Source organism: Vicinamibacterales bacterium (assembly GCA_036496585.1).
Classification (GTDB): domain Bacteria; phylum Acidobacteriota; class Vicinamibacteria; order Vicinamibacterales; family 2-12-FULL-66-21; genus JAICSD01.
Window position 1 is genome coordinate 1 of the sequence record DASXLB010000022.1, and the last position, 57,671, is coordinate 57,671.

53 protein-coding genes and 1 tRNA gene (1 of these 54 running past the window's edge) are annotated in these 57,671 nt (G+C 68.2%); 37 read left to right on the forward strand and 17 right to left on the reverse strand.

Annotated features, from left to right (window positions below; all coding sequences use genetic code 11):
- The first annotated feature begins 158 nt into the window (after positions 1-158).
- The gene (locus VGI12_06780) at positions 159-1,034 is read left to right on the forward strand and encodes a serine protease (protein ID HEY2432363.1); all 876 of its coding nucleotides are present in this window, start codon (positions 159-161) and stop codon (positions 1,032-1,034) included.
- Between the two features lie 23 nt (positions 1,035-1,057).
- On the opposite strand, the gene VGI12_06785 is transcribed toward VGI12_06780, so the two are convergent.
- Entirely contained in the window at positions 1,058-2,401 is a 1,344-nt protein-coding gene (locus VGI12_06785) for a replication-associated recombination protein A (GenBank protein HEY2432364.1), read from the reverse strand.
- Positions 2,401-3,264: an RNA methyltransferase gene (locus VGI12_06790; protein HEY2432365.1), complete on the reverse strand. Its 864-nt coding sequence runs from the start codon at positions 3,262-3,264 to the stop codon at positions 2,401-2,403. The genes VGI12_06785 and VGI12_06790 overlap by 1 nt, the downstream gene beginning before the upstream one ends.
- 79 nt (positions 3,265-3,343) lie before the next feature.
- Between VGI12_06790 and greA the strand changes: the two genes are divergently transcribed.
- From greA to VGI12_06815, 5 genes are all read left to right on the forward strand, one after another.
- Positions 3,344-3,808, forward strand: coding sequence for a transcription elongation factor GreA (greA, locus tag VGI12_06795; GenBank protein HEY2432366.1), 465 nt, complete (start codon positions 3,344-3,346; stop codon positions 3,806-3,808).
- Between the two features lie 13 nt (positions 3,809-3,821).
- Entirely contained in the window at positions 3,822-5,258 is a 1,437-nt protein-coding gene (locus tag VGI12_06800; GenBank protein ID HEY2432367.1) for a patatin-like phospholipase family protein, read from the forward strand.
- An 87-nt stretch (positions 5,259-5,345) separates the two neighbouring features.
- Positions 5,346-6,512: an aminotransferase class I/II-fold pyridoxal phosphate-dependent enzyme gene (locus VGI12_06805; GenBank protein ID HEY2432368.1), complete on the forward strand. Its 1,167-nt coding sequence runs from the start codon at positions 5,346-5,348 to the stop codon at positions 6,510-6,512.
- A gap of 65 nt (positions 6,513-6,577) precedes the next feature.
- Positions 6,578-7,240 carry a VOC family protein gene (locus VGI12_06810; GenBank protein HEY2432369.1) on the forward strand — a complete coding sequence of 221 codons (663 nt, stop codon included), beginning with the start codon at positions 6,578-6,580 and terminating at the stop codon, positions 7,238-7,240.
- 47 nt (positions 7,241-7,287) lie between these two features.
- Complete coding sequence (locus tag VGI12_06815; protein HEY2432370.1) at positions 7,288-9,912, forward strand: protein kinase; 2,625 nt, start codon at positions 7,288-7,290, stop codon at positions 9,910-9,912.
- Between the two features lie 30 nt (positions 9,913-9,942).
- Here the strand turns inward: VGI12_06815 and VGI12_06820 are convergent, their stop codons facing one another.
- A complete protein-coding gene (locus tag VGI12_06820) occupies positions 9,943-11,358 on the reverse strand; it encodes a DHH family phosphoesterase (protein HEY2432371.1) in 1,416 nt (471 codons plus the stop codon).
- Positions 11,359-11,515: 157 nt separating this feature from the next.
- On the opposite strand from VGI12_06820, the gene VGI12_06825 reads away from it, so the two are divergent.
- From VGI12_06825 to VGI12_06865, 9 genes are all read left to right on the forward strand, one after another.
- Complete coding sequence (locus VGI12_06825) at positions 11,516-14,083, forward strand: hypothetical protein (protein HEY2432372.1); 2,568 nt, start codon at positions 11,516-11,518, stop codon at positions 14,081-14,083.
- Between the two features lie 51 nt (positions 14,084-14,134).
- A complete protein-coding gene (gene uvrB / locus VGI12_06830) occupies positions 14,135-16,150 on the forward strand; it encodes an excinuclease ABC subunit UvrB (GenBank protein HEY2432373.1) in 2,016 nt (671 codons plus the stop codon).
- Position 16,151: 1 nt separating this feature from the next.
- Positions 16,152-16,925, forward strand: coding sequence for an ABC transporter permease (locus VGI12_06835; GenBank protein ID HEY2432374.1), 774 nt, complete (start codon positions 16,152-16,154; stop codon positions 16,923-16,925).
- Between the two features lie 6 nt (positions 16,926-16,931).
- Complete coding sequence (locus tag VGI12_06840; protein HEY2432375.1) at positions 16,932-17,786, forward strand: ATP-binding cassette domain-containing protein; 855 nt, start codon at positions 16,932-16,934, stop codon at positions 17,784-17,786.
- A 10-nt stretch (positions 17,787-17,796) separates the two neighbouring features.
- Positions 17,797-18,837 (forward strand): MlaD family protein, encoded by a 1,041-nt coding sequence (locus VGI12_06845; protein ID HEY2432376.1) that lies wholly within the window; start codon positions 17,797-17,799, stop codon positions 18,835-18,837.
- A gap of 50 nt (positions 18,838-18,887) precedes the next feature.
- Complete coding sequence (locus VGI12_06850; protein HEY2432377.1) at positions 18,888-19,181, forward strand: YtxH domain-containing protein; 294 nt, start codon at positions 18,888-18,890, stop codon at positions 19,179-19,181.
- Positions 19,178-19,603, forward strand: coding sequence for a hypothetical protein (locus VGI12_06855; protein ID HEY2432378.1), 426 nt, complete (start codon positions 19,178-19,180; stop codon positions 19,601-19,603). Before VGI12_06850 ends, VGI12_06855 begins: the two co-directional genes overlap by 4 nt.
- A 54-nt stretch (positions 19,604-19,657) precedes the next feature.
- Positions 19,658-20,194 carry a hypothetical protein gene (locus VGI12_06860; GenBank protein ID HEY2432379.1) on the forward strand — a complete coding sequence of 179 codons (537 nt, stop codon included), beginning with the start codon at positions 19,658-19,660 and terminating at the stop codon, positions 20,192-20,194.
- A 35-nt stretch (positions 20,195-20,229) separates the two neighbouring features.
- A tRNA-Val gene (locus VGI12_06865) sits at positions 20,230-20,304 on the forward strand.
- A gap of 649 nt (positions 20,305-20,953) precedes the next feature.
- On the opposite strand, the gene VGI12_06870 is transcribed toward VGI12_06865, so the two are convergent.
- Positions 20,954-21,313: an MmcQ/YjbR family DNA-binding protein gene (locus VGI12_06870; GenBank protein ID HEY2432380.1), complete on the reverse strand. Its 360-nt coding sequence runs from the start codon at positions 21,311-21,313 to the stop codon at positions 20,954-20,956.
- Between the two features lie 162 nt (positions 21,314-21,475).
- Between VGI12_06870 and VGI12_06875 the strand changes: the two genes are divergently transcribed.
- Both VGI12_06875 and VGI12_06880 read left to right on the forward strand, forming a co-directional pair.
- Positions 21,476-22,120 carry a PEP-CTERM sorting domain-containing protein gene (locus VGI12_06875; GenBank protein ID HEY2432381.1) on the forward strand — a complete coding sequence of 215 codons (645 nt, stop codon included), beginning with the start codon at positions 21,476-21,478 and terminating at the stop codon, positions 22,118-22,120.
- A 50-nt stretch (positions 22,121-22,170) separates the two neighbouring features.
- Complete coding sequence (locus VGI12_06880; GenBank protein ID HEY2432382.1) at positions 22,171-22,896, forward strand: PEP-CTERM sorting domain-containing protein; 726 nt, start codon at positions 22,171-22,173, stop codon at positions 22,894-22,896.
- 678 nt (positions 22,897-23,574) lie between these two features.
- On the opposite strand, the gene VGI12_06885 is transcribed toward VGI12_06880, so the two are convergent.
- The 3 genes from VGI12_06885 to VGI12_06895 all read right to left on the reverse strand — a co-directional run bounded on the left by VGI12_06885 (position 23,575) and on the right by VGI12_06895 (position 25,868).
- Positions 23,575-23,856 (reverse strand): hypothetical protein, encoded by a 282-nt coding sequence (locus VGI12_06885; protein ID HEY2432383.1) that lies wholly within the window; start codon positions 23,854-23,856, stop codon positions 23,575-23,577.
- Between the two features lie 120 nt (positions 23,857-23,976).
- Positions 23,977-24,666 (reverse strand): ankyrin repeat domain-containing protein, encoded by a 690-nt coding sequence (locus tag VGI12_06890; GenBank protein ID HEY2432384.1) that lies wholly within the window; start codon positions 24,664-24,666, stop codon positions 23,977-23,979.
- A complete protein-coding gene (locus tag VGI12_06895) occupies positions 24,627-25,868 on the reverse strand; it encodes an aldose 1-epimerase (GenBank protein ID HEY2432385.1) in 1,242 nt (413 codons plus the stop codon). The genes VGI12_06890 and VGI12_06895 overlap by 40 nt, the downstream gene beginning before the upstream one ends.
- Positions 25,869-25,956: 88 nt before the next feature.
- On the opposite strand from VGI12_06895, the gene VGI12_06900 reads away from it, so the two are divergent.
- Positions 25,957-26,292, forward strand: a complete 336-nt coding sequence (locus VGI12_06900; protein ID HEY2432386.1) for a hypothetical protein — start codon at positions 25,957-25,959, stop codon at positions 26,290-26,292.
- A gap of 710 nt (positions 26,293-27,002) precedes the next feature.
- Here VGI12_06900 and VGI12_06905 read toward each other — a convergent pair.
- Genes VGI12_06905 through upp form a run of 4 tightly spaced genes read right to left on the reverse strand, consistent with a single transcriptional unit; the run spans position 27,003 to position 29,919 of the window.
- Entirely contained in the window at positions 27,003-27,626 is a 624-nt protein-coding gene (locus VGI12_06905; protein ID HEY2432387.1) for a hypothetical protein, read from the reverse strand.
- A 17-nt stretch (positions 27,627-27,643) separates the two neighbouring features.
- Positions 27,644-28,471, reverse strand: coding sequence for a DUF1080 domain-containing protein (locus VGI12_06910; protein ID HEY2432388.1), 828 nt, complete (start codon positions 28,469-28,471; stop codon positions 27,644-27,646).
- Positions 28,472-28,480: 9 nt separating this feature from the next.
- The gene (locus VGI12_06915) at positions 28,481-29,299 is read right to left on the reverse strand and encodes a citryl-CoA lyase (protein ID HEY2432389.1); all 819 of its coding nucleotides are present in this window, start codon (positions 29,297-29,299) and stop codon (positions 28,481-28,483) included.
- Entirely contained in the window at positions 29,296-29,919 is a 624-nt protein-coding gene (gene upp / locus VGI12_06920) for a uracil phosphoribosyltransferase (protein ID HEY2432390.1), read from the reverse strand. The genes VGI12_06915 and upp overlap by 4 nt, the downstream gene beginning before the upstream one ends.
- A 49-nt stretch (positions 29,920-29,968) precedes the next feature.
- Between upp and VGI12_06925 the strand changes: the two genes are divergently transcribed.
- Genes VGI12_06925 through deoC form a run of 4 tightly spaced genes read left to right on the forward strand, consistent with a single transcriptional unit; the run spans position 29,969 to position 33,495 of the window.
- A complete protein-coding gene (locus tag VGI12_06925) occupies positions 29,969-31,351 on the forward strand; it encodes an amidohydrolase (GenBank protein ID HEY2432391.1) in 1,383 nt (460 codons plus the stop codon).
- Between the two features lie 7 nt (positions 31,352-31,358).
- Positions 31,359-31,880, forward strand: a complete 522-nt coding sequence (gene hpt / locus VGI12_06930; protein ID HEY2432392.1) for a hypoxanthine phosphoribosyltransferase — start codon at positions 31,359-31,361, stop codon at positions 31,878-31,880.
- A gap of 45 nt (positions 31,881-31,925) precedes the next feature.
- Positions 31,926-32,564, forward strand: a complete 639-nt coding sequence (locus tag VGI12_06935) for an RpiB/LacA/LacB family sugar-phosphate isomerase (GenBank protein ID HEY2432393.1) — start codon at positions 31,926-31,928, stop codon at positions 32,562-32,564.
- Between the two features lie 31 nt (positions 32,565-32,595).
- On the forward strand, positions 32,596-33,495 hold the full coding sequence (gene deoC / locus VGI12_06940) for a deoxyribose-phosphate aldolase (protein HEY2432394.1): 900 nt from the start codon (positions 32,596-32,598) through the stop codon (positions 33,493-33,495).
- A 61-nt stretch (positions 33,496-33,556) separates the two neighbouring features.
- Here the strand turns inward: deoC and VGI12_06945 are convergent, their stop codons facing one another.
- From VGI12_06945 to VGI12_06970, 6 genes are all read right to left on the reverse strand, one after another.
- Positions 33,557-34,720 carry a mechanosensitive ion channel family protein gene (locus VGI12_06945; GenBank protein ID HEY2432395.1) on the reverse strand — a complete coding sequence of 388 codons (1,164 nt, stop codon included), beginning with the start codon at positions 34,718-34,720 and terminating at the stop codon, positions 33,557-33,559.
- A 48-nt stretch (positions 34,721-34,768) separates the two neighbouring features.
- The gene (locus VGI12_06950; GenBank protein HEY2432396.1) at positions 34,769-36,154 is read right to left on the reverse strand and encodes an ATP-binding protein; all 1,386 of its coding nucleotides are present in this window, start codon (positions 36,152-36,154) and stop codon (positions 34,769-34,771) included.
- A gap of 240 nt (positions 36,155-36,394) precedes the next feature.
- Positions 36,395-37,804: a sigma-54 dependent transcriptional regulator gene (locus VGI12_06955; GenBank protein ID HEY2432397.1), complete on the reverse strand. Its 1,410-nt coding sequence runs from the start codon at positions 37,802-37,804 to the stop codon at positions 36,395-36,397.
- A gap of 25 nt (positions 37,805-37,829) precedes the next feature.
- A complete protein-coding gene (locus VGI12_06960) occupies positions 37,830-40,268 on the reverse strand; it encodes an ABC transporter permease (GenBank protein HEY2432398.1) in 2,439 nt (812 codons plus the stop codon).
- A gap of 67 nt (positions 40,269-40,335) precedes the next feature.
- Positions 40,336-41,079, reverse strand: coding sequence for an ABC transporter ATP-binding protein (locus VGI12_06965; GenBank protein ID HEY2432399.1), 744 nt, complete (start codon positions 41,077-41,079; stop codon positions 40,336-40,338).
- A 132-nt stretch (positions 41,080-41,211) separates the two neighbouring features.
- Positions 41,212-42,468 carry an efflux RND transporter periplasmic adaptor subunit gene (locus VGI12_06970; GenBank protein HEY2432400.1) on the reverse strand — a complete coding sequence of 419 codons (1,257 nt, stop codon included), beginning with the start codon at positions 42,466-42,468 and terminating at the stop codon, positions 41,212-41,214.
- Positions 42,469-42,715: 247 nt separating this feature from the next.
- Here VGI12_06970 and VGI12_06975 point away from each other — a divergent pair, with 247 nt between their 5' ends.
- From VGI12_06975 to VGI12_07045, 15 genes are all read left to right on the forward strand, one after another.
- A complete protein-coding gene (locus VGI12_06975) occupies positions 42,716-43,165 on the forward strand; it encodes a MarR family winged helix-turn-helix transcriptional regulator (GenBank protein ID HEY2432401.1) in 450 nt (149 codons plus the stop codon).
- Positions 43,165-43,674 carry an SRPBCC family protein gene (locus VGI12_06980; protein ID HEY2432402.1) on the forward strand — a complete coding sequence of 170 codons (510 nt, stop codon included), beginning with the start codon at positions 43,165-43,167 and terminating at the stop codon, positions 43,672-43,674. The genes VGI12_06975 and VGI12_06980 overlap by 1 nt, the downstream gene beginning before the upstream one ends.
- On the forward strand, positions 43,671-44,105 hold the full coding sequence (locus tag VGI12_06985; GenBank protein HEY2432403.1) for a hypothetical protein: 435 nt from the start codon (positions 43,671-43,673) through the stop codon (positions 44,103-44,105). The genes VGI12_06980 and VGI12_06985 overlap by 4 nt, the downstream gene beginning before the upstream one ends.
- A 46-nt stretch (positions 44,106-44,151) precedes the next feature.
- The gene (locus VGI12_06990) at positions 44,152-44,838 is read left to right on the forward strand and encodes an ATP-dependent Clp protease proteolytic subunit (protein ID HEY2432404.1); all 687 of its coding nucleotides are present in this window, start codon (positions 44,152-44,154) and stop codon (positions 44,836-44,838) included.
- Positions 44,835-46,376, forward strand: a complete 1,542-nt coding sequence (locus VGI12_06995; GenBank protein HEY2432405.1) for a hybrid sensor histidine kinase/response regulator — start codon at positions 44,835-44,837, stop codon at positions 46,374-46,376. Before VGI12_06990 ends, VGI12_06995 begins: the two co-directional genes overlap by 4 nt.
- A gap of 47 nt (positions 46,377-46,423) precedes the next feature.
- Positions 46,424-48,322, forward strand: coding sequence for a malto-oligosyltrehalose trehalohydrolase (treZ, locus tag VGI12_07000; protein ID HEY2432406.1), 1,899 nt, complete (start codon positions 46,424-46,426; stop codon positions 48,320-48,322).
- Positions 48,319-50,388, forward strand: a complete 2,070-nt coding sequence (locus tag VGI12_07005; GenBank protein ID HEY2432407.1) for an amylo-alpha-1,6-glucosidase — start codon at positions 48,319-48,321, stop codon at positions 50,386-50,388. The genes treZ and VGI12_07005 overlap by 4 nt, the downstream gene beginning before the upstream one ends.
- A complete protein-coding gene (rsgA, locus tag VGI12_07010) occupies positions 50,372-51,469 on the forward strand; it encodes a ribosome small subunit-dependent GTPase A (GenBank protein HEY2432408.1) in 1,098 nt (365 codons plus the stop codon). Before VGI12_07005 ends, rsgA begins: the two co-directional genes overlap by 17 nt.
- Positions 51,470-51,474: 5 nt before the next feature.
- Positions 51,475-52,308 (forward strand): SprT-like domain-containing protein, encoded by an 834-nt coding sequence (locus VGI12_07015; GenBank protein ID HEY2432409.1) that lies wholly within the window; start codon positions 51,475-51,477, stop codon positions 52,306-52,308.
- A 132-nt stretch (positions 52,309-52,440) separates the two neighbouring features.
- Positions 52,441-53,367 carry an ABC transporter ATP-binding protein gene (locus VGI12_07020; GenBank protein ID HEY2432410.1) on the forward strand — a complete coding sequence of 309 codons (927 nt, stop codon included), beginning with the start codon at positions 52,441-52,443 and terminating at the stop codon, positions 53,365-53,367.
- Positions 53,364-54,632: an ABC transporter permease gene (locus VGI12_07025; GenBank protein ID HEY2432411.1), complete on the forward strand. Its 1,269-nt coding sequence runs from the start codon at positions 53,364-53,366 to the stop codon at positions 54,630-54,632. The genes VGI12_07020 and VGI12_07025 overlap by 4 nt, the downstream gene beginning before the upstream one ends.
- A 36-nt stretch (positions 54,633-54,668) precedes the next feature.
- On the forward strand, positions 54,669-55,490 hold the full coding sequence (locus VGI12_07030) for a nitrilase-related carbon-nitrogen hydrolase (GenBank protein HEY2432412.1): 822 nt from the start codon (positions 54,669-54,671) through the stop codon (positions 55,488-55,490).
- Entirely contained in the window at positions 55,487-55,900 is a 414-nt protein-coding gene (locus VGI12_07035) for a lipocalin-like domain-containing protein (GenBank protein ID HEY2432413.1), read from the forward strand. The genes VGI12_07030 and VGI12_07035 overlap by 4 nt, the downstream gene beginning before the upstream one ends.
- 35 nt (positions 55,901-55,935) lie before the next feature.
- Positions 55,936-56,511 (forward strand): hypothetical protein, encoded by a 576-nt coding sequence (locus VGI12_07040; GenBank protein ID HEY2432414.1) that lies wholly within the window; start codon positions 55,936-55,938, stop codon positions 56,509-56,511.
- A 78-nt stretch (positions 56,512-56,589) separates the two neighbouring features.
- A protein-coding gene (locus tag VGI12_07045; protein HEY2432415.1) for a VWA domain-containing protein crosses the window boundary here: on the forward strand, positions 56,590-57,671 show its 5' portion. Its footprint extends 808 nt past the window's final position; only the first 1,082 of its 1,890 coding nucleotides appear in the window; the start codon lies at positions 56,590-56,592; its stop codon lies beyond the right edge, outside the window.

The window sequence follows — 57,671 nt, forward strand, 5'->3', positions numbered from 1 at the left end:
CGCACCTCAGCAATACGCGGTCACACCCTTGACGCGAAGGACGTGGGGGTTTACCCTGCAGATATTCCTGTTAGCTGTTCCAAGCGATAAAGGCGGCCGGACGCGTCTGTCCGGTGCGCAACGCTGCCCGTCGCAGCTGCCGAACTTGGAGTACGTGTATGTCACGAGGTCTCGTTCCGACGCTCTTTGTCACCCTATCCGCCGTACTTTTCTTCAGTCTAGGCAGCTTTCTGGCGACACGCACCGCCGCGGCGGGCGAAAACGATCAGATCGCGGCGCTCCGCGCGGAGCTCGGCGCGCTCAAGCGAGAGCGCGCGCACGAGACCTCCGGCACGGCGGGCCGCTCGACTGAAACCGCGATCGTCGGCGCCATGGACGATCACAGCCGCGCCGCGCTGGTCTCGGAGATCACGCAGCAGTTGAAGAGCGAGATGGGGCTGATGCCGGTCAGCCTGATGCGGCAGCGCCGCCAGAGCTTTGTAGAGCTCTACTCGTACGACGTCACCGGCGCCAGCAATTACGGCACCGCCGGCTATCTCGGCGACGGGTATTTCATCACCGTCAAGCACGCCGTGGTGGCGCTTGGCGACAACGCGAGCGGCCGCCGGATCACGTCCGTGAAGGTCGTCTACGACGGCAAGCAGATTTCCGCCAAGGTCGTCGACACCGGCGACGCGGCGGTCGAGGTCGATCCGGGCGACTGGGCCATTCTGAAGGTGAAGGATCCGGTGGACCTGCCGGCCCTCGACGTCAACCTGCACTTCGGATTCGAGTTCGCCGACTCGATCGTGCGCCTTGGCAACGACTACTCCAAGGGCATCATCCTCTCGACCGGCTACGTCGGGCAGAAGACGTCGAACAACCTGGTGACCTGTCTCACCGACGGTCATCCGGGCGTTTCGGGCGGCGGCGTGCTCAACAACGACGGCGATCTCGTCGGAATCCCGATCGGCCGGATGCAGGGTGACTACCGCTTCTCGTTCATCCTGCCGCTGCGGGCCGAGATGTTCAGGAAGGTTCCGGCGCTGAATTAGCGTCGGACCTCGTCGACTCGCGACTACTTCGGTGAGTGCTTCCGCCGCCACTCCGCCAGACGGCGCCTGACCTCTGACTCGAAGCCGCGGTCGGTCGGCCGGTAGAACGTCCGGCCGCGATGCGCGGGCGGGAGGCACTCCATGTCGGCAGCGACGCCCTCGGCCTCGTCGTGGGCGTACTTGTAGTCCTTGCCGTAGTCGAGCGCCTTCATCAGCTTGGTCGGCGCGTTGCGCAAATGGAGCGGCACCGGCTCGGCGACGTCGGTCTTCGCCGCATCGGCGGCCTCGCCGTAGGCCATGTAGACGGCGTTGCTCTTCGGCGCGGTGGCGAGATAAATCACGGCCTGCGCAAGCGCCGTGTTGCCTTCCGGCATGCCCATGAAGTGCACGGCGTCCTTCGCCGCCACGGAGATCGCGAGCGCCTGCGGATCGGCGTTGCCGACGTCTTCCGACGCGAAGCGGACGACCCGGCGCGCGATGTAGAGCGCATCCTCGCCAGACTCGATCATCCGCGCCAGCCAGTAGACCGACGCGTCTGGATCGCTGTTGCGCATCGACTTGTGCAGCGCCGAGATCAGGTTGTAATGCTCCTCGCCGGTCTTGTCGTAGAGGAGCGCGCGGTTCTGCGCGAGATCGGAGACGAGCGCGAGGTCGATCTCCCGGCCGTCGGCGACTGCCGCCGCCATCTCGAGCATGTTGAGCGCCGTGCGAGCGTCGCCGTTGGCGTAGCGGGCGATGCCGGTGAGCGCCTCCTCGCTCGCCGTGACACGATCGCCGCCGAGTCCGCGCTCAGGGTCGGCGATCGCGCGCCGGAGAATCGTCACCATCGAGCCGAGCGTCAGCGGCTTGAGGACGTGCACCTTCGAGCGCGACAGCAGCGCCGAGTTCACCTCGAACGACGGGTTCTCGGTGGTCGCGCCGATGAGGACGATGTCGCCCGACTCGACGCGCGGCAGGAAAGCATCCTGCTGCGCCTTGTTGAACCGATGGATCTCGTCGATGAACACGATCGTCCGTCGACCGGAGCGCCGCCGCGCGGCCTCCGCTTCGGCCATGACCTCGCGGATTTCCTTGATGCCCGACAGCACGGCGCTGAAGGCGACGAAATGCGCGCGGGTCGCCGTCGCGATCACCCGCGCCAGCGTCGTCTTGCCGGTGCCGGGCGGACCCCAGAGAATGATCGAGCGCAGCCGATCGTGCACGATCGCCTCGCGCAGGGGCCGTCCGGCCCCCAGCAGCGGCTCCTGTCCGACGATGTCGTCGAGCGTGCGCGGGCGCATGCGCTCGGCCAGCGGCGACGCCGGATCGCTGGCGGCCGACGTCTGGGGCGTCGCGGGGGGCGGTTCCTCGTCCGGGAAGAGATCCATCAGGGCTCGTATTGGCGCGACGCTTCGTAGAGGAGCAGCGCGGCAGCCACCGCGACGTTCAGCGACTCGACCGGCGCGCGCATCGGGATCGTCACCGACTCGTGCGCCGCCGACACCATGGCGCCCGACACGCCTGCGCCTTCGGCGCCGAGCACCAGCGCGGTTGGCTGACGGAAGTCGAGTCGCGGCAGCGGCGTACCGCCGCGCGGCACCGCCGCCACCAGCCGCACCCGCCTGTCGCCGGCAGCCGCAATCACGTCCGCCGCGCTGCCGCGCGCCGCGACGGGGAGCCGGAAGGTGCCTCCCATCGCGCCCCGCAGCGCCTTCCAGCCGAATGGATTGGCCGTGCCGTCGATCGCCGCGACGCCGGCGGCGCCGAAGGCCGCGGCGGCCCGCACGATCGCGCCGACATTGCCGGGATCCTGCAGTCCGGCCAGCACAACGACGAGCGGCAGCTGCGATCCGGCGCCGACGGCCGCCGCGAAGACAACGCCGACGTCGGTCGCTCGCGCCCGCGCGATGGCGACGACGCCAGACGGGTGCTCGACGGGGCTGATCGCCGCCAGCACCTGGTCGCTGACCAGAATCGCCCGCCCGCCGCGCGCCTGCACGTCGTCCGCGAGCCGGTGGAGAGGCGCCTGCGCATCGCCCAACTGCCGATCGGAGAACGCCGCGAGCTCGACCGGCACGTCGCAGGCAAGCGCCTCGGCGACGAGATGCTCCCCGTCGAGGAGGATCTCGCCGGCATGGCCGCCGGCCCCGTGCGGCACGCCGCGGCCGATCGGCGCCGCGCTGCGCGAGGCGCGCGCGAGCTCGCGAAAGCGCTTGACGACCGCGTTCTGCCGGCTGCTGACACGCTCCATGTCCTGGCTATTCCGCCGGGTCGGGGGCCGCGATCGTGGGTGCTGTGTCCGGCATCAGGTTTCTGTTAACATTTTGCACGTGAAAGAGCGGATCCTGAAGAAGTTCGAGGAGGAGATCGCACAGCTCGACAAGGAGCTGAAGACCGAGCTGCCTCGTGAGATCAAGCGCGCCCGCGAGCTGGGGGACCTGCGCGAGAACGCCGAGTACCAGGCGGCCAAGGAGCGGCAGCGGCTCGTCGAGTCGCGGATCAGCCTGCTGCAGAAGCGCGTCTCCGAGATTCAGCTGATGAACCTCGAGAAGATCCCGAAGGACAAGGTGGGGTTCGGATCCACGGTGACGCTCAGCGAAGACAACGGCCAGACGATCGTCTACCAGCTGGTGATGCCCGAAGACGCCAACGTCGAGGGCGGCCTGATCTCCACCGCGTCGCCGATCGGCCGCGCGCTCCTGAACCGGGAGACGGGGGACGAGGTCCTCGTCCGCACGCCCAACGGCGCCGAGCGCCATTTCGAGATTACCAAGCTGGTCACGATCCACGACTAGTGAAGTCGAGTCAGTGATCACCACCGACGCGCCCTCCGAGACCACGCGCCCGTACTCGACTCGCTTGCGCACGGCGCTGGTGCTGACCGGCACCGGCACGGCGGGAGCGTATCACGCGGGCGTGCTGCGCGCGCTGCACGAGGCGGGTCTGCGCGTCGACATCGTCGCCGGCCGTGGCATCGGCGCCGTCGCGGCGCTGTTCTCGGCGGTCGACGGCGGCCAGCGTCTGTGGGATCCGGCGGGTCTCTGGAAGCAGGGGCGGCTGGCCAAAGCATATGCGTGGCGTCAACCGTTGCGCGTCGCCGGCTGGGCGCTGGTGGCAGCGGCCGCGCTGCTGGCGGTTCCGCTCGTCGTCTTCGCGTTCGGCATTGTCGCGGCACTGGTGGCGGTGCTGCTGTCGCTGGTGACGCTCGATCGCGCCTCGACGGCCGTCACCTCCGCCTATGCGCGCGGCCTCGACGCGCTCTTCTCCCCATCGGCGCTGCCGACCGTCGTGCCGCGGCTGATCGTCTTGTGCCTGGTGATCGCGGCGGCGGCGCTCGCCGCCGGCGTTGCGGGCGAGGTCTGGCGCGCGCCGGCCCGCCGCCGCACCCGCAACGCTTCGCTCTGGCGCTTGATCGGCGCGCCGTGTTCGACGCGGCTGCTGCTCGATCGGACGGTCGGCGAGCTGTGGAATCTCGTGCGCGGGGCGGCCGCGATTCCGCCGCCGCCGCGTCCCGAGCTGGGACAGCGCTACGCGGATCTGCTGTCGGAGAATCTCGGCCAGCCTGGCTTCCGCGAGCTGCTGGTCGTGACCCATGATCTCGACGCGCGTCAGGATCTTGTCTTCGCGCTGTTGTCCGACGGCTTCCGGCAGCGTTTTTTTGCGCGGCCTGGCGGCGGGGCAGGACGCGCCGCCGAGGCGATCGATCTCGCCGGCGCCGGACGCGATCACCTCATCGACGCGCTCGCCGGCAGCCTCGCGATCCCGATCGCCACCGCGCCGCACCTGGTGCGGCTGGCGGCGGACGGACCGTGGCAGGGGGAGGTTCACCGCACCTGCGACCGAGCCGCCTCGTTGAGACGATTGCTGGAGGAAGTGGCAGCCGCGGGCGCCGAGCAGCTGATCGTGGTCTCGGGGGCGGCGCCGTCGGCCCGGGCCCACGACCTGTCGACCGCCCGTATCGATCCGCGCGGCCGCGCCGCCGAGCAGCTTGCCGCGTTCGAAGCCGCGGATCTGCGCGATGCGCTCGAGCCGGCCGGCGTGTTCGCCAACGTCTACGCGATCCGACCCGGCCACAATCCCGTCGGGCCGCTCGACTTCGCCGGCGTCTACGACGAACGATCGGATCGGCCGTTCGCGGTGGGCGAGCTCGTCGATCGAGGCTACGAGGACGCCTACCGGCAGTTCATCGAGCCGGTGGTGGCGGCCGGGGCCGATCGGCTGGCCGGCGCGGCGGTCCAATCCTGACTTGGCGATCTGACAATCGAGTGTTTCGGTGATTGATAACGAGTGTTTCCGTGATTGATAACGAGTGTTTCCGTGATTGATAAAAAGATGCGCGCTGACACCACGACGGTCCAGGGCTCGCACGGCGCCGATCGCGACGCCGAGCCGCTCACCACGCCGATTTACGAGACGACGACGTTCGTCTTCGACAACGCGGCGCAGGTCACGGCCTACAACGAGGGGCGGTCGAAGAAGTTTATCTATTCCCGTTACGGCAATCCGACCGTCGGCGCGGTGGAAACGACCCTGGCGTCGCTCGAGGGAGCCGACACCGCGCTGCTCTTCGCGAGCGGCATGGCCGCCACGGCGACCGCGCTGCTCGCGCTGCTCGAGAGCGGCGACGAGGTGCTGTGCAGCGCCGCGATCTACGGCGGCACGCTGCACCTGCTGGCGGATCTGTTCCCACGCTACGGCATCCAGCCGCGATTCGTCACGACCGGGGCGCTGCGCGATCCGGACGCCGCGATCGGCGAGCGAACTCGCGTGATGTGGTTCGAGTCGCCAATCAACCCGACGCTGCGCTGCGTCGACGTCGCGGCCATTGCCGCCGCGTGCCGCAGCCGCGGCGTCGTCTCGATCATCGACAATACGTTCGCCAGCCCGATCAACCAGCAGCCGATCGGCATGGGCGTCGATCTCGTCATGCACAGCGTGACCAAGTACCTCAACGGCCACAGCGACGTCACCGCCGGCGCCATCGCCGGGCCGGCGGCGTTGATGGCGAGGATCGAGAAGGCGCGCCGCATGCTGGGAGGCATCGTCGATCCGCAGGCGGCCTACGCGATTGGCCGAGGCCTGAAGACGCTCGCCGTGCGCGTGGAGCGGCACAACGCGAACGCGATGCGCGTCGCGCGCTGGCTCGAGACGCGCAAGGGCAGCGGCGTCGATGAGGTGTATTACCCGGGACTCGAATCGCACCCGGATCACGCGCTGGCGGCGCGCCAGATGCACGGCTACGGCGGCATGGTGTGCGTCGACGTCGGCGGTGGCCAGGCGCGCGCCGAGCGGTTCTTCGACCGCCTGACGGTGTTCAGGCGCGCCGCGAGCCTCGGCGGCGTCGAGAGCCTGTGCAGCCTGCCGGTGCTGACATCGCAGTGGGGGCACACCGATGCGCAGCTGGCTGCGGCCGGGATCACCAGGAGCATGGCGCGCCTCTCGGTTGGTCTCGAGGATCCGCAGGACCTGATCGACGATCTGGAGCAGGCGCTCGCGTGAGGGCGGCCATCCTGGCACTCCTCCTGGCCCGGCTCGCACTGTCAGCACCAGCACCGTCAGCACCCGTGGCGCCCTCAGCCCCCCTGGCACCTCGTCTCGACCATCTCGTGGTCGGAATCCGGAGTCTCGACGAAGGCATCGCGCAGTTCGAGGCTTTGACCGGCGTGAAGCCGTCGTCAGGCGGCAGGCATCCCGGCCGCGGCACCGAGAACGCCGTGGTCTCGCTCGGCGGCGGTTCCTATCTCGAGATCCTGGCGCCGCAGCCCGACGCCAAGCTTGCGGCCGACGATGAACCGCTGCGAGCGTTGCCGCGGCTGACGATCGTGGAATGGGCCGTCGCGGTGCCGGACGTCGATGCCGCGGTCGCTTCTCTGCACGCGGCAGGGTTCGTCACGTCGCCGCCGCAGCCGGGCGCGCGCCTGACGCCGGACGGCGAGCGCCTCGACTGGATGACCTTCAGCCTGGAGGGCGAGCCCATCGACGGCGCACCCTTCTTCATCCGTTGGAGCCCGAACACGCGTCACCCGTCCACGACCGCGCCATCGGGCTGCGGCCTGGAACGGTTCACTGTCGCCGATGCGTCCGCCGATCGTCTGACCGCGATATTGAAGGCGCTCGACGTGAGCGGCGTGACGGTGGCGGGGGCGTCGGGCGCCACACGAATCGCCGCGACGATCGCCTGCGGCGCGAAGCGCGCGACGCTGACGTCGCGGGCCCCTGGTGTATGATTCGCGCATCCTTGAAGCGCTTCGCTAACTGACGCGCCACCAGCCCGATGTCATTAACGGCCGGCACGCGTCTCGGTCCGTACGAGATCATCTCGCACCTGGGCTCGGGCGGCATGGGGGAGGTCTACCGCGCGCGCGACACGCGGCTGAACCGCGAGGTGGCCGTCAAAGTGCTGCCGCCGCTCTTCGCCCAGGATCCCGAGCGCCTGGCGCGGCTCGAGCAGGAGGCGCGGGCCGCCGCGGCGCTGAACGCCCCTGGCATCGTCGCCGTTTACGACATCGGCACCGACACGTCATCGGGACAGCCGCGGCTGTTCGTCGTGATGGAGTTACTCGAGGGGGAGACGCTGCGCGCCCGGCTCGACGGCGGCGCCATGGCTCCGCGCAAGGCTGCCGAGTATGCGGCGCAGATCGCTCTCGCGCTCGACGCCGCGCACACGCGGGGCATCGTGCATCGCGATCTCAAGCCGGACAACCTGTTTCTCACCAGCGACGGCCGGATCAAGGTTCTCGATTTCGGTCTCGCGAAAGTCGCGACCGGATCGAATCCGTCGAGCATGACGACCGGTGTTGGCGCGACAGCGGCCGGCACCGTGCTCGGGACGGTCGGCTACATGGCGCCCGAGCAGGTGCGCGGTGAGCCTGCCGACGGGCGCAGCGACATTTTCGCGCTCGGAGCGACGCTCTACGAAATGCTGACCGGGCGGCGCGCGTTCGTGCGCGACAGCGCGGTCGAAACGATGAACGCCATCCTCAAGGAGGACGTGCCGGAGATCACGCCCGAGACTGGCGCCGCGATTCCCGGCGCGCTGCAGTCGATTCTGTCGCGGTGTCTCGAGAAGGGTCCGGAGGATCGTTTTCACTCGGCGCACGACCTCGCCCTCGCGCTGCAGGCCGCCGGCCGCGGCGGTGCGACCCCGAGCGGCGCCGAGCGCGCCGTCGTCGCGCGGAGCGGACCGCGTCTCGGACTGCTGGTAGGCATCGCTGGCGTGACGGCCGGCGTGGCCGGTGTGGCGCTGGCGATGGCGCGGCCATCCCGGACGCCGGCCGGGCCTGCCGTCGTCTCGGTGCGTCAGCTGACCGAGCTGCCGGGAGCCGAGCTGAACCCGGACGTCTCTCCGGACGGCCGGCAGGTCATCTACGCCTCCGCGGCGTCAGGCAACCTCGATCTGTATCTGCTGCGCGCGGGCGGCGGCCACGCCATCGACCTGACGCCGAATTCGCCGACCGCCGACAGCCAGGGCGCGTTCTCGCCCGACGGGGAGCGCATTGCGTTTCGATCGGATCGCGACGGCGGCGGCATCTTCGTGATGGGAGCCACGGGTGAATCCGTGCGTCGTGTCACGACGGTCGGGTTCGATCCCCGCTGGTCGCCCGACGGCAAGCGCCTGGCCTACGCGAGCGAGGCCGTTGACGATCCGTACTCGCGCCTGGTGCGGTCGGAGCTCTGGATCGCCGACGTCGAATCGGGGGAAACCAGAAAGCTGTGGGCGGGGGACGGCGTGCAGCCGGCCTGGTCGCCGTCCGGCACCCGGATCGCGTTCTGGGCCAGCACGCGCGGGCAGCGGGACATCTGGACCATCGCGGTGGCCGGCGGCGCGCCGCGCGCCGTCACCGCTGACACCGCCACCGACTGGGCGCCCGAGTGGTCGCCCGACGGCCGCTGGCTGTACTTCGTCAGCGACCGTGCCGGCAGCCCGAATCTCTGGCGGGTCGCGATCGATCAGCAGTCTGGCGCCGTCTTGGGAGACCCCGAGGCCGTGACCAACGGCACCCGATCGATGGGCGTGGCGCGGTTCGCGCGCGACGGGGCTCGCATGGTCATGACGGCCGTCGATCGCACGTTCGAGCTGTCTCTCTATGATTTCGATCCCGCCCAGCCAGATCGGATCGGCAAGCCTCGTTCGACGATCCACAGTCCGTCGCTCGGCTGGTGCCAGCCGTCGGCGACAGCCGAGTGGCTCGCGTGTACCAGCCGATCCGGCCACGAAGATATCGTCCTGATGCGGCCCGACGGGAGCGAGACTCGGCGACTGACTGACGACGCCGTCAGGGATCGCCTGCCGAATTGGTCACCCGACGATCGTACGGTCGCCTTCATGTCGGCGCGCTCGGGCGAGTGGCAGCTCTGGTCGATAGCCGTGGATGGCTCGGGCCTCCGCCAATTGACGGAGTTCCCGGCGGGAGTGCTCTGGGCTGTCTGGTCGCCGGATGGCCGGCGCATGACGACCACCGGCAAGGACGACCTGCGTTTCTTCGATCCCGCGCGGACGACGTCGGCGGCCGAAGCGGAGGTGGTGCCGGCCCCGCCTTTCACGGGCGTCGATACCTGGTCGTCGGACGGGCGGCTGCTGGCGGGCTCACTCAGTGATGCCGGCGGAGAGCCGATCGCCCTCATGGTGTGGGACGCCGCCACGAAAAAACTGTTGCGTCAGATCCGGATGCCGTTGTCCCGCGCGTCGGCCCGCAACGCCTCGTTCGTCAGCGGCACGCACAACCTGATCACCCAGACACCCGACGGTGTGACGCTCGCCGACGCCGACACCGGTCAGTGGCGGGTGATCCTGAAGAGCGCGATGCCGCTCGCGACGCGTATGAGCGGCGACGGACGGACACTGCTCATCGAGCGGCCGCGCCTCGAGTCGGATCTCTGGCTGATGGAACTGAAGTAGAAGACAGACGCTGGCGGCCGGCGGCTATGTTCAGCGCGCGATGGACAGCTTTTTCTCGACGGCGGGCTCGTGCAGGAACTGGTCGGCCATCTCGGCGAGCCGTGCCGTGATCGCCGGTCCGTCGAGACTGCCGAACTTGCCGACGAAGCGATCCCGCGGCACCACCGCCTTGGCCATGGCGCGATGGCCGCCGGCCGATCCGATGTCGGCGAACCACCGCTTCACGAACTCGCCGGCGTTACGCGAGTAGCCCAGGTTGCGGACGCTGACGATCAGCGTCTGGCCGACGAAGCCGGCGATGATCGTCCACTTCACGTCCTCGAGCTGCAGGAAGAAGTCGGCCGTGTAGGGGATGAAGTCCTCGCGCGGCGCGTCGCCGACGAACGCCGTGAACACCTGATCGCGCAGGATGCCACCGGCGCTGGCGCGGGTCACGTACTCGAGCCGCTCGAGCGTGATTTCCGCCCCTTCCATCTTGCGGATGAGCGCCGCGTCGGCGAGCGGATAGAGGAACGTGAACGCCTCGAGATCGACGCGATTGGTGTGACGAGCGAAGAACAGCGTGTCGGACTTGATCGCGTAGAGCATCGCCGTGGCCGTGCGCTCGGAGATGTTGACGTCGACGGCGCGCAGGTGTTCGGTGAGGATCGTCGAGGTGGATCCGTAGTCGGCGCGGATATCCTTGAAGACGGCGCTGTAGCCGGGCTGCTCGGGATGATGATCGACGACGAGGTGCGCGCTGTCGAGGAGGCCGCCGAAGTAGTGCGGCTGGACGTCGACCGTCGCGATACGATCGAAGCTCGCGAACGAGTCCGGCGTAATCTGCTCGACCTGGATGTCGAGCATGTTGGCCATTCGCAGGTTCTCGGGACGCGTCACTCCCTGCATCGCGCCGATGATCGCGGTGGTCTTGGTCCGGCGCAGCAGGTTGCGGAGCGCCAGGCCGCTCGCCAGCGCGTCGGGATCGGGATCGTTGTGCAGAAGGATGAGGACGCGCGCGGCGTCGTTGAAGTAGCGCTGGTACTGCTGCACGCGGGCCCGCGTCATCGAGCGGCTCAGCTCGGTGACCAGCGTCGGCCGCAGCAGCTCCGGCAGATCGAGGTGGGTGATCTCGGCCGTCTCCTCGCCGCGACCGTTGGCCCCTCGCTTGCCTGTATGCAGGACGTAGATGAGCGTCCCTCCGGCGTCGCGGATGGCGTCGAGGGTCTTCCTGATGCTGCGGCGGCCGGTGTCCTGGACGATGAAGCAGGTGTTCGGGGAGATGTCGGCTTTCAGGTAGGTATCGACGCGCTTGGGGTCGCCGGCGGTGACTTCGATGCCGGCCTCGTGGAGGCGGCGCGCGAGCGGCCGGCTTTCCACAAGGAAATCGACCTCGAAGCTCGGTAACAGGACGTCGTCGAGCGATCGGATGACCAGTTCATCCTGACAGATGGCCAGCACGCGCACGTCAGATCACACCTTTGGGCCGAGGCACGCCAAACCAGTAGTATACGCCTACCTGCTGGCGCTCGCCGTCGTGGGGCACGAGATGGAGGGGACGGGAATGGGGTTGGGGCAGCCGGCACCCGTCCAAAGTCCCTGTGTCTCCTGTCAGGTCCTGAGCGTGAGCGCGGACGAGGTGGCGGCCCTCCCGGATCACCTCGCCGGGGTCACGGTCGCGGTCCGACCCGGCCGAGGTGAAACGGAAACGGCGGCTCTGGCCGCGGTAGCCCGCCGCGGCGCGCGGGGCGCGCTGCACTTTCGCGATGTTCCGGCGGAAGCCGATGCGGCGCTCGCCGCCGACGCCGCGCTGCTCGTGTTCGAGCCCGCGCCGGGCGAGCCCGACGACCTCGCCTTCCGGCTGAAACGGGCATTGGCCGCCGCGCGTGGACGGCATCCTGAGTCTCGGCTGCTGGTGGCGGCTTCGCCGGCGCAGACCGCCGCGCTGCACCAGCGAGGGCTCGACGCCTATGTCGACGGGTTCATTCCCCCCTCGACCGCCATCGCGGCTCCGGAAGAGCTGCTGGCTCTCACGTCCGGCGGCATCGTTGTCCGCGAGCTGCCTCGGGATCCCGCCACCGCGGCGCGCATCGCGGGGGAGGCGGCATCGCTCGGCGAGTGGTTCCCTGCCGGACTGGTGGCGGCTGGCGATCGTCCGCTCTCCTGCGGCGGCCGGCCGATTGCGGCGTTCCTCAATCCCGAGACGCTCGACCTGTCCGGCGTCAGCCGCGCGTGTCCTGCCTCCGACGTCGTCACCGGCGACATCGTCGGCGCGACCGCCGAGCGCCGCGACGTTGGCGGCCTGTCGGCGTTCCTGCTGCGGGCAGATGTCGCGGCCAGCGACCGCTTCGCCGATCGGATCACGGTCGGGGCTGCCCGCGCCTTGACGGCCGAGGAGGTCGTCGCCCGCCATCAGGCCGCCGCGACCCGACAGGCGTCCGCCGTCCAGCGCGAGATCGCCGACGGCCGGCTCACGCTGACGTTCGAGGCGCCGACGTTCGTGGCCCCCGTCACGATCACCTCGCAGACGACGGTCTACCGCGATGGGACGCAGGTCGACCTGCGCCAGCGCGACATTCGCGTCAACGGCGTGGCCCTGCAGCCGCAGCGCGGCGTGCCGCGCCTGCCGATCATCGAACCCGAGCGCGCCGCCGCGTTGCCGCTCACCATCACCCTCACCGACGTGTACCGCTATACGCGCGAAGCGGACCAGACGCTCGAGGGCCGGCGCTGTTACGTAATCACATTCACGCCGCGTCGGAACGGGAAGTCGCTCTTCTCGGGCCGCGCGTGGATCGACGAGCAGACGTTCGGGATGGTGCGCGTCGCGGCGGCGCAGACCGGCCTCGACGGACCCATCCGGGTATCCGAGCAGACCGACACGTTCGCGCCAGATCCGGCCGGCCGCTGGCTGCTCGCGCGCTCGGAGATCCACCAGACCTATGAAGGGGCGAGCATCCGGACGCCGATTCACCGGCTGCTGGAGCTGGGTGAGCACGACGTCAATCCGCCCGACTTCATCGCGCGCCGAGCGGCGGCCTATTCGTCGGCTGACGTGATGCTGCGCGACACACCCGACGGCCTGCGTTACCTCGAGAGGCCGTCCCGCCGCCCGCCGCCCGCCGCCGAGAGCTCCAAGCCGGAGGCTGGACGGCCTGAGCCCGATGCGGCAGGCCGCCAGCTTGCGGCGCCCGTCACGCACATCCGAACGGTGGCCGCCGGCGTCATCGTCGATCCGAACATCACGCAGCCGCTGCCGTTCGCGGGACTGAGCTACGTCGATTTCGACCTGTGGCACACCGGAGCGCAGTTCAGCGGCTTCTTCGGCGGCAGCTACGCGCAGGCGTCCTTCTCGCTGCCGTCAGTCGGCGGCAGCCGGTGGCAGATTGCCGGACGAGGGCTGGCAATCGGGGCGGCCTACAACGACCGCGCGTTCGTCGCAGGCCGGGAGGTTTATACGCGCGACATCGAGCAGCGCCCGGCGCAGGCGGCAGTCTGGGGGCTGCGGCCGATCGGATCGCGCGCCGCGATCCGGCTCGAGTACGACTGGGACTACACCCGATTCACACGCGGCAGCGAGACCGACCCGGCCTTCGTCATGCCGCGCAACCAGAATGCGCACGGTCTCGGCGCCAGCCTCGAGTTGCAGCGGGCCGGCTGGCATACCTCGCTATGGGCCAGCCACACCCGGCGTGTCGGCTGGGAGCCGTGGGGAATTCCCGGTTCAGACGAAGACGTCGTGCCTCAGTCGTCGTTCCAGCGAGGCGGTGTCGGCGTATTCCGCACGACGGCGCTGTCGCCGCGCGTGACGACGCGGATCGACGGCGCGATCGTGACCGGCCGCGGTCTCGATCGGTTCAGCCGCTCGAGCTTCGGGACCTTCGACAACCGGCTGCACGGGTATCCGTCGGCGCTGATTCGCTACGATCGCGGCGCCGTGCTGCGGACGGCCGTGAGCTGGGCGGCTGCCCCAGCCGTGCGGCTCGACGGGTTCGCCGACACGGCCGCCGTCCACGACCCCGGGTTCGGCGGCGGGCTGCGTAACTACACCGGGTTTGGCGCGGCCCTCGAGTGTCCGGCGCCGTTCGGCACGCTCTTCTCCGTCGAGTGGGGCTACGGCGTGCGGGGACTCAACGCCGACGGCACGCGCGGCACCCACGTCCTGAGGATCTCAGGCTACAAGGTATTTTGACCGGGGGAAGCCCGCGCCCGCCATCCTCGCCGTGGTACGATCTCAGGTTCGATGGCCTCCAAGTACGACCACTTCGAACTCGTCACCGACTTCGAGCTCAGAGGCGACCAGGCGCGCGCCATCGACGAGCTTGTGGACGGGCTGAACCGCGGCGACCACGCGCAGGTCCTGCTCGGCGTCACCGGCTCGGGCAAGACGTTCAGCATGGCGCAGACCATCGCGCGGGTGAACCGCCCGACCCTCGTGATGGCTCACAACAAGACGCTGGCGGCGCAGCTCTACCAGGAGTTCCGACGCTTCTTTCCCAACAACGCGGTCGAGTACTTCGTCAGCTACTACGACTACTACCAGCCGGAAGCCTACGTTCCGACTACCGACTCGTACATCGAGAAGGAAGCGACGATCAACGACGAGATCGACCGGATGCGGCTGTCGGCCACACGGTCGCTGTTCGAGCGCCGCGACGTCATCATCGTCGCCAGCGTCTCGTGCATCTACGGTCTCGGGTCGCCCGAGGCCTATTACGGGATGATGCTGCCGCTCGAGCGCGGGCAGCGGATCGACCGCGATCAGATCCTCCGCAGGCTGGTCGAGATCCAGTACGACAGGAACGACCACAGCTTCGAGCGTGGCGTCTTCCGCGTCCGCGGCGACATCGTCGAGGTGTATCTCTCGTACGAAGAGACGGCGCTGCGGATCGAGCTCTTCGGCGACGAGGTCGACGAGCTGAGCACGTTCGACCCACTGACCGGCAAGCTGCTGCGCCGGCACGACAAGGTGGCGGTCTACCCCAAGACGCATTTCGTCGCGCCGCGCGAGCGGACCAAGGCCGCGGTCGAGACGATCAAGGCGGAGCTCGAGTGGTACCGCGGCGGGCTGGAATCGGAAGGCAAGGTGCTCGAAGCGCACCGGTTGCATCAGCGGACGATGTTCGATCTCGAGATGATTAAAGAGATCGGCTATTGCCACGGGATCGAGAATTACGCACGCCACCTGACCGGACGCGCGCCGGGCGATCCGCCGCCGACGCTGCTCGACTACCTGCCGCCCGACTCGCTGACGATCGTCGACGAGAGCCATCAGACCGTTCCTCAGGTCCGCGGCATGTATCACGGCGACCGGTCGCGCAAAGAGGTCCTGGTCGCCTACGGCTTCCGCCTGCCTTCGGCGCTCGACAACCGGCCGCTCAACTTCGAGGAGTGGGAAACGCGGGTCAAGCAGGTGCTCTACGTGTCGGCGACGCCGGGTCCGTACGAATTGCGGCAGGCGGGGGGCGCCGTGGTCGAGCAGATCATCCGGCCGACCGGCCTGGTCGATCCGATGATCGACGTGCGTCCGGTGAAGGGGCAGGTCGACGACTTGCTGGCCGAGATCCGCGACCGTGCCGGCCGCGGCGAGCGCGTGCTGGTGACGACGCTCACCAAGCGGATGGCGGAGGACCTGACGCAGTACTACCAGGAGCTGGGGGTCAAGGTCCGCTACCTGCACTCCGACATCGACACGCTCGAGCGGATCGAGATCCTGCGCGATCTGCGCCGCGGCATCTTCGACGTCCTGGTCGGGATCAATCTGCTGCGCGAGGGGCTCGACCTGCCGGAGGTATCGCTGGTGGCGATCCTGGATGCCGACAAGGAAGGATTCCTGCGCTCCGCCGGCTCGCTCATCCAGACCATCGGCCGTGCCGCCCGCAACGTCAACGGACGGGCGATCATGTATGCCGACCACGTCACCGACTCGATGCGCACGGCGCTCGCCGAGACCGACCGCCGCCGCGGCATTCAGGAGGCCTACAACCGCGAACACGGGATCACTCCGGCATCGATCGTGAAGAGCATCGATGAGGTCATGACGAGTGTGTACGAGCGCGACTATGTCACGGTCGGCACGACCGCCGACGAGGCGGGGCAGTTCAGGACGCATGCGGAGCTGGAGGCGTTCGTGGCCGGGCTGCAGGCGCAGATGAAGGCGGCGGCCGCCAACCTCGAGTTCGAGAAGGCGGCGGGGCTGCGCGACCGCATCAAGCAATTGAAGAGCCGGGATCTCGGGCTGGCCGGGAGCCGCCGCTAGCGTGGGAGGCGGATTTCAGGACTGGGCGAAAGACGCCCTCCTCGAGGTCCAGGAGTATGTGCGCCTGCTCGGCCGAGTCGTACGCGGCGCGGTATCGCAGCCGTTCTATTACCGCGACCTGATCCAGCAGTTCGACCAGATCGGCGCAGGGTCGCTGACCGTCGTGCTGCTCGCTGGCTTCTTTACCGGCATGGTGCTCGCACTCAATTCCGGCATCACGCTCGACCAGTTCGGCGCGCGTTCGATGGTCGGGCGGTTGATCAGCGCGTCGATGGTGAAGGAACTCGGGCCGGTGCTGAGCGGGTTGATGGTGTCGGGACGCGTCGGCTCGGGGATCGCGGCCGAACTCGGCTCCATGCAGGTGACCGATCAGATCGCGGCGCTGCGCGCGCTCGGTACTGATCCGGTCCGCAAGCTGGTGGTACCGCGGGTGCTGGCCGGCGTGGCGATGATGCCGCTGCTGAGCATTCTTGCGACGGGGATCGGCATGGTCGGCGGATGGATCGTCTCGCTGCTGCAGTTCCACGTCGCGAGCACGATCTACTGGACGGCGGTGGTCAACGGGCTCTACATCCAGGATGTGTGGATGGGCGTCATCAAGCCGATCTTCCTCGGTTTCACCATCGCCACCGTGGCCTGCCACGTTGGCATGCGGACGACCGGCGGCACTCAGGGCGTGGGCGACGCCACCAAACTCGCGGTGGTCGCCAGCTCGGTGGCGGTGATCGCGGTCGATTTCATGGTGACGAAGGTCATGATCGTGCTGCTCTATTGAACCGTCATGGGTGAAGCTCCCGTCGCCACGACCGTCACGACTCCCGTTACGCAGGCCGCCGCGGAGCCAATCGTGGTGTTCGACAAGGTGTGGCTCGCGTTCGACGAGAAGGTGATCCTGCGCGACGTGAGCTTCACGTTGCAGACCGGCTACACCAAGATCGTCCTCGGCGCGAGCGGCGCGGGAAAATCGACGATTCTGCGCCTGACGCTGGGACTGCTCAAGCCCGACGCCGGGCGAATCCTCGTCAACGGCGAGGAAATCGAGCATTTCAGCGAAGAGCAGTTGATGGCGGTCCGCGCCGATCTCGGCATGGTGTTCCAGGAAGGGGCATTGTTCGATTCGCTCACCGTCCGCGAGAACGTGGCCTACAAGCTGACCGAGGAGCTGAACTGGCCGGCGGCGCGGTCCGATGAGCGGGTCGACGAGGTGCTGGGATTCATCGGCCTGTCGGAATTCGCCGATCGCATGCCGTCGGAACTCTCCGGGGGGCAGCGCCGCCGCGTCGCGATCGCCCGCGCGCTGGCGGCCAGGCCGAAGATCCTGCTCTACGACGAGCCGACGACCGGCCTCGACCCGATCACCTCGCTGACCGTGGACGAGGAGATCGTGAAGCTGCGCGACGTCGAGGGGGTCAGCTCGATGCTGGTGACCCACCAGTTGCGCGACGCCTTCTTCGTCGCCGAGCACACCGCCGTGCGCGAAGAGGCCGGCCTGCGCTACGAACGCGCCAGCGGCGGCAAGGCGCACCAGGCGCATTTCATCATGCTCAAGGACGGGCGGGTCCACTTCGAAGGGCACGCCGACGAACTGCGCGCCGCGGCGCGCGCCGACGAGTACATCCGCGCCTTTCTCGCGTAAGGAACAAGACATGCCAAGGACACGATCGCTGGCCTGGTCGGAACTGAAGATCGGCATCATGGCGGTGGCGGCGCTGGCGCTCACCGCGATGCTGGTCATCGCGGTCGGCGGTGCCAGCGGCTTCACCTGGGAGCGTTACGGCCTGAAGACGAATTTTCAGGACGTGCAGGGGCTGAAGAGCGGCGCCATCGTCCGCATCGCCGGCGTCGAGGTCGGCAAGGTGACCAAGGTGGAGTTGAAAGGCGACGGCGTCGAGGTCGGGCTGTCGATCAAGAAGGAAAACCAGTCGCGGGTGACGTCCGGCTCGCGCGCGTCGATCGGCTCGATCAGCCTGCTGGGCGAGCCGCTGATCGACGTCTCGGCGGCGCCGGGCGGCACCCCGCTGAAGGAAGGGGACACGATCCAGTCGGTGAAGCCGCCGGTGCAGTTCAGTGACGTCGCCGCAAGCGCCAACGAGGGCATCACCGCCGCGACGGGGCTGCTCAAGGACATCCGCGGAGGCAAGGGCACCGTCGGCAAGCTGGTCACCGACGACGAGCTCTATCACGATCTGACCGCGCTCGCCGACTCGATCAACCAGGTCACCGCGTCGATCAACAAGGGCAAGGGGACGCTCGGAAAGCTGACCAACGATCCGCACGCCTACGACGAGCTGAACGCATCGCTGGCCAACCTGCGGCAGATGACGGATCGGATCAATGCCGGCGAGGGTTCCCTCGGGAAGCTGCTGAAGGACGATGCGCTCGCCAAGTCGTTGAGCGCGGCGAGCGCGAATTTCGAGCAGGCGAGCGGCCGGATGAACCGCGGCGACAACACCTTCGGCAAGCTGCTGACCGAAAAGGAACTGTACGATCGCTTGAACGGCAGCGTGAACCGTCTCGATCAGACGTTGAAGAACCTGAACGACGGGCAGGGAACTGCCGGCCAGCTCCTGCACAACAAGGAGATGTATGACAATATGAACGCAGCCGCGAACGAACTGAAAGGGTTGATCGCGGACATCCGCAGGGATCCGAAAAAGTACTTGAACGTCAAGGTGAGCATCTTCTAAAAAGCGGCGCGGCGAGGCGCGGCAGGCCCCAGGCCGGGTGGAGGCAGACAATGGCGAATAACGACAGCGGCGCGGGAACGGTGGTCGTGGCGTTCGTGCTCGGGGCGATCGCCGGCGCGGCCGTGGCGCTGCTGATGGCGCCGTCGACCGGCGAGGAAACGCGCCGCCGGCTCGTGGAGAAGGCGCGCGAAGGGCGCGATAAGGCGAACGAGGCGGCGCGTCAGGGAAAAGATCTGTGGAACCGCCAGCGTGACACGCTCGCCGGCGCCCTCGAACGTGGCCGCGAGGCCTACCAGCAGGCGCGAAACGCCCCGCCGCCGGGCACGCCCGGGGAGGAGATGTGAACGACTGGAGCCTCCTGTTTCTCGGCGTCATCGCCGTGGCGACGCTCGTGATGGCGGTGGTGCAGATCGGCGCCGTCATGGCGCTGGCGCGCGTCGCCGGCCAGGTGCGCGACGTGACCGCCATGCTGCAGCAGGACATCCGCCCGCTTCTGGTGCGCGCCGCGTCGATCGCCGACGAGGCCCACAGGACCGCCGTGCTGGCGACGGCACAGGCGCAGAAGATCGACCGTCTGATGACCGATCTGACGCGGCGGGTGGACGAGACCTCGCTCGTCATCCAGCAGGCCATTGTCACTCCGGCGCGTGAAGGCCTCGCGCTCTTCAGCGCCCTCAAGGCGGGGCTTGGCGCACTGCGCGGGATGCGCGATTTCCGGGGTCGGCCCGGCACGGTCGAAGACGAGGACGCGCTGTTTATCGGGTAGCCGGCCGATCTGGTAGACTTCGGGCCTTTCCAGCTCTACTGAGGAGGACTCCCGATGGTTCGCTCGATGGCCGTCCTGGTTGCCCTTGTCCTCGCGGCGCCGGCAGTTGCGCGCGCACAGGACGCGAAGTCGCCCGAGCTCGCGAAGCAGCTCGCGCAGCTGCTCGACGAGAAAAAGCTCGACGCCATCGCGGCCGCCGATCCCCAGGCGCCCGGCGCGTTCGCCGCCGCCCTCTACTATCCAGGCACCGAACTGCTCGTCGTGTCCGCCAAGTACGCCGCGCCGTCGATCCTCAATGACGAGCTCGCCAAGAAGGACTATCACGAGGTGTACGTCAACCTCAGCTCGGCGTCCGTGGCGGGGAGCAAGACGTTCGTCATGGACATGCTGGCCGACGGCCTCGTGGCGAAGCCGAAGGGGGACACGCCGGCCGACAGCGTCGAGCGCCATGCCGGCACCATCTCGTTCGACGGCGAGCCGAAGAAGGCGAAGATGTCGGAGGCGGATTACGCCAAGGCGTTCGGCGAGGCCGACGCGGCCTACTCGCAGGTCCTGCAGCTGTTGATCGCGAAGCTGAAATCGGGGACCTAGGCGCCGGTATATAATTGAAGGTCTCACCCGGAATTGGGCGCTTGGCTCAGCGGTAGAGCATCGCCTTCACACGGCGGGGGTCGCTGGTTCGATTCCAGCAGCGCCCACCAATTCACGCGTAAGAGAATCAATCGTTTGCGAGAAGGCGCCGGGTGTGAAACGGCGCCTTTTGTTTTTGCTCGGTGGTGCACCAGTCGTGCAGCCGGAAGCCCCCGTTGCTGGTTCTTCGGTTCCCTCGCGAAACTCGTGGAAGCCCGCTCGCCGCTACTGTCGTGTCACATCGAAGGAACCGTTCGCCGTCACGCTCCCACAGCCCGGCATGTAGGGACCGGTCATTTCGCTCGGAGTGAGGTTCGCCTGCACGCAATTCGAATGGGCTGTCAGAGAATCCGTGAGAGTCAGAGCGACCGTCGACCCGCTGACGCTGCCTTGGACGGTCCCGGCGCTCACCGTGAAGCCGTAGGTTCCGCTCACGGAGCTTCCCGCTTGCGTCAGGCGTAGCTGAATCGCGCAGGAGTCCGATCGGGATGGAGCGCACGTGTATCCCGCCCACGTTCCTGAGACGTTGACACTATCGGGCGCGGTCGACTCCTTGCAGCCTGCGATGATCAGACAAGCAAGCGAAAACGCAATGCCAGCGATTCGAATTCGCATCGGCGGAACACGAGGTGAGGGTATCGTTTGGGCACTCGCTTGTAGTGCGCCGTCGCTCTCACGATCGCTCGCGGAGGTTGGACAGCGCCAATCCGAATCGGCGATTCATGGCGCGTGGCGACGTCGCGGTGGCTTGGCCGTGCGAGCGGGCTTGGCTTCGACAGCGTTGCGCCACGCGAGCGTCAGCGCTTCTCCGAGCATCTCTTCGTCCAGACTCTTCAAGCGCGTCGATGTGGCGCCCCGTTCGCCCCACGCGCCCTTCACAGGGGCGAACGCCTCGGGGTAGTCACGACTGAAGGCTCGCTGCTGATCTGGAGTGAGCTTGACCATCCCCCAGGCGCGGTCGGGGTAACCGAGCGTGGCGAAGACGCGGCCGGCGACGCGAAAGTCCGGATGATGATGGTGCGCGTGCTCCTCGACGTCCTTCAGCGCCAGCGCGATGCGACGAAATCCGGCGGGGGTCATGGCGCGGATATTCGCTCGGCATCGTGTGGCTGTCAACCGTCCCGGTGAACACTCCGCCGGGCGGCTGCGAAATCGAATCGGCGACATCCTCGGTCTCGACCCGCGTCTCGCGTGGTGGAACGACGGCATCGTGCTTGCGGCAGCGGCCTCAGAGGTGTCCGGATGCGGAAGTTATTTCTCCAGAGTGTCTGTTTTCTCGCTCTTTTCTGGGTGGTCGGGGTCACACGCGTGGCGGCCGATGAAGTGACGGTGACCAGCGGTCAGGCAGTCGCGCAGATGAGCGGCGGTTCATTTACGTTCACCGGCGACGGCTTCTCGCTCACGGCTGGCCCGAACGGCGTTGCCGGAGAGATCTTCCAGTGCGAGCCGTGTGCGCCTGCGGACCGGATTCAGTTCAATCTCAGCAGCACCAGCGGCGGCCATTTCTCCAGCGGTTTCCCCGGCGAGTTCAACGGGGTCGCGTATCCGTCGACCAACCTCTTCGGGCAGCTGAACTTCACCAGCCCTATGGAATTCACGAGCGCGACGGCGCTGCACACGATCAGCGCGCCGTTCACGTTGAGCGGCGAGATCGAGGGCCTGCCGCCGGGCAGCGGCAGCGGGGGGACGCCAATTTTCATTGCCTCGCTGAGCGGCAGCGGCATCGCGACCGCGCACTTCACGCCGGTCGGGGGCGGCCTGTTCGACGCGCACGACATCACCTACGACTTCACGTCCCCGGACGTCTCGGCGACGCCCGAGCCGGCCTCCCTGCTGCTGCTCGGCACCGGAGCGCTCAGCCTCCTCGCCCGTCGGCGGCGGATCTAGAGCGATCCGGCGCTCACGCCTGACACGAACCGGGAAAGGGAGGCATACATATGTTTGTCCGCACGAAGATCGTAGCTGCGGCTGCGATCGTGTCGGCTGCGCTGCCTGTGCTGGCCGGCGCCGACCCGATTACGCTCAGTTCCTCCCGTTTCGCGATCAGCGACGCCCACGCCAGCGATACGACCGGCCAGACTGGCTCGTCCAGCAGCCCGGAGGACAGCGACGCGATGCACGCGCTGGCGGATGCGACGCTGCCGGCCAGTCATGCGGAGGGGACCGCCGATCTCGTCACCAACCTCGTCGACCCACATCATTTGTCAGGAGAGGGGATGGCCTCGGCGGTTGCCAGTGGCCCCGACTCGCAGGCCTTCGCTGATGGCTTGACGGGCTTCAACCTCCTGGTCACCTTGTCCGTCGCGCAGGTCTACGACTTCAACGCCAGCTTCGATGGGAGTGGGCGTGGAGTGACATGGTTGGACTCGGGCTCCGCCGTCAGCGCGCCCAACACATCGCTGTTCGGCGACCGAAACCCGTTCGCGCCGAACATCTCACACTCCGGTGTCCTGCAGCCCGGGACTTACGGCTTTGACATCCTCGGCGACGCCCAGGCCGTGTCGTCGCCATTCGGCCCGATGTTCGCGTCAGTCGGCTTCAACTTCACGCTGGATTTCTCGGACCCCGGCAGCCCTTCGCCGACGCCGGAGCCCGCGAGCGCCGTGCTCCTCATGACCGCCATCGGCGCGCTCGGCTGGCGGCGGCTACTCTTTGCCCGTTAGAACAAAGGCCCGGCAGCCTGCCCATTCGCTGCAAGGTCGACAGCGTCGGCGGCCTGGAGAGCAAGCCGCTGACGATTATCGAGACGACGTCGCTCGCCGGGTGCGAGCGGGCCATAGGTAGCCTGCGTTCCGATGTCGAGGTGATGGTCGAGCTCGCCGCCTCAAGCTCCACGCGCCCCCGCACGAGGAACTCTGGACGAGAAAAGTGTGGCGGAGAGCAGCGAGTCAGGAGAAACGGCGAGGAACGCGATAAAATCGGCTCGTGGGTCGATCCGCATCCGTTGCGCCCGCGCGCCGCCATGAAAGCATCTGCCCGTCGCTCTGAGCGCCGCGGCGCCGATCGGCCCTTGGTCGGCGATACGAAGCCGTGTCGAGAATGCACCACCGGCGTGCTGGAGTTTACCGAGCGCTATCGGCTTTCGCGAGAGAGGAGAGCGCGAACTCAGGCGGTCCCGGCGTGGGTGTGCGACCAGTGCCCGCTTGTCGTCGTGGTCCGGGCCCAGCACCAGCTGGCGGAGATTCGGTCAGCCGCGCGCGAGGCTCGGGCTACGAAAGCCGCCACCGATAAGAGTCAGATTCGTTTGAGGTAAGGCCCGCCGGACGCGGACGCCATTGAGACCGCGGCGGCCTTATTCGCCCCATTGGCGAGTGTGGCGGGCCGACAAGCCGCGGCCCGCTCTATTTCCCGGTCCTGTGCTTGGCCCAGCGCGCCTTCTGAGCGTCCGAGATTCGCTTGCGCGCCTCTGCGCTCATCTTCCGGCGGCGGCGCCGTTTCTTGGGCGTGGCGGCCGGCGCGGCCGCGTGGGGTGCCGGCGCCGCGGCGCCGGGTGTTCGAGCGCCGCGCCGCAGGCCGGGGAATGTGGCGTGAATCGCGGCGATCTCACGTTGTAGTTCGACCAGCCGTTGCTCTGCGCCAAGTCGCGCCCACTGCCGGATATCGTTTGTTGCTTTCTTCGCCATGTCCTCTTCGTTCCCGCCAGACAACGCTGCTGACGAACCCTGCGAGTATAGGACAAAGATACCAGCTCCAACAACGAAGAACGCTGAACCGCGGTGCAAAGCGCCTCGGGGCCTTCTGGCCTACAGCCGCGGCAGATTGCCGTTGCTGTCGCGCGCGCGAGGATCGGCCCCGTACTCGAGCAGCAGCGCGACGATGGCCTGCTGCTCGGCGCGGGTGCCTTTCGTGCCGCTGGCTCCGGTCGAATGCGTGACGATGTGGAGAGACGTCGTGCGCTGTCTCCCGTGCGTGGCATCGACGCACGCGCCGCGCTCCAGCAGGGCGCGCACCGCCGGCACGCTGCGCGCGCGTACCGCGCGGTGCAGCGGCGCCGTCCCCGATCTGTCTTTCTGTTCGATGATCGATCCGGCATCGACGAGGAGACGGATCACAGCCGTCTGGGCCGCGGCGTTCGGCGCGGTGTCCGCGGCAGGCCGCGCGTCGCAGGCATAGTGCAGCGCGGTCGCACCACGCCGGTTCCGGGCGTTGGGGTCCGCCCCGGCTTCGACCAGCGCCGTGACGACGAACGGCCGGAGCGCAGCCGCCGCCAGGTGCAGGACGGTATCTCCCCGATAGACCTGGTGGTGAACGTCCTCGTGGAAACGCTCGCGGGCGGCAGACAGCAATGCGACGTCCGGCGTCGCTCGTATCAGGCGCACCGCCCCGGCATCGTCAGCCACGATCGCGTCGATGAGCTCGTCGAAACGCGACGATTCGGGAGAGGCCGTCAGCGTCAGTACCCCTTCGTCGTGATCCAGAAGCTCTCTTCCCACGATCCGCCGGGGGCAATCGTCTGCAGTTCCTGGTAGACGCCGCGATGCGCCAGATTGAGCGCGTTGGTGATCGCGGCCATCGGCTCGAACGCCATGAAGCCTTTCGTCGTCGGAGCCGGCGCTCCCTCGGCGGGCGGCACCGCCGGAGGCGCGACCTTCACACCCTGAGCAGGGTCGACGGGAAAGGGACCCGACGAAGCGGGCGAGGTTGCCGGGCCTCCCGCGCCACCGCGTCCGGGTCCTCCCGGAGGACCGCCGGCGCGCCCTTGTCCTGCGCCGCGGCCGGCGCCGGACGGAAGAGGGGTCGACCACGCCAGCACCGTGCGGTATTTCGGTCCAAGCGTCACGTCGAGCTCCTTGCCGGCGGACATCAGCTTCATCGTCGCGCGGCCGTTCGCGTCGCGCACGAGATCCGTGAACACGTCGTCGATGAGCGCGTACTTCTTGAGCTGGATATTGGTGCGATCCGATCCGAAGAAGTTCTCGATCGGCTGCGTCTCGCCCGTCGGCAGCCGCTGCGGTATCTCGATCCAATGGGTCTTCGCGTCGAGCGACGCGGTCCAGTCGTCGCGGTTACCGTCGGGCATCTCGAAGATCGGGTGGAAGCCAATAGCCACGGGCATCGGCTCGCTGCTCAGGTTCTCGAGCTTCGTCCGCACTTCGAGCACGCCGTTCGACACCCGGTAGGTCATGGTGATCGTGTGAGCAAACGGAAACTGCTTGATGAAAGCCGGAATCTTGTAGAAGTCCAGCCGGCAGGTGACCCACGCCGCGTCGCGGTCGGCTTTGGCTTCGACCAGCTGCCACGCTTTCACGCCGTTGACGTACCCGGTTTGCGGAATCGGCCCGCGGACGTTCCCCAGTTCGAGGTCAAAGTTGTATTTCTTGTCGTTGGCGTAGAAGGCGGTCTCGTCGAGACGATTCGCAAACGGCGCCAGGATCGGCACGCCGTTGAGCCCGGGGCGGTTCTCGAAGTCGGCGAGCGTGGCGGAGGCTCGAACGAGGTCCTTGCCCTTCACCTGGACCTTCCAGGCATTGCTCATGCTCCACACGACGGAGACGTTCATCTGCGCGCCGCTGTCGGCCAGCTCGACGACGTCGCCGTTCTGCTGCGCCGAATAGCGCTGCGCGGCCGCCGGTGCGGCCGATGCGGCGACGATCGCTGCCGCCAGCACGAAGTGCATCAATCTCAACACGCTCATGACGACTCTCCGCTCCAGGAGTGGGCCGCTCTTGCTGTGACGCGCCGATTATGCCACGCACGAGCGCGGTGTGGATTACATTGGGTTCATGCAGCTACACGCCGCGCGCCTGTGCCTCGACTGCCAGGAAGTGCATTCGGAGACCCGGTGCCCGGTCTGCGCATCGGAGACGTTTGCGCCGCTCAGTCGCTGGATCCCGGCCGAGGAGCGGCGAACACGCGCCCGCGCGGACTCGGCCGAGAGCGTCGACGCCCTGCGGCGGCTGATCGCACCCGCGCCGCGCCAGGCTCGATCGAAATGGCCGACGCGAGCCGCGCTCGTGCTGGCGACGGTCGGAGTCGGAAGCTGGCTGTGGCGTCGAGTCCCCGACGGCCGCGGCGGCGAGGGAGAGCGCGAGACGGGCAATCGATCGACGACGAAGTGAGGGTTCGCGCGATCAGCGCTCGCCCTGGCGTCGATCGGCGCGCGTCTTCCCGCGGCGATCGCGGCGTCCCTGCCGTCGTTCCGTGCTGTCGCTCTCGGCCGGCATCACCGGCCATTGATGGAGGCACGTCCGGCAGCGCCAGTACAGCATCACCGTCTGCCGCTCGACGGCCGACGAAACCGCGATCTCGAGGCCATGGCAACGCTGGCAGCCGGCCGGAACGATCAGCCTAAGGGGAGGCGAGCCTGCCGCCGGGACTGGACGAGCGGGCGAAATACGGGCGAGTTCAGCGCGTTCTGCAGGCATGATGTCGCTCCCCCCCATCATAGCGGGCAATCGCCAATCCAGTCGAGGTCGCGGTAAGTCGTTGAAAGAACATGGGCGACGCGGTTGGACACCGGCAGCGGGACGTTCAGGAAAGGGACGAGGAGGTTGTCCCTCTCATTTACGTCCTGCTGCCGGCGGGTACTCCGCGCCGACGTGGAGTCGACCGCCCGTGCGCGACCTGGAGACAGAGGTCGGACTGGGAACGGGCGTGTTCGGCTTTCGTGGCGCGGAGGTCTCGGCGCGTCTCCCGAGCGAGACGCAAAGGGCGATCGTGGCAGACGTCAACGGCACCGGCGAACTCATCAGCGATGATACACGCCGCCTGTGGCGAGTCTGTGAAACGTGGAAGAGGAGGTGCGTTCGCGGCCGATCGGACGCGCGCCCTACTTGTCTTTGTCGTTGCGCTGGAACACGGCGGTCGCTTCGGGCGTGTTCTGGTTCATGCCTTCGAGCTTGCCCTTCATGACCAGACGGCCTGCCTCATCGAGATTCCAGACGCGAATCAGCTTGCTGCGGGTGGCCGAGAACTCCTGGCGAAGCTTGTCCTTGTCCCAATGGCATTTCGCCGTCACGGCCACGTCCGACATCTGGACCTTCTGCCCCTTGTCGTTCAGGTCGCAGGTCTGCTGGCCGCGTTCGTCGGTGATCGAGAAGGTCTCGGCGGTCGCGGCAATCGTGATCCGCGGCGCGATCTGCCGGAGCTGCATCATCACGCCGCGCTCGGCGAGTTCGGCCGGCGTGAGGTCGTCGTTCGAGGAGGGCGTATCGCCGCCGCCACCGCCGCCGCGCCCGCCGCGCTGAAGAGGACTCGCGGAGATGGCGAACGCGGCGCCGCCGCGCCTGCCCCCGTTGCCGCGCGCCGGCGCGAACGCAGGGCTGAGCGCGAGGTCGATCGTCCACGCGCCGGACATCTGCTTGGCCACGTCTGCGACGGACGTCTTCTGACCCGCCATCGGCGCCGCGGCCGCGACGATCAGCGCTCCCGCCACGGCAAATCTGACAACCATGTGCATCGTTCCCCCGGTTACTGTTTCAGCCAGATATTGCGGAACGAGACCTTGCCCGTCCCGTACTGCTCGATCTGGAGCGCGATCACGCCTGCCGCTTTGCGCGCGGCCGTATCGTCGTCTACTACGACGGCCATCAACTGACCGTTGACGATGTGGGTGAGCGTGGAGCCGCGGGCGATGATGTGGATCTGGTTCCAGTCCCCCTGCCGCAGCACGGTGCGCAGGGCATCCCGATCTCCGATGGCGCCGAGCACCCGTGGACGCAGTCCCGGCTCCATGCGCACGACGTGACCCCGCCAGCCGATCTGCGTCTCGGCGCGGGTCGTGTCCTGGACGTTGCCGTCGTTGTCGAGCGGGTAGTCGAAATCGAGTCCGTAGCCCATCACGTTCCAGCGCGGATCCGCCGGCACGGCGGGCGGGGCCTGCTGCGGCCGGGCGGCCGCGGCTGGATTGCGCGGCGGGGCAATCGCGCGAGGGGGCGCCGGGCCGACCTTGCCCCGATAGAACACGCCGCTGTGGATGTCCTGGCCGGCCTTGATCTCCAGCGTCAGTTCGAAATCGGCCGGCTCGCCGCCGCGCCAGACGATGAACGTGCTACCGACGCGGCGTTCGGCCGTGCTCTCGGCGGTGATCGCGCCGTCCTCCACCTTCCACACGGCGGGATTGCCGTCCCAGCCGGTCAGCGTCGTGCCATCGAAGATCGACGTCCATCCGACGTGATTGCCGTCGTCGCGCGCCTCGGGGGGATAGCCGCAGCCGGGGCACGGACTGACGAGGCCTGGTCCGGGTGCCTGCGCGAGGGCCAGGGCGAGCACGGCGTAGACGGCGATGAGATAACGCATGCGATGGACCTATCTCCGCTTGTCGGGCAGCCGCCGCTGTTGAGCCCCGTCGTAGATGTGATCCTTCGGATCGATTTGACGCATGGGATGCTGGCGCGCGCGCTCCTCCTGCGCCTGGGCGGCGATGCCGGGGACGCGCGAGATGATGAACAGGGCGTTGGCGATCTCGGGCGGGATCCCGATGTCGCCGCACACCGCCGCGATCGCACCGTCGATGTTGATCGGCAGCGCGCGATCGTCCGGAAGCCCGGCCATCACCAGCTCCACGGCTCGGATCATCTGGATGTGCGTCCCCTCAATCTCGAGCTCGAGCGCCATCTGGAACAATCGCGCGGCGCGCGGGTCGCGGGTGTGGAAGCGGTGGCCGAAGCCCGGCATCGGCTCGCCGGCGTTCTCGCAGCGGGTGACGATCTCGGTGGCCGCCTCGTGATAACTGGCGCCCTTGCGCACGCGTTCCAGCCCCTGGTCGAGGAACTGCATGCACGGCTCGATGTCGCCGCCATGGTGACGCCCGAAGCCGAGAATGCCGGCCGCGACGCAGGCGCGCAGCGGCGCGCCGGTGGTCGCCGTGTTTCGCGCGGCCAGCGTCGACGGTGGCGTCACGCCGTGATCGATGAAGGAGACCAGCACGGCTTCCATCAGGCTGCCGATGCCGGGCGATGGCACTTCTCCCATCAGCAGCGTGTAGATCGCTTCGCCGAACGTCAGCCGCCCCATGATCTCGTCGACCGGGTAGCCGCGGAGGAGGATCTTGTTGGGCTCGATGCAGGTGAGCGCCGTCCGCCACTGCTCGCTGCCGCCGGCTCCGCGCGTGTGGTCGCGGCTCACAGCGTTCCGTAGAGGCGATCGCCGAAGTCGCCGAGCCCCGGCACGATGTACTTGTGGTCGTTCAACTGCCGGTCGATCGCCGGCGTATAGATGCGGACGCCCGGATGATGGCGCTGCACCAGATCGACGCCTTCCGGTGCGGCGACGATGCAGATCATGCGGATGTCGCGCGCGCCGGCGCTGGTCAGGTGATCGAGCGCCGCCACCGCGCTGCCGCCGGTCGCCAGCATCGGGTCGATCATCAGCACGACGCTGTTCTGGAGGCCGCGCGGCAGTTTCGAATAGTACTGCGACGCGATGGCGGTGCTCTCGTCGCGCTGCAGCCCGATGTGGCCGACCCGCGCCGAGGGGATGAGCTCGAGCACCGCGTCGAGCATCCCGAGGCCGGCGCGCAGCACCGGAACCACCACGACGTCAGCGGTGACGCGTCGCCCGTCGGCCGGCGCCAGCGGCGTCTGCACGGTGACGGCGGTCGCCGGCAGGTCGCGCGTCGCCTCGGCGGCGAGGAGCAGGCTGATGCGCACCGCCATCCGCCGGAACAGCTCGGGCGGCGTGGCGTGGTCACGCAGCGTCACGAGCGCGTCCTGCACGAGCGGGTGCTCGATGAGGTGGACCGACACGCTCGCACTATACATCCACGTCCGCCCGCTCGTATAGAATCGGACACTCATGCTGAGCCGGTTGACACTCGTGGCCGCGATCGCCGCCCTCCTGGCGCAGGCGCCGCGCATACGGACCGTGTCGCTGGTGATCACCAACGGCACGGTGGTGACGGTCGACGCGGCGCGGCGCGTGATTCCGCGCGGCGCGGTCGCCATCGACGGCCGCGACATCGTCGCGGTCGACACGGCCGATCAGGTGGCCGCGAGCTATCGCGGCCGCGACACCATCGACGCCTCCGGCAGCGTCGTCATGCCGGGTCTGATCAACACGCACACCCACGCGCCGATGGTGCTGTTCCGCGGCCTGGCCGACGATCTGGCGTTGATGGACTGGCTGCAGAAGTACATCTTCCCGGCCGAGGCAAAAACCGTCTCGCCTGAGTTCGTCCGCGTGGGCACGCGGCTGGCGGCGCTCGAAATGATCGAGTCCGGCACGACGACCTACACCGACATGTATTATTTCGAGGACGAGATCGCGCGCGCCACCAAGGCGGCGGGTCTGCGCGGCGTGCTCGGCGAGACGATTATCCGGTTCCCGGTGGCCGACGCGAAGACGCCGGCCGACAGTCTGGCGCTGACGGAACGGTTCGCCCGCGAGTTCGCCGGCGACGACCTGATCACGCCGGCGGTCGCGCCGCACGCGATGTATACCCTCGACGCCGACACGCTCAAGGCGTGCCGCGCGCTGGCCGACCGCCTGCACATCCCCGTCATCATTCATCTCGCCGAGACGAGCGACGAGGTCAAGACCGCGCAGGACCAATACCACCTGACGCCGACGGCGTTTCTCGACTCGATCGGCTTCTGGGGGCCGCGCACGGTGGCGGCCCACGCGGTTCACGTGACGCCCGCCGACATCGAGATCCTGGCGGCGCGGCACGTCGGCGTGTCGCACAACCCCGAGAGCAACATGAAGCTCGCCAGCGGCACGGCGCCGGTGGAGGCGATGCGTCGGGCCGGGGTTGTCGTCGGGCTCGGCACCGACGGCGCCGCGAGCAACAACGACCTCGACATGTTCGAGGCCATGCGCCAGGCGGCGTTCCTGCAAAAGCTCGTCGACAACGACCCGCGTGCGATTCCGGCGCCGGTCGCGGTGGAGATGGCGACCATCGACGGCGCGCGCGTCCTCGGGATGGAGAAGACGATCGGCTCGCTCGAGTCCGGCAAGCGCGCCGACGTCATCGTCGTCTCGATGGCCGCGGCGCGGCAGACGCCGATGTACGACCCGGTGTCGCACCTGGTCTACGTGACGCGCGGCGACGACGTGCAGACGACGATCGTCAACGGCCGTGTGCTGATGCGCGACCGCAAGGTGCTGACGCTCGACGCGCGACAGGTGCTCGCCGATGCGCGCGCGATGGCCGACAAGGTCCGCGCCGCCGTCAGGTAAAACGTCCATGCCGACCACGACTACGCTGATCGCCCAAGCCGACATCCACGCGCGGATCCGCACCATGGCCGCCGAAATCGAGCGCGACTACCCGGGAGAGGATGGCATCCATCTCGTCGCCATCCTCAAGGGCGGCTTCATGTTCATGGCCGACCTGGTGCGGGCGATGAGCGAGCGCGTCACCATGGATTTCATGGCGGTGTCGAGCTACGGGAAGGGGACGACGTCTTCCGGCCAGGTGCGCGTGCTCAAGGATCTGGACAGCAACGTCGAAGGGCGGCACGTCATCCTCGTCGAAGACATTGTCGATACGGGGCTGACGCTGCACTACCTGCAGGACCTGCTGAAGGCGCGGGCGCCGCAGACGCTGAAGACAGCGTGTCTGCTGAGCAAGCCGTCGCGGCGCAAGGTGGAGGTCGCCGTCGACTACATCGGGTTCACGATCGACGATCATTTCGTGGTCGGCTACGGGCTGGACTACGCCGAGAAATACCGGAATCTCCCGTACATCGCGGTGCTGGAGCAGTGATCGGCCGGCGGCCACTGGCCGAACCGCGACTGGGGTGAGGACCGAGTGACGCGAGTGTTTCAGATCATCACCGAGGCGGACGCCAGGCAGATCGAACGCGGCGCGACCGTGGAACTTGCCAAGGGCGGGCACGTCACGCCGCTGGCGGCCGACACGCTGCGCGAGCGGCGCGTGACCGTGGTGCCGGCGGGCTCGGTCGATCCCTTCCTGCCGGCTGACCTGGCGCCGAAGGCGGACATCCGGCGCGTGGCGATCGCCGGCGATCACACGAGCGGCGCGCTGCGCAAGGCGATCGTCCAGCATCTGCGCGGCAAGGCGATCGAGGTCAACGATCTTGGCGTCGACGGCGTCGCGTCGGTTGATTATCCCGACACGGCGGCATCGGTCGCGAAGGCCGTCGCGCGGGGAGAAGCCGATGCCGGCATCGTCATCGACGGCGCAGGGATCGGGTCCGCGATTGCGGCGAACAAAGTCCGCGGCATCCGTGCCGCGATGGTGACCACCGAGACGGTTGCCCGATATTCCCGGGAGCACAACGGCACCAACGTCATGACCCTTGGGTCGACCTTCCTGCAACCCGACGAAGCGATCAGGCTGGTCGACGTCTGGCTGAGCACGCCCATGAAGGAACCGCGCTATATTCGTCGGCTGATGAAGATTCGGCGCCTCGAGGAGTCCTTCTGAAACGCGTCGGCTGTCGGACATCGGCCAACCGATGCCGGACGTCATGCTGAATCCGCAGGATCTGCAGCGGCTCGTCGAGATCATCACCGAGGAGGTGATGGGCGCGCAGCGCCGCGCGGCGGCGGCGCCGTCCCACTGTAGCTGCCACGCGGTCCTCTACGACTGCTGTCCGGACCAGCTGCGCGGCGTCATCGACGCCGGCGCGACGCGCATCGGGCTGCACGCGAGCGGCGGAGCCGCCGGCGGCGTCGCGTCGATGATCGACCACACGCTTCTGAAACCGGATGCGATGCGGAGCGACGTCGAGAAGCTGTGCCGCGAAGCGGCCGAGTTCCACTTCGCCACGGTCTGTATCAACCCGGCCTGGGTCAGGCTGGCGGCGCAGTTGCTGCGCGGCAGCGGGGTTGGCGTGTGCACGGTCGTCGGGTTTCCGCTCGGCGCCACCACGGCCGACGTCAAGCACTACGAAACCCGGCGCGCCATCTTCGACGGCGCCGCCGAAGTCGACATGGTGATCAACATCGGCGCGCTCAAGTCGGGCGACCTGCAGACCGTCGAGCGCGACATCGAGGCAGTCGTGCAGCCATGCCGCGAGGCCAGCGTGATCAGCAAGGTGATCATCGAGGCGGCGCTGCTGACCGACGACGAGAAGGTGGCCGCCTGCACGCTGTCGAAGGCGGCGGGGGCCGACTTCGTCAAGACGTCGACCGGCTTCGCCTCGGGCGGCGCGACGGCGCACGACGTCGCCCTGATGCGGCGCGTAGTCGGCGCCGAGATGGGGGTCAAGGCGGCCGGGGGCGTGCGCGACTACGAAGGCCTGAAGGCGATGGTGGCCGCCGGCGCGTCGCGCGTTGGGGCGAGCGCCGGTGTCAAGATCGTCCAGGAATCGACCGGCCAGAAGAGCGCGGCCGCCGCTCCCTCAGGCTACTGACGGATGGTCCGGCGGCCGCCGGCGACGGTTCGGCGCCGGGTGCAGCGGGCGGGCGAGCGATCTAACGTGGGCCCTCCGCTTGTCCAGCCGTCGGCGCCGCGTCGGAGTCGGGCGCGGCGGCGTTGGGAATTGAGACCGTGGCCTGCAGCTGCGGCGACCACATCTGAATCCCGCGCTCCTGGAACGCGACGTTCACCCGCCGCCGGAACTCGCGGCCGATGAACCACTGCTTCAGCGGCGCCGTCTTGATGCGCACCTTCACGCGGATGCCGGTCTGCTCGAAAGCGTCGACGCCGATGATCTCGAGCGGTGCGAGGATGAAGGGCTGGTAAGGGGTCTCAGTCTGCATCTGGGCGGCGATCCCAGCGAGCAGCGCCGTGACCGTGTCCACGTCCTCGCCGTAGGCGAGCGGTAGGTTGACCACGTAGAAGCTGAACTGCATGCTGCGGTTGCTCAGCGTGCTGATGCTGCCGTTGGGAAAGATGTGGACGGTGCCTTCCTCGTCACGCAGGATCGTCGTCCGCAGGTTGATCGCCTCGACGAGGCCGCCGGTGCCGTTGATCGCGACGACGTCGCCGACCCGGACCTGGTTCTCGAGGATCAGGAAGAAGCCGCCGATCAGATCCTTGACGAGGTTCTGCGCGCCGAAGCCGAGCGCTACGCCGACGACGCCGGCGCCGGTCAGGGCGGGAGAGATATCGACGCGGAGCTGCTGCAGGATCATCAGCGCGGCAATCGACAACACCACGACCGTCGTGACGTTGGTGAGCACGCTGCCGAGGGTTCGCGCCCGCTTGGCCCGTTCGAGCGCGTCGAGGCCGGTCCCGAAGTTGACGTCGTGCTCGAACCGCTTCACGCCGACCGCAACCATCCTGATCAACGCGAACGCAACCGCGGAGATGAGCAGCACGCGCAAACCGGAGTCGAACGCCCATTCGGCGAGCGTACGCATGTGGACGCCGGCCCGCGGCCGCGCGCCCGTCATCTCGAACGCCGGGAAGATCAGCACCGCGAAGACGAGCCCGAAAGTGAGCAGCCAGATCAGGCGCAGCGGCGTCTGCACCGACGGCAGCCTGGTCGACAGACTGTCGCGCAGCAGCGCTCGCATCGCGGCGGCGACGGCGCGTCGGGCGGCTTCCGCCGCCAGCCATGCGACGACGATGGTCGGTAGCACGGCGCCGGTGATCGCCTGCCAGGTCACGGTGTTGGCGAAGAGGTGCGGCATCGGTCTGGCGCTATCGGAATCGGGACAGAAAGGGTCGGATCACGTCGCTCACGCTGACTGTTCTGCGAGCCGCGCCGGCATCGCCGGCTGCAGCGGCAGGCGCAGACTCGCCCGGCAGCCGGTGCGGTCTTCCCGATTCTCGAGCATCAGCGTACCCCCGTGGCCTTCGGCGATCTGGCGGCTCAGCACCAGGCCGATGCCCGATCCCCCCGGTTTCGTCGTGAAGAACGGCACGAACAGGTTCCCGGTATTGGAGAGTCCAGGTCCCTCGTCCTCGACCCACAGCTCCATGGCCGGCGGAGACGAACCGGGCAGCCGCTGCCAGCCGACGCGGACGGCCCCGCTCGTCTCGCGCACGGCGTCGACCGCGTTGCGACACAGGTTGATCAACAGCTGCTCGAGCTGATCGCGATCGCCCTGAATCAGCAGGCGCGGCCCGCCGCCGACCTCGACATTGTGCCCCTTCTCGAGCGTGACGACGCGGTCGACGAGCGCGCCGACTTCGAGCGGCGCCAGCCGGGGCGGTGGCAGTCTGGCGAGCCGCGCGTAGGCGCTCATGAACCGGCTCAGCGACTCGGATCGCGATTCGATCACGCCAAGACCGCGCTGCACGTCGTCGCGCCAGTCGGCGGGGGGCGGGTCGCGCTGCACGATGGTCGCCAGGCTGCCGGCGATGGACTTGATCGGCGCCAGCGAATTGTTCATCTCGTGGCCGATGACCCGGATCAGGCGCTGAAACGCCTGCCGTTCCTCCTCGCGCAGCGGGTGGCTCAGGTCGGACAGCACGAGCAGTTCGTGCGGCCTGCCGCCCTGGCGGAACGAGCTGCGGCGGATCTCCCAGCGGCCGACGCCGCCGGGAAAAGCCGTGTTGATGACGCGCGGAGTGTCGCCGTCGAGACAGTCCTCGAGTCCGAGCTCTTCGGCCCTGCGCTGGAGCATTCGCTCCGGCACCTGCGCCAGCAGCTGCGCGCCGGCGCGGTTGACGAAGGTCAGCTCGCGATCGGCGTCGAAGGTGTAGACGGCGACGTCGATCTCCGCCATCACCTTGCGCAGCAGGGTCGTTGCCTCGAGGGCGTCGAGCCGCTGATGACGCAGCGTCTCGACCAGCGTATTCACCTCGGTCATGACCTCGCCGAGCGGATCGCCGCCGCGCGCGCCACGGGCGCGAATCGAGAAATCCCCTTCGCCGAGAGCGGCGAGCAGGTTCGAGAGGGTTTGCAGCGGCAGGACGACGCGCTCGCGCAGGGCGAAGGCGAAGCCGAGGCAGAAGGCGACGATGAAGACGGTGAGCGTCCACTGGACCTTGGGCGTGTAGTCGCCCGTCCAGAGGAAGATGAGCGAGATGATCGCGCCGGGGCTCGCCGAGGCGAGCGCCATCAACAGGATGCGGCGATCGTGACTGAGACGCGGCTCGCGCGGGCGGGACGCCGGCATGTGAGTGTCTCGCATTGTAGCAACGGGCCCGAGGTCACATGGGATTTACCTGCGTCACCTGGAGTGCCGCCGACACGGCTGCCCGCTTCGACGGCCATCGCGGCGTTTCAGTCACGACAATCCGAGGGTTGACGTCGCGGCGGCAGCGTGGCGGTTCCGGCGACTCTGCGGCGGCGAGTCTCGACATCGTCGACGCGTCGCGGCCGATCGATCGTGCCGAAATCAGGCCTGCGCCGACCGCTACAGGCCGTAGCGCTGCAGGCGGCGATAGAGCGCGGACCGGCTCAGGCCGAGCGCCTTGGCGGCCTGCGAGACGTTGCCGTCATAGCGGGTCATCGCCTTCTTGATCAGGAAGCACTCGACGTCTTCAAGGCTCATGTCCTCGAGGCGGCCGCCTCCCTCCTTGCCGGCGCGCAGGCCGAGATCAGTCGGCTTCACCAACGGGCCCGCCGACATCAGCACGGCCCGTTCGACCGCGTGATCGAGCTCGCGGACGTTGCCGGGCCAGCCGTGCTCGAGGAGCATCTGCATCGCCCCGCTTTCGAAGCCGGTCAGCCGCTTGCGATAGCGCTGGGCGTGCTGCCGGAGGAAGTGCTGGGCCAGCAGCGGCAGGTCTTCGCGGCGATCGCGCAGCGGCGGCAGACGGATCTCGATGGTGTTCAAGCGGAAGAGCAGGTCCTGGCGGAAGCGGCCGGCGGCGACCTCGTCGGTCAGGTTGGCGTTGGTCGCCGAGATGATGCGAGTGTCGACGCGGCGGGTGCGCGAGGAGCCGAGCCGCTCGAATTCTCCGGTCTCGATGATCCGCAGCAGCTTGGCCTGCTGACTGAGGGGCACGTTCGCGATTTCGTCGAGGAACAGCGTGCCTTGGTCGGCCAGCTCGAAACGGCCGACGCGGTCGCTCCGCGCGTCGGTGAACGCGCCGCGGACGTGGCCGAACAGCTCGCTCTCGAACACCCCTTCCGAGACGCCGCCGGAATTCACGATCACCATCGGTCGCGAGGCGCGGCTCGAGACGGCGTGCAGCGCCCGCGCGACGACGCCCTTGCCGGTACCGTTCTCGCCGAGCACCAGCACGTTGGCGTCGGATGGCCCGACGCGCGCGATCACCTGCAGCACGTTCTGCATGCCCGGCGATTCGGCGATCACCTTCGGCATGCCGTCGCCGCGCAGCAGCGAATTCTCGGCTTCGAGGCGCTGCCCCTTGCGCAACGCCTGGCTCAGCTCGATCTGGGTCCGCACGATCGCCAGGAGCCGCGCGTTGTCCCACGGCTTCTGGATGAAGTCGCGAGCCCCGCGGCGCATCGCCTCGACCGCGACCTCGACACTGCCCCACGCCGTCATCACGACGACCGGCAGCGTCGGGTCGAGCCCCTGGATGCGCGACAACAGATTGAGCCCCTCTTCGCCGGACGTCGTGTCGCGGGTGTAGTTGAGATCGATGAGAGCCACGTCGAACTCGCGCGCTTCGACGGCGGCGAGCACGCCGGCCGGCGACGAGGCGGTCTCGAGCACGAAGCCTTCGGCCTTGAGCAGCAGCCGCAGCGCTTCGAGGACGTCCGACTGGTCGTCGGCGATGAGGACACGCGGGTCGGCGGACCGGACGACGTGGCGCTCGTCGCGCTGTTCCTTGAGATGATCGGTGATGAGCATGGGGGTGATCGGGGGATTGGGTGATCTAATCGGTACGCAGGGCGACCAGCGGATCGATGCGCGTCGCGCGGCGGGCCGGGACGTAGTTGGCGACCAAGGCGACGAGTCCCAGGCCGCCTGCCGTGGCGCAGAGCGTCACGGGATCGCGGGGATTGACCCCGACGACGAGCGCGCTGAGGCTGCCGGCTCCGGCCAGCGCCACCGCCAGACCGAGCGCGAGCCCGAGCCCGACGAGCAGCATGCCGTGGCCGAGCACGAGCGCCAGCACGGATCGCGGATCGGCGCCAAGCGCCATGCGCACGCCGATCTCGCGTGTCCGCTGCGTGACCGAGTAATTGGTGACGCCGTACAGGCCGATCGACGCCAGGACCAGGGCCAGCGCGCCGAACACGCCCAGCAGCACGACGTTCATGCGGAGCGGCTGGAGCGAATTGGCGATCTGCACCTCGAGCGTGCGGGCGTTGAACACCGGGACGGTCGGATCGATCTGCTGCACCTCATGGCGGACTGCCGCCGCCAGCGAGGCGGCGTCGCCGGCGGTGCGGACGTGCAGCGTCGCGCCGCCGCTGTAACGCTGCCGGAACGCCTCATAGATGAACGGAATCGGCGCCTCCGCGATCGCGTTGTACTTGCTGTCTTTCGCGACGCCGACGATCGTCGAGTAGTCTGCGTCGCCGAAGAATTTGAAGCGCTTGCCGATCGCGTCCTGGCCCGGCCAGAACTTCTGCGCCATGGTCTCGTTGACCACGACGACGCGCGGCGATTGCGGCCGGTCGCCAGGCGTGAAGGCTCGGCCGCGCAGCAGCGGAACGCCGAGCGTGTCGAAATAGTCGACTCCGACGGCGTTCACCTGCACCAGCACGCGGTCGCGTGTCGTCGTGTCCATCCCCTCGGGGAAGACGCTGCGCGCGAGGCCGCCGGCCAGCGGCGGGCCGGACGCGATCGTCGCGTGCTGCACCCCAGGCAACGCGGCGGCGCGATCGACGAGCGCGTCGAAGAACACCTGGCCGCGCTCCGGCGTATAGCCCGACCGCGCCAGGTTGAAGTTGACGATCAATACGCCGGCGGTCTGGAAGCCGGGATCGATCTGTTGCTGGTGACGCAAGCTGCGCAGGAAGAGGCCGGCGGCGATCAGGGAAATGAGCGACAGGGCCACCTGGGCGACGACGAGGCCGTGGCGCAGCGAGAAGAGCGACCACAAGCCGCGGCGCGCGCCTGAAGACGGGACGAGCTCGTTCTTCAGCACCGGCACGACGTCGGCGCGCGATGACTGCAGCGCCGGTACGAGGCCGAAGATGACGCCAGTCATCACCGCGAGGCCCAGCGTGAAAAGCAAGACTCGGCCGTCGGCGGCGATCCCGCTGTCGACGGGGATTGGCAGCGGCAGCGGTGCTCCCACCAGCGCGTCGAGCGTCCAGTACGCCAGGAGCAGGCCGGCGGCGCCCCCCAGCAACGACAAGAGCACGCTCTCGGTCAGCAACTGGCGGACGAGCCGTCCGCGCGACGCTCCGAGCGCCAGCCGGATCGCCACCTCGCGGCGCCGCTTCGAGGCGCGAGCCAGCAGCAGGTTGGCGATGTTGGCGCAGGCGATCAGCAGCACGATGCCGACGATGACCATCAGCAGCGACGAAATCTGCAGGATCAGATTGGGCCCCTGGCCCGTCGGGTTCAACCGTGCTTCGAGCAGTGGCACGACCGCTACGCTGCGACCCTTGTTGTCGCCTGGAAAGGTCGATTCGAGCGTGGCGAAGACCGACGTGAGGTTCGAACGCGCCTGTTCGGGCGTGACGCCGGGCTTCAGCCGGCCGATGACGAAGAGCCAGAGCCCGCGCCGTGTCTCGAACCATGCGGTGACGGGAGCGAGCGCCTTCGTCACGGGAACCCAGACGTCAGGGCCTCCACCGAGAAGCGTGCCGTCGAACCTCTTCGGCGCGACGCCGACGACGGTGTACGGCGTCTGGTTGAGCGAGATCGTCCTGCCGATCACGCCTGGGTCGGCGCCCAGCGTCCGCGTCCAGAACCCGTCGCTCAGCACCACCACCGGAACGCTCGTGTCTTCCTCGGCCTGCAGGAACCCGCGCCCGAGCGGCAGGTGCACGCCGAGCACCGAAAAGTAGTTCGCGGTGACGATCTGCGCGTTGATCGGCTGCGATTCCTTGCCGTTGCTGAAGTTCAGGCCGTTGAACGAGAACGCCGCCATGTCGGCGAAGGCGGCGTTCTGCGCGCGCAGATCCTTGAAGTTGAGATGCGAGACCTGCAGGTTGCCGGCGTTGCGCTGGTCCGTCGTCGCAATCGACATGAGCGTCGCCGCGTCGTCCACGGGCAGCGGCCGGAGCAGGAGCGCGTTGATCAGACTGAAGATCGCGGTGTTGGCGCCGATGCCGAGCGCCAGCGACAACACCGCGACGAGACTGAAGCCGGGGCTCCTGACGAGCATCCGGAGGCCGTATTTCAGGTCATGCATGGGAGGCTCGCCAGCCGGCAGCTACTGCGAACTGCCCGCTGCCAATTGCCCGCTGCCAACTTGCACCTCAGTGCGCGATGTCGAAGCCGCTCTCCTCGAGCTCCCGCTCGGCGCCCTTGTTGCCGTCCTCTTCGACGACGCGGCCGTCAAAGAGGTGGATGGAGCGATCGGCGTGGCGCGCGTAGCGCGGATCGTGCGTCACCATGCAGATCGTCGCCCCTTCGCGGTGCAGCTCACGGAGCAGCTCCATGACGGCTTCGCCGTTCTTCGAGTCGAGGTTGCCGGTCGGCTCGTCGGCGAGCAGGATCGACGGCGCGCCGGCGACCGCGCGCGCCACCGCGACGCGCTGCTGCTGACCGCCCGAGAGCTGCGAGGGCAGGTGCTTGGCCCGGTGTGCCATGCCCACTTTTTCGAGCGCCGCCATCGCGCGCTCCTTGCGCTCGGCCGACTTCATGCCGCGGTAGGTGAGCGGCAGCTCGACGTTCTCATACACGTTGAGATCGCCGATCAGGTTGAAGCTCTGAAAGATAAAGCCGATCTCGCGGTTGCGCACGCGGGCGCGTTCGGAGAGCGGCAGGTCCGCCACTTCCTTGCCGTTGAGCACGTAGCGACCTTCGGTGGGCGAGTCGAGGAGCCCGAGAATCGACAGCAGCGTCGACTTGCCACAGCCCGACGGGCCCGCGATCGCGATGTACTCTCCGCTCTTGATCTCGAGATGGATGCCGGCGAGCGCATGCGTCTCGACCTCGTCGGTGAAGAACACCTTGGTGACGCCGTCGAGGTGAATCAGCGGTTGTGCGGACGTGTTCATCTTGGCTCCTTAAAATGGCACTCGGGTCCGCCGCTTCGCGGCGGTGCCCTCCGGCCCCTCGCTTACGCTCGCTCCATTGCGCGGCCGCTACGTCGGCCGCTCCATTCCGTTCGCGCTTGGCGCTCGGATCGCCTAGCCTTTGAGCTGGACTCGGTCGTACGAGTCGTACTGAGACATGTCGGAGAGGATCACCTGATCGCCGGGGCTGAGCCCCTCGATCACTTCGATGGTGTTGACCGACGCGCGTCCCAGCTTCACTTTCGTCGCGATGGCCTCGCCGCTCGGCTGCACCTTGAAAATCGTCACCGTGCTGTTTTCCTGCCCGAAGGCGGGACGGCCCACGTAAATGATGTTCTCGAGCTTTTCCAGCTGGATCGTCCCGTCGACGCTCAGATCCGGGCGCGCGCCCGGCGGAAGCGCTTCGTCCATGCTCACGTCGACGCCGACGGTCCCGCCAGTCGAAGACGGGTCCATGCGTGAGACGTGACCCTTGACGATTCCGTTGCGTGTATCGACCTCGGCGTACTGGCCGATGTGGATGTCCTTCGTCTGGGTTTCGGCGATCCGCAACTCGGCCTTGAGGAGCGAGGGGTTGGCGACGCGCGCCAGGTTGGTTCCGGGCGCGACCTGCTGGCCGCGTTCGACCGGCACCACCGTCAGCGTGCCCGACATACCCGCCTTGACCTTCAGATCCTCGAGCTGCTGCCGGCGCAGATCCCACGCCGCCTTCTTCTGGTTGACGTCGGCTTCCTGCGGGGCCAGCTGCGACGTCGTGCCTTCGCGCGTGATCTTCAGGCGGTTCTGTTCAACACCAAGACGGTTCTTGAGATCGTCGGCGGTGCTGCGCTTCTGCTTGACCGTCAGCTCCGGGACGAGTTTTTCCTTGAAGAGTTCTTCGTTGGCTTCGAGGTCGAGCGCCGCCTGCTTGTATTGCGCGTCGATGCTGGCGACGTTGGCCTCCTGGCTGAGGAACGCGCTCTCCAGTTCGGCCTTCTTGTTGTCGTAAGCAGCCTGCGCCGACTTGTAGCCGAGCTCGGCTTCCCTCACGGTCTGGGTCAACTCAGGATTGCTGAGGATCAGAATGACCGTGTCGGGCTTCACCTGCGCGCCGGGGCGCAGCACGATCTCCTCGACGCGTCCCTGCGTCTGCGCCGGAATCCATCGGATGTCTTCCGGGGTGAGCACGCCGGAGCCGCGGACCTGACGCAGCATCGATCCCCGCTTCACCGAATCGATCCAGACGACAGCCTTGTCGACGGAGGGGGCGGCGGGCTTGAGCTTGGAGACGCCGAGCGAGATGCCGCCGATGACGACGACGGCAGCTGTGGCGTAGAGGATGCGGCGGATGCGTTTCTTCCGGGCCTGCGACGGACGAGCGATATCAACCATATTCAGTACTAAGCAAAAGGCCGTGCCACCGGGCTGATCAATGTAACTCGCTTATTTAAAAATGCTTATTGCCATTCGTCCGATGAATCTGCCCCCGGCGGTTGACCGTTCGTGGCATCGCGTCGTCCCACAAGCGGTCATCCCGTGCCGCCGCCGCCGTCCCTTGAAGTCCGGACAGTTTGACGAGAGGAGGAGCCCGCGGGTTTGCAATAACTTACAGAAGAATATATTGTTAAGGCTAATCAAAATGAATAGGGCCACCGTCGGCGAGGCGCTCACCGCCGTGATGACCCTCTATCCCCGGATTTATTTCGCCTGTCATACCCGCCACGTCCGCGACCCCCAGACCCAGCGGCTGCTCAGTCGCCACCAGGCGAGCATCCTCGATCATCTCGACGAATTCGAGCCGACGACCGTGATGGAGCTTGCGGCGCACATGGGGGTCACGGCGGCCACGATGTCGATCGCCCTGGATCGGCTCGAGCGCAAAGGCTACGTCGCGCGCGCCAGGGACGCGAAGGACCGCCGCCGGGTGCACGTGCGGCTGACGAGCGCGGGGATCCGTATCCGTGAAGCCAGCTCGGTGCTCGATCCCAGCCGCGTCGAGACCCTGGTCGGGCGGCTGACCGATGAAGACCGGGCGCGCGCCATCGAAGGCCTGGCGCTACTGGCTCATGCCGGGCAACAGGAGGAGTGATGCGTTGGATCTGGTATGTCGTCGCTGTCCTTGCCGGTACGGCGGCGCTCGTCGCCCTCGTTGGCGCGCTGCTGCCCAGGCGCCACTCGGTATCGAGGACGGCACGCGTGCCGCTGCCCCCCGACGCGCTCTACGGACTGCTGTCGGACGTCTCGCGCTTCCGCTCCTGGCGTCGTGACGTGGCCTCGCTCGAACGCCTGCCCGACAAAGATGGCATGCCCGCGTGGATAGAAGAGACCGGCGGCATGAAGATTCCCATGCGATTCGAGCGGATGGAGCGTCCGTCGCTGCTCGTCGCGCGCATCGACACCGATCGGCTGCCTTTCGGGGGCGCCTGGACGTATCGCATCGCCGCCGCGGGCGCCGGCTCTGATCTCACGATCACCGAGGACGGCGAAGTGTCGAACGTCGTCTTCCGTTTCATGTCCCGTTTCGTGTTCGGGCACTACGCGACGCTCGACGCCTATCTGGCGCACCTGCGCGTGGCGGCGGACGGGGGCAAGGCGTGAGCAAGAGCGGGGCGAAGCGCGTCGAACATGTCAGCACCCGGACGCGCCTCGAGAAGCTGGGCGTCAAGAAGGACGCCGACGTGCTGCTCCTCGGCATCGAATCCGACACCGTCTTCGTCCACGAGTTGCGTGAGGCCGGCGCCGCGATACGAACCTCGGGTCAGGCGCCGGCGGACATGATCCTGGCGCTGTTCCGCCACCGCACCGACCTGCGCCGGCTCGCGCCGCTCGTGCCGCGCCTGAAGGCGAACGGGGCGCTGTGGACACTTCGCCCCAAGGGATCCAAGGACCTGACCGAAGCCGAGATGATGCGCGCGGGACAGGAGGCGGGCCTCGTCGACGTCAAGGTGGTCAGCTTCTCCGACACGCTGACCGCGGAGAAATTCGTCGTCCCGCTGGCGCGGCGTGCGGCGCATCCAGCCCGTCCATAGGCGTCCCAAGCCGACGGCACGCAGCATGAAGTAGCCACGCCCAGCTATGGGCTTGCCTGAGGACCGATCGCTCACCGACCTGGTTGACGCCGTCAAGGATCTGCTGCGCAAGGAGCAGAGCGAGCGCCTGCGCGACGTCTATCTCATCGGCGACATCGAAAAGGATCTGGCCCGCACCACCATCGAACGACTGCGGGAATTGGCCAGCGAGAACGCCAAGCCCATCAATCTCTACATCAACAGCGCCGGCGGGAACGTTACGGACGGCCTGGCCATCCACGACGCGATCCAGGACCTGGTCGGCCGCGGCATCCAGATCTCCGTGATCGTCCAGGGGATGGCCTATTCCATGGGATCCGTGGTCCTCCAGGCCGCCAGCCCCGCACGGCGGCTGGCGTTTCCCCACTCGTGGATCATGATTCATGAGCCGGCGAAATGGGCGGGTTGGCAGTCGACGACCGCCGCGGCGCAGCATCTGGAACGGCTGCGTCAGATGCAGAGTCAGATCTACCAGATCATGGCGTCCCGTTCGGGACGCCCGCTGAAGCAGATCATCCGGGACACCAAACGCGTCGATTTCTATCTCGATGCGTGGCGCGCCAAGGCCTACGGTCTCATCGACGACGTGGTTGGGGCGGTGATGCGCCCGATGCGGCCGGCCGAGCCAGCGCCGGAAGCGTTGGTCGAAGACGAGGGGCCGCCGCTTGCCGCCCAGGAGCGGTCGGACTCATGAGGCCGGCCGCCGGTCCCTTTCCCTTTCCGACGATACCGCGGCCGGTCAGGCAATTCGCTGCGCTGTCGGCGGTGGTGATCGCCTTTCTCGCCTCGCGGATGCAGTCGGCGGTCGTCGACGAGGGAGGACTGTTCCTGCTGCTCAGCGTCACGGTCCTGGGCGCCGCGTGGTTCGCCGGCACGGGCGCCGCTCTCTCTGTGACGGTGCTGGGTGCCGTCCTCGGAGGCAGCGGCTCGTGGACGCGGCCGACGCTCGCCGTCCACACCCACCTTGCGCTGTTCGTCGTCGAAGGGCTGCTGCTGACCGCGCTGGTCGCCGAGCTGCGCCATGCGCGCCGGGTCGCCGAGCATGCGGCGTCTGACGCCGATCACGCGCGCCACGACGTCGAACTGGCGAGCCGCACGAAGGACGAATTCCTCGGCACGATCTCGCACGAACTGCGCACCCCGCTCAACGCCGTGCTCGGATGGCTGCACCTGGTGCGATCCGGCAAGCTCGATCGTGCCACTGAGGCCCGCGGCCTCGAGGCGATCGAACGCAACGTCCGCCTGCAGGCGCAGCTGACCACCGATCTGCTCGACGTGTCGCGCGCGCTGACCGGCCGCCTCAGCTTCGCAGTCGCGGTGGTGCCGCTCAAGACCCCGATTGAGGAGGCGGTGTCGCAGGTCGTCACGGCGGCGCAGGCCAAGGACGTCACCCTGCACGTGACGATGGTGCCGGGTCAGCCGACGGTGCGCGGCGACGCGACACGGCTGCGCCAGGTGTTCTGGCATCTGCTCGCCAACGCGATCAAGTTCACGCCGCGCGGCGGCAAGATCTACGTCTCGCTCGAGGCCGACGACACGGCGGCGGTCATCGTGCGCGACACCGGTCCCGGCGTGGCGCCCGAGTTCCTGCCGCGCATCTTCGAGCGGTTCACGCAGGCGGACTCGTCGCTGACGCGGGGCTCCGGCGGGCTCGGGGTCGGCCTGGCGCTCGTGCGCGATCTGGTAGAGCGCCACGGCGGCGACATCCGGGCCGACAACGATCCCGCGGGAGGAGCGGTGTTCACCGTGCGGCTGCCGCTCCACCCCGAGGACCAGCCGCTCGAGTATGCCGGCCGGGACACTCGCCGGACTGGCGACATCTCGCCGCAGCTCGACGGCATCCGCGTCGTGATTCTCGATCGCGATCGCGAGGCGCGCGAGCTGCTCAGCCTCGTCCTGCAGCAGCGCGGCGCCTCGGTGCGCACCGCCGCGTCGGTCCACGAAGCGTTGGAGATGCTCGAGGCGTGGCGTCCCGACGTGCTGGTCAGCGATACGGCTTCGCCCGAGCGGGACGCGTATGCCCTCGTCGGCCGGGTCCCGACGCTCGAGGCTGAGCGCGGAGGACGCATTCCGGCCGTCGCGCTGACGTCGTTCGCGCGCACCGACGATGCGATCGGGCGGCTGCTGGCGGGAGCCAAGCGCGACCTGCCGAAGTCGGTGGAGCCGGCGGTCCTGACGGCGGAAATCGCGCGGCTCGCGGGGCGGGAGCGCCGGAAGAGCGCGAGGGGGTAAAGAATAGACGTGGCAGCCAGCAGGCAGTTGGCAGCGAACGGAGTCGGATGGAGCGAATTGAGCTGACGGAGTTGCGGCGGCGTCTTCCGGCCGGCGCGGAGATGCAGGAGGGCGGTGGCGCCCATGTCCGGGCGTGGGGGCCGGCCGTGCGGCAGATGGATCTGGTGGTGCCGGCCCAATCGGGACGCGGCGAACGCGTCGTGCCAATGACGCGGGACGAGGACGGATATTTCGCCGCCGTCGATGCCGCGGCGTCGGCCGGCGAACGCTACTGGTTTCGCCTGGACGGCGAGCGCCTGCGGCCCGATCCGGCCTCGAGATGGCAACCCGACGGTCCGCATCAGCCATCGGCCTACGTCGATCCCGGTGCATTCCCCTGGACGGACACCGGATGGCGAGGCCTGCAGAATCATGGGCACGTCGTCTACGAGATGCACGTGGGCACGTTCACGCCCGAGGGGACGTGGCGCGCCGCGGCGGCGCAGCTCGACGAGCTCGCGCGCATCGGGGTCACGGCGATCGAGCTGATGCCCCTGGCGGAATTTCCCGGCCGTTTCGGTTGGGGTTATGACGGCGTCGATCTCTACGCGCCGGCCCACATCTACGGAACGCCGGACGATCTGCGGGGGTTCGTCGATCGCGCGCACGGCTGCGGCGTCGGCGTCATCCTGGACGTCGTCTACAACCATCTCGGCCCCGACGGCAACTACCTCTCGGAATTCTCGCCGGACTATTTCACCGACAAGTACCGGAACGACTGGGGATGCGCGATCAACTTCGAGGGGCCGCCGGCAGTCCGCGACCATTTCGTCGCGAACGCGCGTTACTGGATCGAGGAATTTCATCTCGACGGCCTGCGGCTGGACGCTACCCAGGACATCAAAGACGATTCGGCCGAACACGTCATCGCATCGATCGTCAAGGCGGCGCGCGCCGCGGCCGGGGCCCGCTCGGTGTTCATCGTGGCGGAAAACGAGCCGCAGGACACGCGGATCGTGCGGCCGCCCGAGCGGCAGGGATTCGGAGTCGACGCGCTCTGGAACGACGACGCGCACCATACGGCGGTCGTGGCGCTGACGCGCCGCCGCGAGGCCTACTATCGCGACTACCAGGGATCGCCGCAGGAGCTCGTCTCGTGCGCGCGCTGGGGCTATCTGTACCAGGGCCAGTGGTATACGTGGCAGAAGAAGCGCCGCGGCACCGCGGCACTCGATCTGATGCCCTCCGCGTTCGTCAGCTATCTGGAGAATCACGATCAGGTGGCGAACTCGCCGTTCGGCCGCCGCCTGCACCAGTTGTCGGCGCCGGCGCCGTACCGTGCGATGACCGCGTGGCTGCTGCTCGGGCCGTCGACGCCGATGCTCTTCCAGGGACAGGAATTCGCCTCCTCGCGGCCGTTCCTCTACTTTGCGGACCATCAGGGGGCGCTCGCTGAATCGGTGCGCAAGGGGCGGATCGAATTCCTGTCGCAGTTTCCCAGCGTGACCGATCAGCGCGTGGTCGAACAGCTTCAGCCTCCCAACGAGGAGGCCACGTTCAGGGCGTGTACGCTCGAGTTCGCCGAGCGCGTCACGCACCACGAGGTTTACGCGCTGCATATCGACCTGCTGAAACTGCGGCGCGAAGATCCTGTGCTGCGGCGCGCCGGGTGTTACCGACCCGAGGGGGCGGTGCTCGGCACCGGGGCATTCCTGCTGCGCTACGTGGACGCGGAATTGGGCGACCGGCTGCTGGTCGTCAACCTCGATTGCGACCTGGATTTCTCACCAGCGCGCGAACCGCTGATCGCGCCGCCGTACGGCCGGCGCTGGCGACTGGCGTGGAGCAGCGAATCGCCGGAGTACGGCGGCCAGGGCACCCCGCCGCTGAAGCCGGACGCGCCATGGCTGGTGCCCGGCGGCTGCGCGCTCTTCTTCGTGCCCGCCAACCGGGAATGTGACGCATGACCGATCTCGTCCGCCGCATCGAACGTCCGCGCGACCGCGTAGACGACGCGCTCGAAGCCGGGGAACGGCCGCCGCGCCGTGAATGGCTCGTGACCAACGGGTTGGGCGGCTACGCGTCGGGGACCGTCGCCGGCGTCATGACCCGCCGGTATCACGGCATGCTGGTCGCGTCGCTTCCGGCGCCGCTCGGGCGGCTGGTGATGCTGAACCATCTCCTCGAACGGGTGCGGCTGCCCGGGCGCGGCGTGACCTGGCTCGGCGACGAGGACGAAGTCGCCGGCCCGAACGCCTCCGATCGCACCGAGAACCTCGCGGAGTTTCGCCTCGAGCTCGGACTTCCGGTGTGGGTCTACCGCATGGACGGCTTCACGATCGAGAAGCGGGTGCTGATGCCCTATGCGCAGAACACCGTGCACGTCACCTACACCGTGCTCGAGGGGGAGGGGACCGCACGATTCAACCTGCGCCCCTCGGTGCAGTATCGGGGATACGAGGCGCCCGTCGATCAGGGGCTCGCGCAAACCTACACGATTGCGGCGACCGGGCGCCGCTACGAACTCTCGGCGGATGCCGATCTGCCGATTCTGCGGATGCGGCTCGACGGCGATCGCGCGGCGCTGACCCTCGACGAGAAGGGCATCCGATCGGTGCCCTACAGGATGGAGGAGGACCGCGGCTACGACTGGGTCGGCTCGCTCTGGAGTCCGGGCTACTTCCGCGCCGACGCGGCGCGCGGACAGTCGATTTCGCTGATTGCGTCGGCCGAATCGTGGGACACGCTCGAGGCTCTGGCGCCGCCGGACGCGGCCAACGCCGAGCGCGAGCGCCGCCGCCGGCTCATCGCCATCTCCAACGTCCCCGAGCAGGATCAGTTCGCCGTCGAGCTCGTGCTGGCGGCCGACCAGTTCATCATCCGGCCGGCCGGCCGCATCGAGGAAGCGGCGCGCGCCAAAGCGCAAGGCGACGAGGTGCGGACCGTCATCGCCGGCTATCACTGGTTCACCGACTGGGGCCGCGACACCATGATCAGCCTCGAGGGGCTGACGCTCGCGACCCGGCGCGTCCGCGAGGCCGGCTACATCCTGCGGACCTTCGCGCACTACGTCCGCGACGGCCTGATCCCCAACATGTTTCCCGACGGCCGGCGGGAAGGGCTGTATCACACCGCGGACGCCTCGCTCTGGTTCTTCCATGCGATCGAGCGCTACACCGATGCGACGGGCGACGACGAGACGCTGCGCCGGCTGCTGCCGGTTCTGCTCGACATCATCCGGCATCATCTCAAGGGCACGCGGTTCGGCATCCGCATCGATCCGGCCGACGGTCTGTTCACGCAAGGGGCCGACGGCTACCAGCTCACCTGGATGGACGCGAAGGTCGGCGACTGGGTCGTGACGCCACGGCGCGGCAAGGCAGTGGAGCTGAACGCGCTCTGGTACAACGCGCTCTGCCTCGCGCACACCTGGACCGAGCGGCACGGAGGCGGGGAAGGGCTGGACCTGGCCGGGCACGCGGCCCGCGCGCACGACTCGTTCAACCGCCGTTTCTGGTACGACGCGGGCGGCTATCTCTACGACGTCGTGGACGGCGAGCACGGCGACGATCCGTCATGTCGCCCCAATCAGGTGCTGGCCATCTCGCTGCCGCATCCGGTGCTCGACCCGGCCCGCTGGCCCGCGGTCATGCAGATCGTGCGCGACCGCCTGCTGACGCCGTTCGGGCTGCGATCGCTGGCGCCGGGCGACCCCGAGTACAAAGCGCGTTACTACGGCGACCTGCGCGCCAGGGACGCCGCCTATCATCAAGGCACCGTCTGGGCCTGGCTGATCGGCCCCTACATCGACGCAGCGCTCAAGCTGCCCGACACCGACCGCCAGGCGCTCCGCACGCTGCTGACGTCTTTCGACCACCACCTCGACGAGGCCTGCGTCGGCCAGATCTCCGAGGTGTTCGATGCCGAGCCGCCCTACGTGCCGCGCGGGTGCATCGCGCAGGCCTGGAGCGTCGCGGAAGTGCTCCGCAGCTGGCGGAAACTGGCCGCTCCAGCGCGTGAGGCGCGTTTATAATCGCACCCTGGACCTCGAAGACCTTGGCTGGACGACCGGGTTTGCCGACGCCTTCGCGCCGCATGCCGCGCTGGGGCTGGAGCCGGCCCGCGTCAGCCTCGAGCACACCCACATCTACCGTGTCCTGACGCGCGATGGGGAACGGCTCGCGCGCGTCTCCGGGCGCCTGCGGCACGCGGCCGCGCGGCGCACCGATTTTCCGGCGGTCGGCGACTGGGTTGCGATCGAGGCGCCCGAAGGCGGCGGCGACGCGCGCATCCGCGCCCTGCTGCCGCGCGTGTCGCGGTTCTCGAGGCGCGCCGCCGGGAATCCGACCGAAGAGCAGGTCGTCGCGGCCAACATTGACGTCGTGTTCCTGGTCTCGGGACTTGATCGCGACTTCAACCCGCGACGCATCGAGCGCTACCTGGTCACCGCCTGGGAGAGCGGCGCTTCCCCCGTCATCGTCCTCAACAAGGCGGACCTCGTCGACAACCCCGAGGCGATCGCGGCGGAGGTCGCGAGCCTGGCGGCGGGCGTCCCCGTGCAGACGATTTCGGTGAAGGAATCCGTCGGCATCGACCGCCTGCGCGCATTTCTCGGGCGCGGCCGAACCGGCGCGCTGCTCGGGTCGTCGGGTGTCGGCAAGTCGTCGATCGCCAATGCGCTCCTCGGCGAGGCGCGGCTTCGCACGCACGACGTGCGGGAATCGGACAGCCGGGGCCGTCACACCACGACCGGTCGCCAGCTCCTGCCGCTCCCTGGCGGCGGCATCCTGATCGACACGCCCGGCATGCGCGAGCTGCAGTTGTGGGACAGCGGCGAGTCGGTGGCGGGCGCGTTTGCGGACGTCGAGGAGCTCGGCGGCGGATGCCGGTTCCGCGACTGCCGCCACCGGGGCGAACCCGGATGCGCGGTGCAGGCGGCAGTGGCGGCCGGGCTGCTGCCGGAGGCGCGCCTCGAGAGCTTCAGGAAGCTGCAGGACGAGCAGACCTATCAGGAACGGCAGGTCGACGAGCGGGCGTGGCTGGACAACAAGCGCCTCGGCCGGATCGGCGCCAAGGCGCTGCGTCAAGTGCTGAAGGACAAGGATCGGCGCTGAGCCTGATGCGATCGAGCGTGATGTCGGCGATCGTCGCCGGTCTGCTGATCGGTTTTGTCGCGGTGCTGATGATCATGCGCACGCATGCGCCGGCTGTCGTGCCGCCGGCCTCCGCGGTCGCATCCGGCAAATCGCTCCTGCCGCCGGCGCTCGTCGTCGACGCGGGGACGGCGCCGCTGCCGCCGGATCAAGCGCGCTCGGCCGCGCTGTTCGAGCAGAACCGGGCGCGCCCCTCGGATCCCGATCTCGCATCCGAGTACGACGACCTCAACAACGCGTACTTTGCGAACATCCTTCCGGCGCCGCGGGTGCGCTGGGAGAGCGGGCTGGCCGACCTGGGTCCGATGATTGCCGATGGCTTTACCGTGCAGGGGCTGACCGACGGCCGCATGATTCTCGTCAACCCGGTTGTCGAGCGCGATCCCGATCAGCGGCGGCGCGCGTTGTGCCATGAGATGGTGCACATGGCCGTCTGGATGCAGGACAACGGGCACGGACCGGTGTTTCAGGAGCGTCTTCGCGAGTTGTCGCTGCGCGGCGCGTTCAAGGGCATTGTCGCCACCGATCAGGAGAAAGACACGGCGTTGGCGGAGCTGCGCCGCCAGAGCGCCGACATCGATGCCGAGGAGCGCGCCCTGCTGACCGATCGCCGGTCGCTCGATCGCACGAGCCCGGCGACGGTCGATGCGTTCAACGATCGCGTCCGCCGGCACCAGGCTGCGATCGCCGGCCACAATCGCCTCGTCGGGCAGTACAACCTGATGGTGTCGTATCCCGACGGCCTGGCGCGCGAACGGCTCGCCGCGCGTGCCGACGGGACGCCCAACGACAGTCGGTAATCCGGTCAGGCGCCCTCCGACTCCAGACGTTCGACCTCCGGCCTCCGGAACCCGCGCCACTGGCCGCCGCGCGACCGCCGTTCGCCGATCCTCCCGATCCGCCGCGTCGGCCGCGCGTATCTTCTCCACGAGATGACCACACCACAGGACGTGCTCACGGTCACCGGAGCGCGCAAGAAATTCGGCGACGTCATGGCGCTCGACGGCGCCTCTTTGACACTGAAAGAGGGTGAGCTCCTCGCCCTGCTCGGGCCCAACGGCGCGGGCAAGACCACGCTCATCCGCGCGATTTCGGGTCGCGTTCAGCTCGACGGGGGCGAGATTCGCCTGTTCGGTGAGCCGTTGAGCGGTCAACGGACGCCGCCGCAGCTCGGCATCGTGCCGCAGGAAGTCGCGATTTACCCGTCGCTCACCGCGCGCGAGAACCTGGCCGCGTTCGCGCGGCTGCAAGGGGTCGCGACGCGCGAGATCTTCGATCGCGTCGCCTGGGCGCTCGGCGCCACCGCGCTGGCCGACCGCGCCGACGAGCCGATCAAGGCCTTCTCGGGCGGCATGAAGCGCCGGTTGAACATCGCCTGCGGCGTCCTCCACCGCCCGCGCGTCGTCCTGCTCGACGAGCCGACCGTCGGCGTCGATCCGCAGAGTCGGGAGCGGATCTACGACATGCTGGCCGGGCTGACCGCCGAGGGGGTGTCGCTCCTCCTGACCACGCATCACCTCGAGGAAGCGGAAGCGCGCTGCTCGCGGACCGTGATCATCGATCGCGGACGGGTGATTGCCGACGGTACCTTGTCGGAACTGGTCGCGCAGACGGTGGGCGGTCACCGTCTCGTGACGCTGCGGCTCGACGCGGCGCCGCGGACGATGCCGGCGGGCGCCGAAGCGGACACGCAGGACCCGCGCCTGCTGCGCGCGCGCGTCGACGACGTGGCGAGGGACCTGCCGGCGCTGCTCGCCGCCGCGAGTGCGTCGGGGGCGGCGATCCTGGACGTCGACGTCCGAGGGCCGAGCCTCCAGGCGGTCTTCATTCACCTGACTGGAAGGGAGCTGAGGGAATGATCGCGACGTTGTTTCGCGTGAGCTGGACGAATCTGAAGCGCGACCGCGTCGCGCAGGCGCTGACGTTCCTGCTGCCGATCATGTTCTTCTCGATTTTCGCGACGGTCTTCGGCAACCAGGGACGGAACACCGGGACGCCGGTCATCCGGGTGGCCGTCGTCGACGAAGACGGCAGCGAGTTGAGCCGGCGCCTCGTCGAAGGGCTGACGCACGAGAAGTCGCTGCGGCTCAGGACCACCGTCGGCGCTGACGGGCGCGGTGCGCCGCTCGACGCCGACGCGGCGCGGGTGCTCGTCCGCGGCGGCGACGTGCCGGTGGCGATCGTGCTGCCGCGGGGGTTCGGCGCGGCGGGGGCGCGCTTCGGGTCGTCGAGCTCGGCCCGGGTGCAGCTGCTGGCCGACATGTCGGACCCCGTCGCGCCGCAGATGGTGAGCGGGCTGCTCCAGAAGGTGTCGTTCACGGCCGCGCCGGACCTCATGATGCAGAACGGCGTGCGCCAGTTCGAGCGCTACGCCGGTGCCCTCACCCCGCAACAGCGCGACGCCGTCGGCGCGTGGCTGCCGCGGTTGAAGGCCGGCGGCGCCACCGTAGGAACCGGCGAAGCGGCGGCCGTGCTCGGGATCGGCATCGACACCGTCGACGTGATGCGTCAGGGCAACAGCGAGAGCCTCGTCTCGTTCTACGCCGCCGGCATCGGCGTCATGTTCCTGCTCTTCTCGGTGTCGGGCGCGAGCGGCTCGCTCCTCGACGAAGTGGACACCGGCACGCTCGATCGCGTGCTGTCGACACGCGTCGGCATGACCGGCCTGCTCGCCGCGAAGTGGCTGTTCATCGCCTTCGTCGGCGCATCGCAGCTGACCGTCATGTTCCTGTGGGGACGCCTCGCCTTTGGCGTCGATCTCTTCCATCACCTGCCAGGCTTCGCGGTGATGACGGTGTTTACGGCCGCCGCGGCGAGCGCGTTCGGGCTGCTGCTCGCCACGCTCGCCCGGACCCGCGCGCAGCTCTCGGGCATCGGGACGATCCTCATCCTGACGATGTCGGCGCTCGGCGGCAGCATGTTTCCGCGGTTCCTGATGTCGGAGTCGATGCAGCGTATCGGGCTGCTGACGTTCAACGCCTGGGCGCTCGACGGCTACCTGAAGGTGTTCTGGCGCGACGCGCCGGTGTGGCAGTTGTGGCCGCAGGTGCTGGTGCTCTCCGCGATCGCCGCAGTCATGCTGTCGCTGGCGCGCCTGTGCGCGCGGCGCTGGGAGCACACCTGATCACGCCGGTGTCGCGCAGCTTGTAGACTGGTGAGCGTGAAGATCGCGCTCATCCAGCAGCACGCGTCTCCTGACAAGGCGGCGAACGTCGCACGGGGGCTGGCGGCGGTCGATGCCGCCGCGCGCGCCGGTGCGCGGCTCGCTGTCTTCGCAGAGCTCGCCTTCGAGCGCTTCTACCCGCAGCATCCGGCCGGCGCCGGCGCGCACGAGCTCGCGGAAACGGTCCCCGGCCCGATCACCGACGCGTTCGCCGAGCGCGCCAGGCGCCATGACATGGTGATCGTGCTCAACCTCTATGAACGCGACGGCGCCGACGCCTACGACTGCTCACCGGTCATCGACGCGGACGGTCGCCTGCTCGGCCGGACACGGATGGTCCACATCACCGAGTACGCCTGTTTCCACGAGCAGGGCTACTACACACCCGGTGACACGGGTGCCCCGGTCTATGACACGCGCGCCGGACGGATCGGCGTGGCGATCTGCTACGACCGTCACTTTCCGGAATACATGCGCGCGCTGGCGGTGGCGGGCGCCGATCTCGTCGTGGTGCCGCAGGCCGGCGCGGTGGGCGAGTGGCCCGACGGGCTCTACGAGGCCGAGATGCGCGTCGCCGCGTTTCAGAACGGCTATCACGTCGCGCTGTGCAACCGCGTCGGCGCGGAAGAGTGTCTGACCTTCGCCGGCGAGTCGTTCGTTTGCGCGCCCGACGGCCAGGTCGTGGCGCGGGCGCCCGCCATGGCCGACACGATTCTCTACGCCGACCTCGACCCGGCGGCCAACGGACGATCACACGCGCGGCAGCTGTTCCTGCGTCATCGCCGCCCGGAGCTCTACGCGGCGTGGGTCGGTCGATGACGCCGCGGCTGGTCGGCACGTGGCGTCTGGTCGCGTACGAGACCGACGAACTGGAAGGCAAGCGCGGCAAGCCGTACGGCGACGCGGTCGGCCGGCTCGACTACGACGACCACGGCAACATGTCGGGCCACGTGATGCGCCCGGGACGGGCCCGCGTCGAGCTCGGCGATGGCAACGCGCAGCAGGTGCGCGCCGCGTATCTGGGCTACATCGCCTACTTCGGCACCTACGAAGTTGCGCCCGACGGCAGGAGCGTCGTCCATCACGTGCACGGATCGCTGAACCCGGCGTGGGTCGGCGGCCATCAGGTGCGCCAGATGCGGTTCGACGGCGAGCGCCTGATTCTCAGCGCCGACGTCCATAAGGGCGGGGAGACCGTTACGCACACGCTGACGTGGGAAAGGGGATGAGGGGGCTGGCGGCGACGGTGCCAAGGGTGCTAAGGGTGCCAACGGTGCTAAAGGTGCTGGTGCCAAGGGTGCTAGGGGTGCCAAGGGTGCTGATGGTGCTGGGGCCAAGGGTGCTAACGGTGCCAAGGGTGCTGATGGTGCTGGTGCCAAGGGTGCTAACGGTGCCAAGGGTGCTGATGGTGCTGGTGCTGGCGGCGGGGCTGCTGGTTGGGTGCGATGGGCTGCGCGTCAAGGAAGGCGTCTTCGACACTGTCGACGAGGCGCGGGCGGCGGGGGCGGTGGCGGCGGGGTGGGTGCCGGACACGCTGCCGAGGTCGGCACGCGATCTTCGCGAGGGGCACCTGCCGGATGGGCGCTACTGGGGGGTGTTCACGTTTCCCGCCGCGGACGAGGCGGGTGTGCGCGCACTGCTCGGCGACGAGATCACCAGCGGCACGCTCGAGTGCGATGCGCCTGGACGCCTCGAGTGGTGGCCGTCGCTCATCCGCACCCCGGTAGAAGTGACACAGGTACGGGCGACGGGATTCCGCGTGTATCACTCGGCCGGCGGCCGCATCTTCGTCGTGAACTGGGGACAGGGACGCGCGTACTACTGGCACAGCCCGGCCTGACGCGCGGTCGGGCATGGATGAGTTGCGTCGTCAACGTGACTGATATACTGCCCACGCCTGCCAGCTCCGAGGAGTGCCATGCGTCGTTGCGTGTTCGCCGCAACGGTGTGCGCGTCTGCTGTCGTCGCCGCCGCCGCCCAACAGCCCACCGATCGCCAGACGTTCCGCAGTGGACGCGATGTCCTGACGATCGAGGTCGCCGTTCGGAGCGACGATGGCAAGCCACTGACGGATCTGCAGCCATCCGACTTCATGGTTCGCGTCGACGGGCAGGCGCGCAGCGTCGTCGGTGCGCAGCTGTTCGCCGGCCGACGCGCTTCCTCAAACGTTGCGGTCCCCGGTTTGTCGGCGGTCACGCGCAACACCGACGAGATGCCGGGACGCATCGTCGTGATCGCGGTCGACAGGATGTCGATCCGCAGTGGAGGCGAGCGTCCCGCCGTGGAGGCGGCGTCGCGGCTCGTTGAGAGCCTGACGCCCGCCGATGCCGTCGGCGCCGTCGGTATTCCCGGCGCCGTGACTGATCTCTCGCGCGATCACGCAGCCGCAATTGACGCCGTGCGCCACATGGGCGGGACGGCGGTCGCGATTCCGGCGTCGATGCCGATGTCCTGGACGCTGGCCCTCGAGTACGAGCAGCAGTGCATACGATTGGGACAGAGACCGGACTGGTGCCAGAAGTACTCCGAGCCCGAGGTCAAGCAGATGCTGATGGCGGGACGTGCGCAGGCCGAAACGACTCTGTCGAACATCGAGAGCGTCGTCGATCGCCTCGCCCCGCTGCGCGCCCCGAAGAGCCTGGTGGTGCTCTCGGGGGGCATTCCGTTCGACCAGACACTGATCGGGCGCTATCGCACGATGGCACAGACGGCTGCCCGCAGTCACACGACGCTCTTCATCGTCCATCTCGACCAGCAGTCGTTCGACGCGTCGACGCTGGGAGTTCCCGGGGGCGGAATGGCGTCGTTTGGTCGTGCCGACGCTACGACGGATTTTTACGGTGGTCGCGACTATGAAACGGGTCTGGCGACGATTGCCTCTCTCACCGGCGGCGAATTCTTCTTCGGCGTGGGATCCGCACAAGGTCCATTCGACCGTATCGCGTCGGAACTGACGTTCTTTTACCAGCTTGGCGTCGAGGCGATCGCCGGGGATGCGGA

Bases quoted from the DNA above. Each gene is read 5' to 3' on its own strand.
- VGI12_06780 (HEY2432363.1), top strand. From the start codon at position 159: ATGTCACGAGGTCTCGTTCCGACGCTCTTTGTCACCCTATCCGCCGTA.
- VGI12_06785 (HEY2432364.1), bottom strand. From the start codon at position 2,401: ATGGATCTCTTCCCGGACGAGGAACCGCCCCCCGCGACGCCCCAGACG.
- VGI12_06790 (HEY2432365.1), bottom strand. From the start codon at position 3,264: ATGGAGCGTGTCAGCAGCCGGCAGAACGCGGTCGTCAAGCGCTTTCGC.
- VGI12_06805 (HEY2432368.1), top strand. From the start codon at position 5,346: ATGCGCGCTGACACCACGACGGTCCAGGGCTCGCACGGCGCCGATCGC.
- VGI12_06815 (HEY2432370.1), top strand. From the start codon at position 7,288: ATGTCATTAACGGCCGGCACGCGTCTCGGTCCGTACGAGATCATCTCG.
- uvrB (HEY2432373.1), top strand. From the start codon at position 14,135: ATGGCCTCCAAGTACGACCACTTCGAACTCGTCACCGACTTCGAGCTC.
- VGI12_06840 (HEY2432375.1), top strand. From the start codon at position 16,932: ATGGGTGAAGCTCCCGTCGCCACGACCGTCACGACTCCCGTTACGCAG.
- VGI12_06845 (HEY2432376.1), top strand. From the start codon at position 17,797: ATGCCAAGGACACGATCGCTGGCCTGGTCGGAACTGAAGATCGGCATC.
- VGI12_06850 (HEY2432377.1), top strand. From the start codon at position 18,888: ATGGCGAATAACGACAGCGGCGCGGGAACGGTGGTCGTGGCGTTCGTG.
- VGI12_06860 (HEY2432379.1), top strand. From the start codon at position 19,658: ATGGTTCGCTCGATGGCCGTCCTGGTTGCCCTTGTCCTCGCGGCGCCG.
- VGI12_06870 (HEY2432380.1), bottom strand. From the start codon at position 21,313: ATGACCCCCGCCGGATTTCGTCGCATCGCGCTGGCGCTGAAGGACGTC.
- VGI12_06875 (HEY2432381.1), top strand. From the start codon at position 21,476: ATGCGGAAGTTATTTCTCCAGAGTGTCTGTTTTCTCGCTCTTTTCTGG.
- VGI12_06880 (HEY2432382.1), top strand. From the start codon at position 22,171: ATGTTTGTCCGCACGAAGATCGTAGCTGCGGCTGCGATCGTGTCGGCT.
- VGI12_06885 (HEY2432383.1), bottom strand. From the start codon at position 23,856: ATGGCGAAGAAAGCAACAAACGATATCCGGCAGTGGGCGCGACTTGGC.
- VGI12_06895 (HEY2432385.1), bottom strand. From the start codon at position 25,868: ATGAGCGTGTTGAGATTGATGCACTTCGTGCTGGCGGCAGCGATCGTC.
- VGI12_06900 (HEY2432386.1), top strand. From the start codon at position 25,957: ATGCAGCTACACGCCGCGCGCCTGTGCCTCGACTGCCAGGAAGTGCAT.
- VGI12_06905 (HEY2432387.1), bottom strand. From the start codon at position 27,626: ATGGTTGTCAGATTTGCCGTGGCGGGAGCGCTGATCGTCGCGGCCGCG.
- VGI12_06910 (HEY2432388.1), bottom strand. From the start codon at position 28,471: ATGCGTTATCTCATCGCCGTCTACGCCGTGCTCGCCCTGGCCCTCGCG.
- VGI12_06925 (HEY2432391.1), top strand. From the start codon at position 29,969: ATGCTGAGCCGGTTGACACTCGTGGCCGCGATCGCCGCCCTCCTGGCG.
- hpt (HEY2432392.1), top strand. From the start codon at position 31,359: ATGCCGACCACGACTACGCTGATCGCCCAAGCCGACATCCACGCGCGG.
- deoC (HEY2432394.1), top strand. From the start codon at position 32,596: ATGCCGGACGTCATGCTGAATCCGCAGGATCTGCAGCGGCTCGTCGAG.
- VGI12_06945 (HEY2432395.1), bottom strand. From the start codon at position 34,720: ATGCCGCACCTCTTCGCCAACACCGTGACCTGGCAGGCGATCACCGGC.
- VGI12_06950 (HEY2432396.1), bottom strand. From the start codon at position 36,154: ATGCCGGCGTCCCGCCCGCGCGAGCCGCGTCTCAGTCACGATCGCCGC.
- VGI12_06955 (HEY2432397.1), bottom strand. From the start codon at position 37,804: ATGCTCATCACCGATCATCTCAAGGAACAGCGCGACGAGCGCCACGTC.
- VGI12_06960 (HEY2432398.1), bottom strand. From the start codon at position 40,268: ATGCATGACCTGAAATACGGCCTCCGGATGCTCGTCAGGAGCCCCGGC.
- VGI12_06965 (HEY2432399.1), bottom strand. From the start codon at position 41,079: ATGAACACGTCCGCACAACCGCTGATTCACCTCGACGGCGTCACCAAG.
- VGI12_06970 (HEY2432400.1), bottom strand. From the start codon at position 42,468: ATGGTTGATATCGCTCGTCCGTCGCAGGCCCGGAAGAAACGCATCCGC.
- VGI12_06975 (HEY2432401.1), top strand. From the start codon at position 42,716: ATGAATAGGGCCACCGTCGGCGAGGCGCTCACCGCCGTGATGACCCTC.
- VGI12_06980 (HEY2432402.1), top strand. From the start codon at position 43,165: ATGCGTTGGATCTGGTATGTCGTCGCTGTCCTTGCCGGTACGGCGGCG.
- VGI12_06990 (HEY2432404.1), top strand. From the start codon at position 44,152: ATGGGCTTGCCTGAGGACCGATCGCTCACCGACCTGGTTGACGCCGTC.
- VGI12_06995 (HEY2432405.1), top strand. From the start codon at position 44,835: ATGAGGCCGGCCGCCGGTCCCTTTCCCTTTCCGACGATACCGCGGCCG.
- treZ (HEY2432406.1), top strand. From the start codon at position 46,424: ATGGAGCGAATTGAGCTGACGGAGTTGCGGCGGCGTCTTCCGGCCGGC.
- VGI12_07005 (HEY2432407.1), top strand. From the start codon at position 48,319: ATGACCGATCTCGTCCGCCGCATCGAACGTCCGCGCGACCGCGTAGAC.
- VGI12_07015 (HEY2432409.1), top strand. From the start codon at position 51,475: ATGCGATCGAGCGTGATGTCGGCGATCGTCGCCGGTCTGCTGATCGGT.
- VGI12_07020 (HEY2432410.1), top strand. From the start codon at position 52,441: ATGACCACACCACAGGACGTGCTCACGGTCACCGGAGCGCGCAAGAAA.
- VGI12_07025 (HEY2432411.1), top strand. From the start codon at position 53,364: ATGATCGCGACGTTGTTTCGCGTGAGCTGGACGAATCTGAAGCGCGAC.
- VGI12_07035 (HEY2432413.1), top strand. From the start codon at position 55,487: ATGACGCCGCGGCTGGTCGGCACGTGGCGTCTGGTCGCGTACGAGACC.